This window comes from Acidovorax sp. FW305-C-20-28 (assembly GCF_058783375.1).
Genome location: NZ_JBYSYM010000040.1, coordinates 1 through 52,626, shown reverse-complemented (window position 1 = coordinate 52,626; position 52,626 = coordinate 1). Strand labels below are relative to the sequence as shown.

Here is a 52,626-nt window from a genome sequence, read left to right as displayed (position 1 = left end):
CCGTTCTTCTGCGCCAACCCGGACAACGCGACGCTGAGGCTGTCGTTTGCGACGGCGGATGTGGAGAAGATCCGCGAAGGCGTGGCGCGCCTGGGGCAGGCAGTCTGATGGACAGCCCGCAGCAGATCATCGAGCGGCTGGAGAACCTGGAGATCAAGGCCAGCTTCACCGAAGACCTGCTGGACCAGCTCAACATGACCATCTTTCGCCAGCAGGAGCTGATCGACCGGCTCACGCAGGAGGTGATCCAGCTGCGCCAGCAGGCGCCCGATGGCGGTGCAGGCGGTGCAGTGCGCAACCTGCGCGACGAGTTGCCGCCACACTATTGAACTGAAGTTCCGCAGCCCGCGGTGCCTTGGCCGCGGGCGGGCCTGTCCTTGCTGACCGCTGGCAGCGGTCAGCGCGCAGGGCGGCTGGCCACCGCAGCGAATCCCCCCTCCATAAACGCGCACAGCGTCTCCGTCATCGGGGCGACGCTGCGCGAGTCGAAGCGCCCGTCGGACAAGGTCTCGATGCGGTCAGTGCGCGCACACACGGCCAGCATGGCCCCCACCATGAAGAAGAACGCCCGGTGCAGGTCTTCGCTGGACACCTGGGGCAGGCTGCGCTGCAACTCGGCGATGTACTGGCGCGCGACCGCGTTGAAGTGCTTCTCGGCCAGGTCCTTCCACTCCGCGCTGGCCGCCACCACTGCGATCAGCCGGGTGTAGTTGCGCCAGCCCTCGTCGCCGGAGTCGGCCCGCGCCATGATGGTGCCCACAAAGCCGCCCACGAGGTCGCGCAGCGCCAGCGGGGCGGCTCCACGCGCGCCCCGCAATGCCTCCAGGTGTGCCAGGCGCTCGCGGTTGAGCACGTCGGAGCGGCGTGCCAGCACCTGGTCGAGCAGTGCCTCCTTGGCGCCGAAGTGGTAGCCGATCAGCGCGAACTGGCACTCGGCATGGTGGGCGATGTCGCGGATGGAAGTGGCGTGGAAGCCGGCATCGGCGAACAACCGCTCGGCGACATCCAGGATGCGCTGGCGGGTCGCTTCGCTGTCGGCCCGGCGCTGGGGGATGCGCGTGCGGCCCTTCTCGGCCGGGGCGGGGCGGGAAACGGAACTCATGGCCCACATCGTAGAGCACCGGACAGGCCTTCCAGCGATTGACCTCAAAATTTATCCATACGTATAATCAATAAAAAATGCGAAGGAGACAAGTCGATGGAAGCCAGCAATCCGCTCGACGGTTTCGTGGTGGACCGAAGCCGCATCGGCTTCGTGGGTGAGGGCCTGCAGCGGCCCGAATGCATCCTGGCCGAAGCCGATGGCACGCTGTGGTGCGCGGATGCGCGCGGCGGCGTGACGCGCATCGGCGCCGATGGAACGCAGCGCTCCATCGGCCAGCGCGCCGACGACCGCTTTGCCACGCACGCCGAAGGCACGAGCGGCGAGATGGAAGCCAAGTACACCACCGGCACCTTGCCCAATGGCCTGGCCTTCGCGGCCAATGGCGACATCCTGATCTCCAACTTCGGCACCGACCTGTTGGAGGTGATGGACCGCGAGGGCCACACGCGCACGCTGTACGACCGCATCGACGGCCTGCCCATCGGCAAGGTCAACTTCGTGCTGCGCGACTCGCGCGGCCGCATCTGGCTCACGGTGTCCACCCGCGTCAACCCCTGGACGGCCGCCGCCACGCAGCGCGTGCGCGATGGCTATGTCGCCGTGGTGGAAAACGGCCGCCTGCGCGTGGTGGCCGATGGCTTTCACTTCACCAACGAGATCCGGCTCGATGCCAGGGAAGAATGGCTGTACGTGGTGGAGACCACCGGCCCCTGCATCACCCGCCTGCGGCTGGACGAGTCGCGGCCCGGCGAGGTCGCGCTCAAGGACCGCGAGGTCTTCGGCCCGGCGCACCTGGGCGGCCTGCCCGATGGCATTGCCTTCGATGCCCATGGCAACCTCTGGTGCACCCTGATCATGGTAGACCGCCTGATCGCGCTCACCCCCCGTGGCGACCTGCGCACCCTGCTCGACGACGGGGAGCAGCAGGCCAGCGCCCGGCTGATGGCGCGCTTCGACGCCGGCACCATGACCACCGAGGACATGCAGCAGGCCCGCGGCCAGATCGCTCCGTGGATGGCGAGCATCACCTTCGGCGGCCCCGACCTGCGCACCGTCTACCTGGGCAGCCTGCTGGGCACCCGCATCCCTTTCTTCCGCTCGCCGGTCGCCGGCCTGCCCATGGTCCATTGGTCCACCACCCCCTGAGGTCTTCATGTCCCACAAAGCCATCATCAGCTGCGCAGTGACGGGCGCCGTGCACACGCCCACCATGTCGCCCCACCTGCCGGTGACCCCGGCGCAGATCGCGCAGCAAAGCATCGATGCCGCCGCCGCGGGCGCGGCCATCATCCACCTGCATGCGCGCAACCCGGTCGACGGGCGGCCATCGCCCTCGGCGGACGTGTACATGGAGTTCCTGCCCGAGATCGCGCAGGCGACCGACGCCGTGATCAACATCACCACCGGCGGCAGCGTGGCCATGTCGCTGAACGAGCGCCTGGAGGCCGCGCTGCGCGTCTCGCCGGAGCTGGCCTCGCTGAACATGGGTTCGTTCAACTTCGCCATGTTCCGGATGGCCGAGCGCCCGCGCGAGTGGCAGCACGCCTGGGAGCAGCCCTACCTGGCCGCAACGGAAGACGGCATCTTCAAGAACACCTTCAAGGACATCAAGTACATCCTGCAGACCCTGGGCGAGGGGCATGGCACGCGCTTCGAGTGCGAGTGCTACGACCTGGGCCACCTGTACAACCTGGCCTACTTCGCCGACATGGGGCTGATCAAGCCGCCCTTTCTCGTGCAGACCATTTTCGGCGTGATGGGCGCCATGGGGGCCGATGCCGAAAACGTGCTGGTGATGAAGCAGACGGCCGATCGCCTGCTGGGCAAAGACTATGTCTGGTCGCTGTTTGCCGCCGGCAAGAACCAGATGGGCTTCGGCACCATGGGCGCCGTGATGGGTGCCCACGTGCGCGTGGGCCTGGAGGACAGCCTGTACCTGGGTCGCGGCGCGCTGGCCACCTCCAACGCGCAGCAGGTGGCCAAGATGCGCAAGGTGCTGGACGAACTGGGCATCGCCATCGCGTCCCCGCAGGAGGCGCGCGAGCGCCTGGCCCTGAAGGGGCGGCACAACGTGGCGCTGGCCTGAGACCCTCACCACCGCATCGCGACAAACACACACAAGCAAGGAGACAAGCATGCGCAAGCCACCCCTCATCGCACGCCGCCAGGTCCTGGCGCTGGCGGCCGCAGCCCTGCCGCTGGCCACATGGGCCCAGGGCGGCGGCTTTCCGAGCAAGCCCATCCGCATCGTCGTGCCCTTCGGTGCGGGCTCTTCGCCCGACGTGATCGTGCGGCTCATGAGTGACCCGTTGTCCAAGGCCCTGGGCCAGCCCGTGGTGATCGACAACCGCGCCGGCGCCAGCACCATCATCGGCGCGCAGAACGTGGCCACCTCCCCGGGCGACGGCCATACGCTGCTGTACACGGTGAACAACACCACCTCCATCAACCCCTATGTCTACAAATCGCTGCCCTACAAGAGCGACGACTTCGTGCCGGTGGCGCGGGTGCTCTCGGTGCCCTATGTGCTGCTCACCGCGAGCCAGTCGCCGCACAAGACCCTGGCGGACCTGATTGCGGCCGCGAAGAACAGCCCCGGTGCCCTGAGCTATGGCAGCTACGGCATTGGCCAGGGCACCCATGTGGCCATGGCCCGGCTGCTGAACATGGCCGGCGCCAGCATGCTCCATGTGCCCTACAAAGACAGCGCCATTCCCGACCTGATGGCCGAGCGCATCGCCACCACCTTCGAGCCCTCGACCACCGCCATCGGCCAGGTCAAGTCCGGCAAGCTCAGGGCCCTGGCCGTCTCGGGCCCCAAGCGTATCGAGGCGCTGCCCGACGTGCCCACCGTGGGCGAGACCTTCGCCGGCTTCGTGGGCGATTCCTGGCACGGCCTGCTGGCGCCCAAGGGCACGCCGGCCGATGTGGTGGGCAAGATCAATGCAGCGGTCCAGTCCATCGTGGTCAGCACCGCCTTCCAGGCGCGCCTGCGCGAGCTGGGCCTGGTGCCCGCCGGCGGCAGCCCCGAGGAGTTCCGCCAATTCCTGAAAGAAGACGCGCAGGGCTGGGCCAAGGTGGTGCGCGACAACGACATCCGCGCCGAGTGAGGGCTGGCCTTTTGATGATGAAGACATGCAAGCAACGCAGGAGAGTGTTCCCATGACCCGCCAATTCGTCGACCTGTCCATCTACCTCGAAAACGACGTGGTGAGCGACCCACCCGCCTTCGCGCCGCGCATCGAGTACTTCACCCACGAGAACACGGTCGACCAGATCGAGCCCTTCTTTCCCGGCCTGCAAAAGGGCGACCTGCCCGACGGCGAGGGCTGGGCGGTGGAGCGCGTGCAGCTGTCCACCCACAACGGCACCCACCTGGATGCGCCCTACCATTTCCACAGCACCATGGACAAGGCGCTGGGCGAGAAGAAGCGGGCCTGGACGATCGACGAGGTGCCGCTGGAGTGGTGCTTCCAGCCTGGGGTGAAGCTCGACTTCCGCCACCTCGGTGATGGCTATGTGGTGACCGCGGCCGATGTCGAGGCCGAGCTGCAGCGCATCGGCCACACGCTCTCGCCGCTGGAGATCGTGGTGGTCAACACCCGCGCGGGCAGCCGCTATGGCCACAACGACTTTGTCTCCGCCGGCTGCGGCATGGGCTATGGCGCCACGATGTACCTGCTGGAGCGCGGCGTGCGCCTGACCGGCACGGACGCCTGGAGCTGGGACGCGCCCTTTGTGCACACCGCCGAGAAATATGCCGCCACCCACGACGCCAGCCTGATCTGGGAGGGCCACAAGGCGGGGCGCGACATCGGCTACTGCCACCTCGAGAAGCTGCACAACCTGGAGGCACTGCCGCCCACGGGCTTCTACATCTCGTGCTTTCCGCACAAGATCCGCGGCGCATCGGCCGGGTGGACGCGTGCCGTAGCCATCTTTGACGATGTGCTGATGGGGCGGGCCGCCTGATTCAGGGGGGCGGCCTGCTGGGGGACTATCATGGGCCTTCATCTCCAACCCACCCTGGCCCATGCCTGCATTTTCCTCCACGAAGAACATGGCGCTGGCCCTGTGCGGTGCAGGTGCGGTACTGCACCTCTACACCGCCCTCTTCAAGGCCGAAGGCGGCATGGGCGTCGCAGCCTTCCTCGTCGGTCTGTTTCTCTGGTCGTGTGCCCCGTATGCCATCGCCGCGCTGCTGGCACGGGGCCGCCGCGTGTGGTGGGGGCTGGGGGCGGCTGCGGCATGCCTGGCTGCGGATGTGTTCATGCACTACTCCGTCTTCGTTGCCCCCAAGGGCTCGACCGCCGCGCTCGGCCTGCTGTTCATGCCGCTGTGGAATCTGCTGGTCGTCGGGCCTGCGGGTGCCTTGCTCTTCCGGCTGGTGCATCGGGCCCTTGGCCGGGGCGGTGCCGTGGGCTGACGGGTTTTCAGGCGCGCACCGCGCGCCACGCCGCCGCCGCCAGCTCGCTGCGGTAGATGTCGGGCGAGGGCAGGGCGTTGTTGCCGGCGCGCTCCGACAGCCAGGCGCGGCAATAGCTCTGCACCGGGCCCATGACCAATGAGGGCATGAGTTCGCAGGGCAGGTCGCGCAGTGCGCCGCCCTGGCGGTGCGGCTCGAACCAGGCCACCAGGGCCTGGTTGCGGCCACGCGCGGCCTCGGCCAGCTCGGTGCTGCGCGGGCCGGCGGCCACCAGGCCGCGTGCCTGGAAGAGAAAGCGCGCATGCACGGGCTGCGCCACCACCCAGTCGAGGTACCCGGTCACCAGCGCCTGCACCCCGGCTTCCACGCCGAGCGAAGCATCGAGCTGCGCCTGGATGCTGCGCGACTGCGTGTGGAAGATGTCGAAGAACAGCGCCGCGACGATGCCCTCCCTGCTGCCGAAGTGGTGGTAGATGCTGCCCACGCTGGCGCCACAGCGTGCGCGCACGCCGTCGATGGAGACGGCCTCCACCCCCGCTTGCGCGGCGCAGGCCAGGGCCGCGTTCAGGATCTCCTGGCGGCGGTCGGGGGCCTCGGCGGCGAGGGCTGGGTGGGTACGGCTTGCCATGGATGTGCATTCTAGAATAAAGTTCTAGAAAATAGTTCTAGTGATGCGGAAATTGACGTTCCACGTCGCGATCTTCATTCCTTTGCGCCCCCACGCGCCTGCCCTCCATGAAATCCATCGCCAGCGAGCTGCCGCCCGGCCACGCCCTGTACCCCCACCTGCTCGCCCCGCTGGACCTGGGGTTCACCCAGATCAAGAACCGCGTGCTCATGGGCTCCATGCACACCGGGCTCGAAGATGCGCGCGACCTCTCGCGCATGGCGGCCTACTTCCGCGAGCGTGCCGAGGGCGGTGTGGGGCTGATCGTGACCGGGGGCTTTGCGCCCAACATCGCGGGCTGGACCAAGCCGTTCGCGGGCACGCTGTCCACGGCAGGGGCCGCGCGCCGCCACAGGGTGGTGACCGAGGCCGTGCACGGCGCGAGCGGCAAGATCGCGCTGCAGATCCTGCACACGGGCCGCTATGCCTATCACCCGCTGGCGGTAGCACCGTCGCGGCTGCAATCGCCCATCACGCCCTTTACGCCGTTCGCGCTGTCGGCTGGCGGGGTGGAGCGGCAGATCCGTGCCTTCGTCAATTGCGCCCAGCGCGCCCGCGAGGCGGGGTACGACGGGGTGGAGGTCATGGGCTCCGAGGGTTACCTGATCAACCAGTTCCTCTCGGCCGCCACCAACCGGCGCACCGATGCCTGGGGCGGCGACTACAGCCAGCGCATGCGCCTGCCGCTGGAGATCATCGGCCGCATGCGCGAGGCCGTGGGGCCGGACTTCATCATCATCTACCGCCTGTCCATGATCGACTTGGTGCCCGGCGGCAGCGCCTGGGACGAGATCGTCACCCTGGGCAAGGCGGTGGCCACCGGCGGCGCCAGCATCGTCAACACCGGCATCGGCTGGCACGAGGCGCGCATACCGACGATTGCCACCAGCGTGCCGCGCGCGGCCTTCGCCTGGGTCACGCAGAAGATGAAAGCCGAGTTCGCAGCGGCCGGCATCGCCACGCCGCTCGTCACCTCCAACCGCATCAACACGCCCGAGGTGGCTGAAGCCGTGCTGGCCGAGGGCTGCGCCGACATGGTCTCCATGGCCCGCCCGCTGCTGGCCGACCCTGCCTTCGTGAACAAGGCAGCCCAGTGCAAGGCCGACCGCATCAACACCTGCATCGCCTGCAACCAGGCCTGCCTGGACCATGTGTTCAAGGCCAAGACCAGCAGCTGCCTGGTGAACCCGCGCGCCTGCCACGAGACGCTGCTGGTCTACACGCCGCTCACGTCGCAGCAAAAGCCCAAGCGCATCGCCGTGGTGGGCGCGGGGCCTGCCGGCCTGACCGCTGCCACGGTGGCCGCCGAGCGCGGGCACGAGGTGCACCTGTTCGACGCGGCCGACGCCATCGGGGGGCAGCTCAACATGGCCAAGCAGGTGCCGGGCAAGGAAGAGTTTCACGAGATGCTGCGCTACCTGGCCACGCGCGTGGAGGACACGGGCGTGCAGCTGCATCTGTCCACCCCCGTGCAGGCGGCCGACCTGGCGGGTTATGACGAGGTCGTGATTGCCACGGGCGTGAGCCCGCGCGACCCCAAGATCCCCGGGCAGGAGCACCCCAAGGTGCTCAGCTACATCGACGTGCTGCGCCATGGCAAGCCGGTGGGCGAGCGCGTGGCCATCATCGGTGCCGGGGGCATCGGCTTCGACGTGGCCGAGTTCCTTGTGCACGAGGGCCATTCCACGACGCTGGACCTGCCCGCCTGGCAGGCCGAGTGGGGCATCACCGATCCCGCCGAGGCGCGTGGCGGCCTGGCCCCCAAGGGCCCGCAGGTCACGCCGCCGGCGCGCCAGGTCACGCTGTTGCAGCGCAAGAAAGGCAAGCTCGGCGAGGGCCTGGGCAAGACCACGGGCTGGATCCACCGCACCACGCTGAAGATGAAGCAGGTGCAGATGGTGGGCGGCGTGAACTACGAGCGCATTGCCGACGAAGGCCTGCTCGTCTCCTACGGCGAGCAGCGTGAGGACCCGACCTGGATCCCCTGCGACACCGTGGTGCTGTGCGCCGGCCAGCTGCCACTGCGCACCCTGGCCGACGAGCTGCTGGCCCTGGGCAAGAAGCCCCATGTGGTGGGCGGTGCGCTAGAGGCAGGCGAGCTCGACGCCAAGCGCGCCATCGACCAGGCGGCTCGCCTCGCAGCGGGGCTCTGAGCTGCGTCGCAGGCGCTACGGGTGGGCGTCAGGCGCAAGCCGGCTGCCCCAGCGCGTGGTACACGCGCGCCGCCGCGTAGGCGTCGTTGGCCGCATAGACCAGTTGCGATTCGGTGAGCTTGGGGTTGGCCCAGTTGGAGGTGGCCGCCTTCTTGGACTTGATGAAGCGCTGGTTGAACAGCACGGCCACGGCGCCCTTGACGCCCATGTCCTTGCGATAGCCCTGCTGGCGGAACACGTGGTTGAGTTCGAGCACGCCAGCGGGCTCCACGCCCAGCTTGGCCACGATGCGCTTCTTGTCGTCGCCAAGGCCAAAGCCGGCCTTGGTGACACCGGGCCGCGCCAGCAGCTGTGCCACCAGGTGGCGGCAGCCTTCATCGTGCAGCTGGAACACCCAGGCCTTGTCCAGGGTGGACAGCTGTACCACGTGGGGGCCGTCGGACACCTCGCCCTGCACGAAGGTGGGCTTGGATTCGGTGTCGAAGCCCCAGGCCGTGCTGGCCGCCAGCTCTTCGCCGGCCCGGTGGGCCTGTTCGGCGGTGCTCACCAGGGCGATGCGATCGGGGCCCAGGCGCTCGAAGGGGGCGAGCAGTGCAATCTCTTCCTTGCCAGGGGTGGCGCGTGCAGCAGCAGGGTGTGGGGAATTCATGGGCTATTGTAGAAAATGATTCCAAATGCAAGTGCGGTTGCAGCAGGCGTCTCTGCCTGCCATCATGCCCCGGTCGTCGGTGGCTGCGGGCGCATGGCCCGGGTCGCTGCGCGACAAAAACCCTGTTCTGGTGATGTAGGTCACGCCTGACGTTCAATTGAGCGCTGCACGACATGCTGCGGACCACCTGCGTGGCTAAGATCAATCTCGCCAGCCGGGATCGTCGCTGTCTGTTCTTTCCTTGAAGACCGTCTGTCTTGTTTTTGCGCCCTGACCTTTTCGGCTGGCCTCGCGTGCTGACGCACCTCGTGGGGAGGGGGGCGGCCGGTTTGCGCAGCCTGCGCATGGCATGGTTTGCGCTGGGGTTTGCGATTGCCTGCGGCATGATGCAATTGATTCCGGCCTTCCAGTCGCCCGATGAAATCGTGCACCTGCTGCGGGCCGATATGGTGGCCCATGGCCAGGCCCTGCTCAGAAGCGAAGAGCCCAACGAACCCGGAAAAACCGGCGGCTGGGTGGACACCAACTTCTTCCTGTTCTCGCAGTGGATGCAGAAGATCGTGGGGCCGCACCGGGACCGCAGCCTGTCACCCACCTGGCTCATGAGCGAGGCCACACGTTACGACTGGCAGGACGATGAGATCTTCGTCAACGCCGCGGCCACGGGCTATTACGCGCCCTTCATCTACCTGCCGCATGCGCTCGGGCTCAAGCTGTCGCGCGCGCTCGACCTCTCCCTGGGCCACAGCTACCAGCTCACACGCATGCTGGTCACCCTGCTGGTGTTCGGCCTGGTCCTGTGGGCCTGGCAGATCGCACGGCCCGCGCTGCTGGTGCAGGCGCTGGTGCTCATGCCCATGGCGCTGTTCCAGATCATTTCGCCCACCATCGACGGGCTGTGCTTTGCGCTGGCTCTGCTGGTGCTGTCGCTGTTCCTCGCGCAGTGGCAGGAGGGCCGGGCCACGCGCTGGCAGTCGTTCGCGTTCTATCTGTCCATCTTCCTCCTGGTCACTTCGCGCACCAACCTCCTGCCCCTCATGCTGCTGCCCCTGGTGCTGCTGCTGCGGCATGGGTCCTGGCAGCGCCTGGCTGCCACGGCCGCGCTGCTCGCCGCCAGTGCCGGGTGGACCCTGTATGGCCTGCTGCACACCCTGGACCACCGGGTGGTGCGCGCACACTCCACCGGGCAGATCATCGGCACCTACCTGCGCGAGCCGATCGAGTTCCTGCAACTGGTGGGGCGGACCGTCGCCGATCCGTTCCAGGGCCACCTGATTGCCTCGTCGTTCATAGGCAACCTGGGCTGGGCCGATGCGCCCATTCCGCGATTCGCCCTGGCTGCCATCGGCTGCGGCTTGCTCCTGGCCACCGTGCTGACCGTGGCGGCAACACGCTACCAGCGCCAGGATGCGGCCATCCGGGCCGCGCTGCTGGTGGCGGGGCTGGGCAGCGCACTGCTGGCCTTCTTTGCGCTGGCCGTGACCTGGAACGACTACCCCTCGCGCGTGATCGAGGGTTTGCAGGGGCGCTACTTCATCATCCCTGCCATGCTGCTCGCCGCAGCGCTGGGGCCGGTGCGCCCGGCATCGGCGCAATCGGCATCGCCGCCCGCGCACCAGGCATTTGTCCTGCTCTATGCCGTCTTCTGCCTGGCGGTGCTGGCCTCTACGCTGCACGGGCGCTATGGCATGGGGGTGGCGGTGTTCGACTTCTGAGCGCACACGCGGCGCAGCCGCTGCTCAATAGCCCTGGTTGTCCAGATCGGCATCGGCCAGCGCGATCCGGTCGCGCCCTTCGCGCTTGGCCTGGTAGAGCGCCTGGTCGGCCCGGTCCAGCAGGTCGCGCAGGCTGCGGTCGCTGCCCCTGAGCGTGCCCAGGCCCAGGCTGGCGGTGATGCGGTAGCGGTGGCTGCCATGGCCGGCATCCGCCACCCCCAGTTCCAGGGTGCGCACGCAATTGAGCAGCCGCACGGCCACCTCGTGGCCCTGGGCCAGGGTGGTGCCCTGCAGCAGCACGCCGAACTCTTCGCCGCCCAGCCGGCCCACGGCGTCGCCGGGGCGCAGCCCCTCCATCACGGCCCGGGCAAAGGCCACCAGGGCACGGTCGCCCTCCAGGTGGCCGAAGCGGTCGTTGATGGACTTGAAATGGTCCACGTCCAGCATCAGCAGCGTGAGCGGTGTGTGCTGCGTTCGCGCCGTCTGGTAGGCCGCCTCGGCCGTCTCCAGGAAGGCGCGGCGGTTGGCCATGCCGGTCAGCATGTCGGTGGTGGCCAGGCGCTGCAGCTCGCGCTCCAGGTTCTTGCGCTGCGTCACGTCGCGGTAGATGCCTTCCACCCCGGCAAACTGGCCCTGGTGGTCGTACAGCGCGTGGCTGCTGATCGAGATGTCGATCACCACGCCGTCGCGCCGCACCATCTGGCCCGGAAAGTCGGCCACCTCGCCTTTTTCCTGGATGGCCGCCTTGAAGGCATCGCGGTCCTTGCTCTGCGGGTAGTAGGACTCGGCCGTGCGGCCTTCGATCTCGTGCGGCTCGTAGCCCAGCACGCGGCGCACCCCGGGGCCCACGTGCTGCACCACGCCCTGGGCATCGGTGCGGTAGTACACGTCCTGCATGTTGTCGAACAGGCGACGGAAGTTGTGCTCGCTCTCGCGCAACTGCTCCTGGATCTCGCTCTGGTGCGTCATGTCCATGCCGCACATCAGGAGGGCCGGCGCGCCCTGCCATTCGATGGCCACGCTGGCCACCAGCACCATGCGCAGCTGGCCCTTGTCGGTGCGCACGCGGAACTCCGAGGACTTGTTGGGCCGCCCCACGTGGTCGGGCTGCTTCACGCGCTCGATGCGCTGGCTGGAGCGCGCCTTGTCCATGGGGTGCACGAAGTGGCCCAGGATGCGGCCCAACAGGGCCTGCTCGCTGTCGGCCTCCAACAGGGCCACGCCGGCCGCATTGGCCCGCAGGATGGCGCCGGCAGGCGTGACCACCAAAGCGGCTGCAGGCAGCAGTTGCAACAGGTCCTGATCGTGGTGCATGCGCTGTTGTAACAATACGTAGTGGTGCATTGTGGCACTGGGCGCGAAAAATGCCGCCAACTGTTTGGCAATGGCTGTTGGGAGGTGCGGGGCTTCCCTGCGCCCCTTTCGCTGGCGCACCAAATCACATGTTTGCCGAAGGGGCCCGCGCCGGGCGTAGGCCGGCGCCGCATTTGCGGCCCCCGGGCCTGCCGGCTCAGGTGAACCGGGCGAAGGGGTCCACCAGGGATGCGATGGTGGGCTCACCCGGCACCACGCCGCTGGCAGCGCTGGCGCGGCGCGCGCTCTCGGGTTCCACGGTCACGGGCGCCACCGCCAGCGGCTGCATGGGCCGGCCATAGACGCGCCGCACACGGTCTTCGAGCGTGGGGTGGGTGTCGAGCCGGCGCTCCAGCCGGCCGCCGCCTTCCACATCCACCAGCAGCATGTGCTGCACCGAAGGCAGGGTCAGGCCCGTGTGGCGGTGGTCCTGGGCGTAGCCTGCGGGGGTGTCGCGGCGCTGGCCCATCACCTTGCGCAGCACGCCGCCCAGACCGTCCTTGCTGCGCGTCCATTGCACGGCACGGGCATCGGCCAGGTACTCGCGCTGGCGCGATACGGCGGCCTTGAGCATGCGCCCCGTGAGCCAGCCGGCAAAGCCCGCCAGCATGATGGCCGAGCCGAACCACCAGGCCAGGCCGCGCCGCTCGCGCAGCGTGTCGCCGAAGTTGTAGACCAGCTCCAGCCCGAACACCATGCCCGCCAGCTGCATCTTCAGCCGAGTATCGCCCTCGTGCAGGTGGCTCAGCTCATGCGCCACCATGCCCTGCAGTTCCTCGCGGTTGAGGTAGTCGAGCGCGCCCTGCGTGACGGCGACCACGGCGTCCTTCTCGTCCCAGCCGGCGGCAAAGGCGTTGATGGCGTCGACGCGCGGCACCACCATGACCTGGGGGCGGCGCATGTTGGCGGCAATGCACAGCTCGTCGACGATGTTGGCCAGGCGCTGTTCGGCATGCGAGATCGAGGGCCGCAGCTCGCGCGCCCCGGCCCGCGTGGCCAACTTGACGCCGCCGGCCCGCAGGTTGGAGGTTTCCACCCACCAGCCGCCCAGCACCAGCATCAGCGAGACGCCGACATTGGCGGCCAGAAAGCCCGCAGGGTAGGGCAGGTTGCCAGGCAGCACCGCAGCCATCAGCAGCCAGGCCACCACCAGCGCCCCGTGCACGGCGGCGACCAGCAGCACCACGGCGATGGCAAAGCCCAGCAGCAGGCGGCGCGTTGCGCTGCGCGCGTCTTCCTGGTGGTTCCAGAATTTCATGGATCGGTCCTCGCGTTGGCGTGGACGGATCAGAATTGCACTTTGGGCGTGCTGCGCTCCTCGTCGCTCTGGGTGGATTCGAGCATGGGTGAGCTCACAAAGCCCAGCAGCCGCGCCACGACCAGGTCCGGGAACTGCTGGGCCTGGTCGTTGAACTCCAGCACCTGGTCGTTGTAAGCCTGGCGCGCAAACCCGAGGCGGTTTTCGGTGCTCGTGAGCTCCTCGCTCAGCGATTTCATGGACGCATCGGCCTTGAGGTCGGGGTAGGCCTCGGCCAGGGCCATCAGCCGGCCCAGGCTGCCGCCCAGCACGCCCTCGGCCGCGGCCAGCGCGCCCAGGGCGTTGGCACTGGCAGGGGCCGCACGTGCGGCGGTGGCTGCCGTCTGCGCATTGCCACGCGCCTTGACCACGGCTTCGAGCGTGGACGCCTCGTGTGCCATGTAGCCGCGCGCCACTTCGACCAGGTTGGGGATCAGGTCATGGCGCCTTTTCAGCTGCACGTCGATCTGCGCAAACGCATTGGCAATGCGGTTGCGCAATTGCACCAGGCGGTTGTAGATCACGATGGCCCATACGAACACGACCACCAACACCGCCGAGAAAATCCAGCCTCCAGTAGACATAGTGCACCTCCGTTGTTGTGAATTGGGGCCTGTTGCTGCAAGGCCGTTTATGGAGGTTCATCTTATAGACGCGGCTTTTGGCAAGGCCCGATAGCTGAAATCCGCAAGGGAATTGCGCCTGGCTGCGCCGTGTGCCACCATGCGAGGTTGCCCGAGCGGCAAAAGCCCAGGGCCGCAGGAGGTACCATCGCCCATGAGAAAAATTTACCAACTGCATGTCGAGGGCAGGCATCCCGACCGGGTTCTGGACGCCGTCAAGCACGACATTCGCAAGTACATCAAGCGCGAGCGGCGCCGCGACATCCCCGCGGGCGCGGACTTCTGGGACTTCGACTGCCGTTTCGGCGCCACGCAGGAGACGGCAGCCGTGGTGCATGTCGCGGCCATCACCGAAGCCATCAACACCGTGGCGGCCGAGGGCGGCAAGCAGTTCTACATCGAGATCCTGGCCAAGCCGGGCAAGCGCACGGCGCGGCCTGCCGGTGCGCAGGGCCCTGCAGCAGACGACGAGGGCGACGACAGCGAGGATTGATGAACGGGGCGCATGGCCCGCGAGCCGGCTGGCCTCTGACGGGGCAGCCGGCTTTTTCTTTTCTGGCCCAACCTATTGCGGTGTGGGCGGCTTCTTCCCCTTGGGCCTTGCGGCCAGTGCCGCTGCTTCGGCCTCGGCGGCTGCCAGTGCCGCGCGCAGCTTGTCCTTCTTGCTCGGGCGGCGGCCCTTGATGCCGCCGGTGCCGGGGGCGCCCGGGGCTGCGGGCGCTGGCGGCGGGGCCGCCTCGGTGGGCTCGAAGCCGGCAATGACTTCCATTGGCAGGCTCAGGCCCTGGCGCTTTTCGATCAGCTTGAAGTGTGCAGTGGCCTCGGGCGTGACGAAGCTCACGGCCAAACCGCTCTCGCCCGCCCGTCCCGTGCGGCCGATGCGGTGCACATAGTCATCGGCCGAGCGCGGCAGGTCGTAGTTGACCACGGCGGGCAGTTGCGCAATGTCGATGCCGCGCGCGGCCAGGTCGGTGGTCACCACCACCTGCCAGCGCTCGTCCTTGAACTCCTGCAGCACCTGCTTGCGCGAGCCCTGGCTCAGGCCGCCGTGGAAAGGGCTGGCATAGATGCCGGCCTTGTAGAGCTTTTCGGCCACATGCTCGGCCGCGTACTGCGTGGCCACGAAGACCAGCACGCGCGACCAGCCGTGCTCCTTGACCAGGTGGCGCAGCAGCTGGGTGCGGCGCTTGTCGTCCACCGCAATGGCGCGCTGCGCGATGTCGGGGGTGTGTTCTGGCGTGGCGGCGATCTCCACGCGCACCGGCTGGCGCAGCAGGCCATCGGCCAGGGCCTGCACGGCGGTGGGGAAGGTGGCCGAGAAGAACAGGTTCTGCCGCTTGCCCGGCAGCAGGGCCAGCACGCGCTGCAGTTCCTCGGCAAAACCCAGGTCGAGCAGGCGATCAGCCTCGTCCAGCACCAGGTGGGCCACCTGGCCCAGGCGCAGGGCGTTGTGCTCCACCAGGTCGAGCAGGCGTCCCGGCGCGGCCACCACCACGTCGGCCCCGCTGCGCAGGGCCATGAGCTGGGGGTTGATGGAGACGCCGCCGAACACCACCGCCACCTTGGGGGGCTGCTGCATCAGGTGGCGCGCCAGGTCGCGCAGCACCTCGCCCACCTGGGCCGCCAGCTCGCGCGTGGGCACCAGCACCAGGGCGCGCACCGTGCGTGGTGACTGGCCGGTGGTGCCCATCTGCACCTGTTGCAGCAGGGGCAGGCCGAAGGCCGCTGTCTTGCCGGACCCTGTCTGTGCGATGCCCAGCAGGTCCTTGCCATCCAGGATGGCGGGGATCGCCTCGGCCTGGATGGGCGTGGGGGCCGTGAAGCCCAGCGCCTGGGCGGCGTGGGCGAGGGCAGGGGAAAGACCGAGGGCGGCAAAGGGCATGGGCTGGGCGCTTGCGTCAAAGAGCGCAAGCACAGAGTTGGATTGGGACAATCCCCCGATTGTCCTGCACTTGGCGCAGGCTGCGCGCAGAGATAATCAGGCCGCACCTCTCCACCCACGCTGTTCCATTCAGTCCATGGCCATTCCAACCGATCCCTCCGCCATCACGCACGGCATCCAGCTCGCGGTGGCGCCCGTGTTTTTGCTCACTGCCGTCTCCGGCATGATCGGCGCCGTGGCCGGGCGGCTGGCGCGCATCATCGACCGCGCCCGCACGGTGGAAGACCGGGCCCGCGCCAACAACGACCCTGAATACACTGCGCGCGCCTACGCCGAACTGGGCGACCTGCGCCTGCGCGGGCGCCTTGCCAATGGCTGCATCGCGCTCTTGACCTTTTGCGCCTTCCTCATCGGCATCACCATCATCCTGCTGTTCCTCGGTGAAACCCTGGACTACCAGGCCAACCGCCTGGCCATCGGCGGCTTCCTGGCGGGCGTGGTGTCGTTCCTGCTCGCGCTGGTGTGCTTTCTGGCCGAGACCGTGATGGCCACGCGCCTGCTCAACTTCCACATGCTGCAGAACGAGCTGGGCGCCAACCCGGCCGACAAGCCCAAGGAACCCCAATAGGCATGGCTCCCGCACCCAAGAAATCCCTGTCCGACCTCGCCAGCCTGGGCGGCCTGGTCTACTCCACCGAGTCGGGCCGCATGTGCCCCGACTGCCGCCAGCCCATCGCCCAGTGCGCCTGCAAGGAACTGGCCAAGGCCGCCGTGCCCGCAGGCGACGGCACTGTGCGCGTCTCGCGCGAGACCAAGGGCCGCGGCGGCAAGGCCGTTACCCTGGTCAAGGGCGTGCTGGTGGATGCCGCCGCGCTGGACCAATTGGGCAAGCAGCTCAAGGCCGCATGCGGCAGCGGCGGCACGGTGAAGGACGGCGTGATCGAAGTCCAGGGCGACCATGTGGAGCGCGTGATGGCCGCGCTGCAAAAGCTCGGCCATAAGGTCAAGCGCGCGGGCGGCTGAGGGTCTCGCCATGGATGCGGAAAAGCTGCAGAAGCTGGTGACTATGGAAATGCCCTACGGCAAGCACAAGGGCACGCTGCTGGCCGATCTGCCCGGCAACTACCTCAACTGGTTTGCGCGCGAGGGCTTTCCCAAGGGCGAGCTGGGGCAGTTGCTGGCGTTGATGCACGAGATCGATCACAACGGCTTGTCGGATCTGCTTCGGCCGCTCAGGGGGCGTTAAGGCCGTGGAATTCTTTGCCTTTGTATTGCTCCTGTTGGCTGCTGTTGCCTTGGCTCCCTGGATGCTGAGGAAACATTCCGAGTTGAAGAAGTCATCGCAAAAGACCGAGTCGGTGTATGTCGACGGATTCACTCCCACCCAGCAGATCGCAGGGATCGACAAGGTGACCGGCATTGCCATTGACGAGGTACACAAGAAGCTGTGCCTTGTGCGTTACCGCTTTCCCAGCGCTTGGGGAGTGGGGCAAGACGGGGTTTACGGCCTTGTCTGGGAGACAGCCTCCAGCATCGTGCTTCGCTATGGGGACATCCTGTCGGTGGAGGTGTTTGAGGACACGGCGCCAAGCCAGGGTGTCAGCACCAACGTGGTATTGCGGGTGGAATTGCACATCATCGTCAAGAAGACGGCTACACCCACCCACACCATTGTTTTTCTGGACCGCCGTACTTCTGCAAACAGTGTGGATCACCGAGCGGCGATGGCGCAGGCACGCCACTGGCATGGCGTGCTGCAGGCGGCGATCCATGCCAGCGAAGTGCGCGCGGCCCGCGAGCAGGAGGCCGAAGCCGCTGCAGCAGTGCCCGCCCCTGTCGTAGCCGATGAACTCCGAAAGCTCGCCCAGTTGCGCGACGACGGCGTGCTGACCGAGCAGGAATTCCAGCAGCAAAAGGCCCGGCTGCTAACCTAGCTGGCCTCGGTCCACAGCACCGGGAACAGCCGGTGTTCCATGGCCGCCCCCGCCGGCAGCTCATCCACTAGCCCCGGAAAATCCGGCGAGGTCTTCCAGTGCCGTGGCGCATGCGTGATGTCGTCGCCGATCATGCGCACCGAGAACACGCGGCGCCGGCGCCCGGGCTCCAGGCCGGCCGAGGCGTGCAGCGTGAGCATGTTGAAGGCGATCGCATCGCCCGGCTCCACGGCCCAGCCGCGGATGTCGTAGGCCGCGCGGTCGGCCTCGATGTCGGGCAGGTCGGCCAGGGCGCCCTCGGGGAACCATTTCGCCTCGTTGCTCATGAAGGTGCGCGGCATGAGCCAGGGGCCGCGGTGCGAGCCGGCCACCAGCTCCAGCGTGGACGCGCGCGAGACGGGGTCGACGGGGATCCAGAAGCTCACGTTCTGGCTGCCCTCGATGTTGTAGTAGGGCTGATCCTGGTGCCAGGGCGTGCGCTGGCGCGTGCCCGACTCCTTGGTGAGCATGTGGTCGTGGTACAGCCTGATCTCCCGGCTGCCGGTGAGCTTGCCCGCGATCTCGGGCAGGGCCGATTGCGAGATCACGTCCCAGTAGGCGGGGATCTCCTGCCAGTTGCAGAAGTCCTCGATGAAGAAGCCCGGGTCGTCGGCCCGGCTGGCCACCTTGGCGCGCGGGCTGGGCGCGGCCAGGTTGGCGTCGATGCCTTCGCGCAGGCGCGCGACCTCGGCAGGGCGCAGCACGCCGCGCAGGCAGACCACGCCATCGCGCGCGAACTTCTCGGCCATGGCGCTGGCGGGGGACTGGGCGTTGAATTCGCCAGGGTGGTTGGTCAGCATGGGGGCGTCTCCTTTTGATGGGTGGTGCGGACAGGCAGAATCAGTCTAAATTGACCAGATTCAATCAAATACGCCCAATCGGACAAGCAATCAATGGAGCCAGACAAGATGGAGCAGGAGGCCACGTCCCCGCTGCTGTTCAAGGTCGTGCACCTGCAGCCCGGCAGCGCCGACCCGGCCGACAGCCATGCCGCAGGGCAGTTCGTGCATGCGCTGTCGGGCGTGATCGAGGTGGGCATGGGCGGGCAGGTGTTCCTGGCTCCGCCACAGTACGGGGTGTGGATACCGCCGCACCTGGAGCATGCCTCCCACAACCGCCATGCGGCGAGCTACGCCACGGTCTACGTGCCCGAGCCCTTGTGCGCAGCGCTGCCGGCGCATGCCTGCACCATGGTCATCAGCCCGCTGATCCAGGCCGTGCTGGACACCTTGCGCGAACGCGGCATCGGCGCTCCGCACAGCGCGCCCGAGCAGCGCCTGTTCGCGGTACTGCTGGACGAACTGCGCGTGGCGCCGGGCCACGACAGCTACCTGCCGACCTCGCAGGACCCGTTGCTCGCCCGCGTGCTCGATGCGCTGCAGGCGAGCCCTTGGGACAACCGCTCGCTGGCCGAATGGGCCGCCAGCGTGCACACCACCGAGCGCACCCTGGCGCGGCGCTGCGAGCGCGACCTGCACATGTCCCTGGGCGAATGGCGCCAGCGCCTGAAGGTGGTGCGCGGCATTGCGCTGCTGGAGGCCGGCCGTGCGGTCAAGGACGTGGCGCTGGAGCTGGGCTACAGCGCCCCCTCGGCCTTCATCGCCATGTTCCACAAACAGCTGGGCATGACGCCGCAGGCCTATTTGCGGCAAAAGACCGGTTGACGGAGAGCGCTCAGGTCTTTGCGGCGCGCGCCTTCGGCGCGATGAAGCCCGTGGACAGCCCCACGCCGCAGACGATCACGGCTGCGCAGACCAGCATCCACTGCGTGATGCGCTCGTCGAGAAACACCACCCCATAGAAGGTGGCGAACACCGGCAGCAAGAAGGTGACGGTGAGCGCGCGCGCCGGGCCGGCGCGCTCGATCAGGCGAAAGAACAGGAAGTAGGCCACGCCTGTGCACAGCACGCCCAGCGCCGCGATGGCCAGCCAGGCGCGCATCGAAGGCATGTGCTGGGGCCAGTACATGATGGCCGGCACGGCAAGCAGCAGGGCCGCGCCGATCTGGCTGCCGGTGGCCGTGGCCAGGGGCGGCACCCCGGTGAGGTAACGGCGCGTTGCGCTGGCGGCGATGCCATAGCAAAGGCAGGCCAGCAGGCAGGCGCCGATGGCCCAGAGCGCCGCATTGTTGTTGCCATCGCCGTTGCCATTGCGCAGCCCGGCACTGCCGCTGGCCAGCATCACCACACCGATAAAACCGATGGCCAGGCCCACCAGGCGCCAGCCGCTCGGCCGTTCGCGGAACCAGACCCAGGCCACCAGGGCGCCGAACATCGGCGCCGTGGCATTGAGCACCGCCGCCAGGCTGCTGTTGATGGTGAGCAGCGCAAAGCTGAACAGCGCAAACGGCAGGCCCGAATTGAACACACCCAGCGCCATGCTGGCGCGCCAGTGCTGGACCAGGGCCGGCCCCTGCCCGCGGAACATCATGAGGGGAAACAGGAAGAGCGCGCCGATGCTGACACGGGCCGCCGCCGTGGGCAGGGCCCCGAACTCGGCCGCGCCCATGCGCATGAACAGAAAGGATGCGCCCCACAGCGCGGCCAGCAGCAGCAGGTCGACCATCCACGCCTTGGCGCTGTGGGTGGGGGTCTGCGGCGCGGCCTGCGTGCCCGCGGGGGATGGAATGGCTGCTTTGTTGTTGTTCATGGAGGTCCCTTGTCGCCCTGGTGTCTCAGCCTCTGATTGGGCGCCAGATCGCTTGCGCCATTGATGCTATTTGTTCACCAATGGAGTCCGTATCGCTCATCAATCGTGCTGCATCCATGCCTGCCCACGCGGCACCGAAAAGCGTGAACTACTTCACAGGCACCTTCGGGGGGGCAGGGCTATGATTTCCCTGTCGACCCACCCGTAGTCGATACCTCCCTTGTGAAAGCAAGTTGCCCGCCCTGTGCGGGCTTTTTTGCGCGGTGCTGTGGCGGCGGCCTACTCCGGCGTCTGCATCGACTCCCAGTATTCCATGATCTCCAGTTGCTTGCGCAGGTACACAGAGGGTATGGCCTGCGTGCCCCACACCGGAATGCGCCCGGCGAACTCGCCCATCAGCCAGATCTGCCGCACGGGGAGAAAGCCGGTGATCGCATCGAAGTCCGCCGGTTCCAGTGAGCGCACGCTGCGGTAGCCCGCGATGTAGCGCTGCCAGCGCGTGAGCCCCGCCTCGTCGAGCACACTGCCCACCTTGCGCGGAAGGGTGTTCCACAGGTAGACGCACAGGTCATAGGCCAGAAGGCCAGGGCCGGCGTCGTCGAAGTCGAAGAACGAGGCCACGCGCGTGCCGCCCGGCCCATCGGTCACGAAGTTGTTGCCGCCATGGCAGTCTCCGTGGCAGGCCACGCGGGCAAGCTGGGGCAGCAGGGCGGTGATGCGCTCGGCCAGGCGCCCGGCAAGCGCGGTGTAGCCGGCGCGCAGGGCGTCGTCCATGGTGGGGGCTGCACACAGCCATTCCAGTGGCGCGTGCAGCAGGTGCTGCAGGTCGAGCCGGTACCGGCTGGGCGGCCCCGCGTAGCCCTGTGCCAGTTCGTGCAGCAAGGCCAGGCCACGGCCCGTGGCTTCGGTGTCGGGCACGGATTCGCCGGGCCCTTCGCCCGGGAGGTGTTCGAACAGCACCAGATCGCGCGGCCCTTCGGGCAGTGGCATGGCGATGGAGGTGGCCCCGCCGCGGGCCATGAGGGGGGCCGCCACGCCAGCGCCCGCTGCCTTCAGGTGCCTGAGCATGGCTGTCTCATATGCAGTGTTGGGCGCCCCGCGGGGGCGCTCGGCGCACAGCCGTGCCACCGCGCGCAGCCCGTCGGCAAACCGCATCTCGTACACGTGGTTGAAGCCGCGCCGCATCAGCACATAGTGAGTCACCTCGCCCAGTGCGTAGTGCTCCATCACCTGGCGGGCAATGGCCCCACCCGCAGGGGTGGACTGGGCGATCTCGATGGGGGCAGCAGCGGTCATGGGCGGGGCCTGTGGAAGAAGGGCCGGCGATTCTGCCTGAAGTCACGGCGCCGGGTGGGGGCTCAGAACACGCTCCCCGCCACGGTGAAGTCCGCTTCCCGCGCGGCGATGTCGCGCAGCGTCGCCACCAGCGGCCGCAGGTCGTCGCGGCGGTGGTGCACGGCATAGTCCAGCAGCCCCAGGGGCACGGGGCTCTGGAGCTGCCGCAGCACGCCGCGCCGCTGAAGGGATCGGGCCCAGCCCTGTGGCAAGAGGCCGATGCCGCCGCTGTGCGCGAGCAGGCCGGCGATGGCGCCCCAGTGGTTGCAGTGCAGGCGGCGCACGGGCTGGGCGCCGGCCTGGCGCAGCCAGTCGTCGATGAGCTGGGTGACGCCCGAGCCCGGCGGCAGGGTCACGAGCGGCTCGGCCTGCAGCGCGGCGGCGTTCATGGCCTTGGCTCTGGCGGCGACCTCGGGCCGCGCGCACCAGGCGAAAGCGGCCTGGGCAATCGGCATGGCGGTCAGGGCGCTGCGGCTCGCGGGGCCTGCGACCACGGCGACATCGAGCTCGCCCTTGTCCAGCCGCTCGGCCAGGGCGGCGCCCACATCCACATGCACGCTCACCTCCAGGTCGGGGTGGGCGCGCTCGATGGCGGCCACCAGCCGCGGCAGCCAGGTCAGGGCGGTGAGCTCGCCCACGCCCAGGCGGCAGGGGCCGCGCAGGCCGGTGGTGGCGCCCATCTGCTGGTGCACCAGGTCGGCCTGCTGCAGCAGGGCGCCGGCCAGGGGCACGAGGCGCGTGCCCGCCTCGGTCAGCGCGGCGCGGTGGCCGGCACGGTCGAACAGCACCTGGCCCAGCGATGCCTCCAGCTCGGCAATGCGCTTGGACAGGGATGACACCGACAGGTGCACGCGCTCGGCCGCCAGCGCAAAGCTGCTGCAGGTGGCAGCCCAGTAGAAGGCTTCGAGTTGCTTGAGCGTCATGGCTTTATTGTTTCTTTTTGGCGAACATATTGTGATCAATAAATTCGCTTTCTTGAAATTTGACGTCGGCAGACACTGCCTTCCAGCCCCTTCATCGCCTGGACTGGAAACCTGCCATGCCCTCATTGACCGCCGCCGCCTCTGCTGCCCCCGCCAGCCCCATGCCCCAAGGCACCCTCAACGCCTGGCAGGCGTTCGACGGCACACGCAGCATCGGGCGCACACGGCACCTGCTGTCGCTCGATGACTTCGAGGCCGCTGCGCGCCGTGCGCTGCCGCGCCCCATCTTCGGCTACGTGGCCGGTGCTGCCGAGGACAACCGTGCCCTGGCCGAAAACCGCCGGGCCTTCGACGAACTGGCGCTGGTACCCCGCGTGCTGCGCAACGTGGCGCAGCGCGACCAGGGCGTCACGCTGTTCGGCACGCGCTATGCCAGCCCCTTCGGCATCGCGCCCATGGGCATCGCTGCGCTGTCTGCCTACCGGGGCGATGTGGTGCTGGCCCGGGCCGCGGCGGCGGCCGGCATCCCTGCGGTGCAGAGCGGCAGCTCGCTCGTCCGGCTCGAAGAGGTGGTGGCCGCCGCGCCCGGCACCTGGTTCCAGGCCTACCTGCCGGGCACGCCCGAGCGCATCGCTCCCCTGCTGCAGCGCGTGGCTGCGGCCGGTGTGCAGACCCTGGTGGTCACGGTGGACATTCCCGTGGCCGGCAACCGCGAGAACAACCTGCGCGCGGGCTTTTCCACCCCGCTGCGCCCCAGCCTGCGCCTGGCGTGGGATGGCCTGGTGCGCCCGCGCTGGCTGGCAGGCACCCTGCTGCGCACGCTGCTGCGCCACGGCATGCCGCATTTCGAGAATTCGTTCGCAGAGCGCGGTGCGCCCATCCTGTCATCGCGCGTGCAGCGCGACTTTGCAGGGCGCGAGCATTTCGACTGGGAGCACATCGCCCAGATACGGCGCCAATGGCGCGGCCCCCTGGTGGTCAAGGGCATTCTCAGCCCGCACGATGCGGCCCTCGCGCGCCAGCACGGGGTGGACGGCATCATCGTCAGCAACCATGGCGGCCGGCAGCTCGATGGCGCCGTGGCCCCGCTGCGCATGCTGCCCGCCATTGCCGAGCAGGCCGGCAGCGCCATGGTGGTGATGCTCGACGGCGGCATACGCCGCGGCACCGACGTGGCCAAGGCCCTGGCGCTGGGCGCGCAGGCCGTCTTTGTGGGGCGGCCCTTCAACTATGCGGCCGCCGTGGATGGCGAGGCCGGCGTGGCCGCCGCCATCGGCCTGCTGCGCGCCGAGCTGGACCGCAACCTGGCGATGCTGGGCGCCACGTCTTGCGCCGAACTGGGCCCGCAGCACCTGGTGGACCGGCGCGCGCCCTGGCCGCTGGCGCATGCCACCGCATCCCCCCCTTTTGACAACCCAACCGGAGATACCCGACCATGACCCATCCACACCACCCATTGCCGGCGCGCCCACGCACCGGCCGGCTGCCGGGGCTGGCCGTTGCCGCTGCCATGGCCGTAGCCGTAGGCAGCCTGGCCGCGGCGCCTGCCGCGCGGGCCCAGGCGGCGTACCCCACCAAGCCCGTGCGCCTCATCGTGCCCTTTGCCGCGGGCGGCACCACGGACATCATCGCCCGCGTGGTGGCCAGTGGCATGGGCGCGGCGCTGGGCCAGCCGCTGGTGGTCGACAACAAGAGCGGGGCCGGCGGTGCACTGGGCACCCAGGAGCTGGCCCGCCAGGCAGCCGACGGCCATGCCCTCGCCATGGCCACCGTGTCCACCACGGCGGCGGCGCCTGCCATCAACCCCAAGGTGGGCTACGACCCGCTGGGCGACTTCACGCCCATCATCAACATCGCCGCCACGCCCAATGTGATCGCCGTGCACCCGGGCTTTGGGGCCCGCGACTACCAGGCCTTCGTGCAACGGCTCAAGACCGAGCCCGGCAAGCACAGCTACGCCACGGCCGGCACAGGCTCCATCGGCCACATGCAGATGGAGCTGTTCAAGAGCCTGTCGGGGGCATTCATCACCCACATCCCGTACCGGGGCTCGGGCCCGGCGCTCAACGACACGGTGGCGGGCCAGGTGCCCATCGTGTTCGACAACCTGCCCTCGGCCCTGCCGTTCATCCAGTCGGGGCAATTGGTCCCCATCGTGGTGGCGGCGCCGCAGCGCCTGGCGCAGTTGCCGGGCGTGCCCACCTTCAAGGAGGTGGGGCTGGATGCGGTCAACCGCATGGCTTTCTACGGCATCGTTGGCCCCAAGGGGCTGCCCAGGCCCGTGGTGGACAAGGTGGCCGCCGCTGTGCGCCAGGCGGCCGAGCGGCCCGAGGTGAAAAAGCGCATCGAGGACACGGGCTCGCAGCTCATCCTGAACACGCCCGAGCAGTTTGCCGCCCAGATCCGTGCCGAGTACGGCGTGTACCGGCAGGTGGTGCAGGCGCAGAAGCTCTCCATGGACTGACTGGCGCAGCGCGCCGCGCTCAGCCCAGCACCAGATCGCTGGCCGAGCGGATGGCCTGCACGGCCAGTGTGGCGCCGCGCCCGCGCAGCGGCAGCACATGGGCCGTGGCCTGGTGCGCCTGTGCGCCCGCGGCATGCAGCACCGTGTCGGAGGCGACCAGGCGCACACCGAACTCCTTGCACAGCTCCTGCAGGCGCGCGGCGGTGTTCACCGCGTCGCCCACGGCGGTGAAGGTGCGCGTGTCGCGCCAGCCGACCTCGCCCAGCGCCACGCGGCCGGCGTGCAGGCCCATGCCGAAGTCCAGGCGCTGGCCGAAGTCGCGCTGCAGGTCGCCGTTGGCGGCCTCCAGCCCGGCTTCCACCGCCTGTGCGGCGCGCAGGGCCGCGCGGCAGGCGGTGGGCAGGTCCGATTGCAGGCCGAAGATGGCCATCACGCTGTCGCCGATGAACTGGTTGGGCACGCCGCCCTCGCGGCGCACGTTCTCGCCCACGATGGCGAAGAAGCGCTCCAGCACATAGGCCAGGTCGTGCGGCAGGTGGCGCTCGGACAGCGTGGTCCAGCGGCGCAGGTCGACGAACAGGATGGCGGCCTCGCGCTCTGCCTGCATGGCGCCCTCGGGGTAGGGCGACGAAGGGCCGGGAGCGAGCAGGGGGGTGACGGCCAGGTCCACCGCGGGCCGCAACTGGCAGGCCAGGCGCACGTCGCCGGCCGCGCCGATGCGCGCCAGCGTGCGGCGCTCGTCGGCGTCCGGCGGGGCGCAGCCTTCCAGGCCACGGGAAACGCGCACGCGGCAGGTGGAGCAGCGGCCCCGGCCGCCGCACAGCGACAGGTGGGGGATGCCATGGTCGCGGCTGGCCTCCAGCACCGACCAGCCGCGCGGCACCTGCACGCTCTGGCCCGGGTAGGTGAGGGTGATGAGTTGCCCGCTGCGCCGTGCGCGCGCATCGCGCCAGAGGCGGGCTGCGATGCCCAACCCCAGCAGGGCGGCGAAGCCCGCCACCAGCGACGAGGCAGCCAGGGACAGCACACCGGCCTGCGCTTCGCCGAGCGGCGAGCCCGCGTCACCAGCAGGTGCCAACTCGCGCCCCATGGCCAGAAAGCCCAGGCCGGCCAGCACGGGCAGCAGCAGCGCGCCCGCAAAAGCCAGGTGGAACTGCCGCTGGTAGCCCGCGCGGTGGCGTGCGGCGAAATGGATGCCCAGGCAGCCATGGCACCACACGGTGGCCATCAGCGCCAGCTGGCGCACCCCGCCGTCGGACGCCCAGATGCGGCCCACGATATGGGTGTAGGTATCGTCCAGACCATAGAGGCTGTGGGCCAGGCGCGTGGCCGCGATGTGCGAGGCCAGCAGCAGCGGGATGGCCAGGCCCAGGAGAATGCGCACGGCGTCCAGCCAGGGCATGCGCAAGGTCCGGCGCCGCAGCAGGGCCGAGAAAGCCAGTAGCATGTGCAGCGCCAGCGCGCCATACAGCAGCACGGTGCCCGGCGGGCTGCGCCACAGGGCCAGGAAGCCGCTGCGCACCGCCTCCGCCGCAGCCACCGAGACCAGGCCTGCCGCATGGTTGAGCAGGTGGGTGGCAACATACGCAAAGAGCAGGCAGCCTGACGCCAGGCGCAGCCTTCGGACCGACAAGGAGTGGGATGGTGGTGGGCGTGTCAAAGGAAAAAATCCAAGCGTCCAGTCTGGGGCTGAAGAAAGTGGACCTGCTGCAGGGCCTGCTGCCCGAGCGGCTGGAGGCCATCGGCCGCCAATGTGCCTGGCGCAACCACGATGCAGGCGCACAACTGGTGGCCCGGGATGCGGACGACCGTGATTTGCACCTGATCGTGTCGGGTGCGGTGCGCGTGACCAGCTATTCGGTCGCCGGGCGCGAAATAAGTTTCCGCGATCTGCACGCAGGCACCTGCTATGGCGAGCTGTCGGCCATCGACGGGCGCCCACGCTCGGCCGACGTGATCGCCCTAGCGCCCAGCCTCATCGCCTCATTGCCCCGGGCCGACTTCCTGGAACTGCTGCGCCAGGAGTGGGTGGTCAACGAGCGCGTGCTGCAGCGCCTGTCCGACCTGGTGCGGCGCCTGACGGACCGGGTGGTCGAGGTCAGCACCCTGACCGTGCAGCGGCGCCTGTGTGGCGAACTGCTGCGGCTGGCAGAAGCAGCCGATGCAACGGGTGCCGATGGCAACCAGGCCCGCATCGATCCTGCACCCAGGCACGCCGAGATGGCCAGCCAGGTCAGCACCTACCGCGAGCAGGTGACGCGCGAACTCTCGGCGCTGGTCAAGGCCGGCGTGCTGGCCAAGGACGGGCGGGCCCTCCTGGTGCGCGACCTGGCGCGGCTGCAGGCGCTGGCGAACGGCTGAGGGGCAGGGGACAGCGCACTGGCCGGAATCTGCCAAATCCGGTGCGAAAACGCACATCCGCGCGGCGGCTGTTTTTCTACAGTGGAGTGGTCGGTGGGCGCCATGGGCGATACCTCCCGGCAAACCAACCACAACCAGTCCTGGAGTGCACCATGAACCAATACAAGACCGTTTTAGCCATCCTGCTGTGCATCGGCGCCGCCGGCAATGCCTTTGCCGACGACATCACCGTCGATACCACCCCCTTCACCTCCACCAAGAGCCGCGCCGAAGTGCTGGCCGAACTGCGCCAGCCCGCGGCCGACCCCTGGGCGCTGGACTACAACCCCCTGGCCGCGTTCAAGAGCCAGCTGAGCCGCGCCGAGGTGCAGTCCGCTTTCCTGGCCGACCGGGCCGAAGTGGCCGCCCTGCAGGGCGAGGACAGCGGATCCGCCTACCTGGCGCGCGCGGCCACCGGTGGTGACAACGGCAACACCCGCACCGCAGGGCTCGGCGGCCAGCCTTTCACCACGCAGTGACGTCGGCGGGCGGGCCCTGGCCGGCCCGGTCTGATGCTGCAAAGCCACGGCCTGGAAGCCGTGGCTTTTTTTTATTTCGTATGCGAAATAGAGACATTGCCCAGCGCGCTGTCGGGCGCTGGGTGTTGAGCCAGGCCGATACCGAGGTATCGCTCACTGCGCCCCAGGCCGGGGCGCGTAGGCATCCTGCTGAGCGCCGGGGGGCGGTAGCCTGACTGTGCGGAAAATGTCACTCCAATGCAGCCCGCTGCCAGGGCCCCAGGCGCCAACATGCGATATTCCTCCCGCCACACTCGGCAAGGGGACACGATGGACCTGCAGCAATACCTTCTCGAAGCCACCATGCTTGCCAGCCGGGGCCAGATGGACCAGGCCATGGCGACCGCGCGGCAGGGCCTGCAAGCCCTGGCACCGCCCGAGGCTGTGCAGGAAACGGGTGGGGGTGAATTCAACACGCTGCAGCGCATGGAGCTGCAACTGCTGCTGGCCGACCTGCTGGAGGCCAGCGGCCACAGCGGCGAAGCCCAAGCCGCCGCCCGGCAGGCGAGGGCGGTTCTGTTGGCGAGCGGGTTGGACGCTGACCTGACGCAGCCGCTGCTCCGGCTGGCCAAGGACATTCTAGACCGCACGGGTGCGCCACCCGGGCCGTGAATTCCCGCCCGCCTTGCTACCATCGCGCCACGGGCCGGTTGGCGGGCCCTCAGTTGCCTGGGAGGGTTCCAGTGATGTCTCGCTTCCTCATGCTCGATCGGGAAGTCAGCCAGCCTGCGGGCTATGCAGACAGGGGCTGTCTGCTCGTGCGCTACCGCCTGCCGCTGCTGCGGCACTGCTTTGTGCTGTGCCATGAAGGCGGCGGCCGCGGGGAAGACGGTGCGGCACCAGGGGCGCTTCTGGCCTTCTTCGTGGCCGAGGCCGCCCGGCTGGCACAGGAGTCCGTGGGAGACCCGCAGGCGTTCATGCTACTGCACAGCGGGGCCAGCGTGCGCAAACGCTCCAACTGGCACCTGCATGTCTTTGTGGTTCAGCACCGCTGGCAGAAGGCCTGGGTCCATGCCATCCTGGCGGCGAAGAACACGGCGCTGGCCGGCCTGGGCTGGTGGTCGGTGCTCTCTCCCTTGCGTCGCCGGGTGACGGCGCCTGCGGCGCAGGCGGCCACGCCACGGGCGCCAGATTGACGCCACGCCCCCAAGGGCCTTGCACCGGCCATCTGCAAGTACCATCGGGCCACCCCGTTTCATTCAATGCGGCAAAGGATGTAAGCCCGTGCACCGATTCAGTTTCAAAGCCATTGTGGCCGGCGTGGTGCTCATGCTGGTGCTGCTGCCCCTCATCGCCTATGGGTTGTGGTACGTGGCGTCCTGGTGGTTCCAGACCCAGGGGGCGGGCGACGCGCAACTGGCCCGACTGGTGACCGAGTTCCTGGACGGCAACCTGGGCACGCTGGCGCTGCTGCTCGCGGGCGGCGCCATGTGCATACCGGGCGGCTATGTCACGGCACGGCTGGCACCGGCGCACCCTTATTCCAACAACCTGGTGGTGGCGCTGATGCTCACGGCCATCTCCATCGGCCTGGCCATCGGCACGGGCTCGGGCTGGGACTGGTGGTTCGATATCGCCAATGCCCTTTTCACCGTGGCGGGCTGCTGGTTCGGCGGCTGGCTGGTGGCGCGGCGCAGCCACTGAGCGCATGCCCCAACGCGAAGGCCTGGTGATCGACCCTGCCGACGGGGCGATGGTGCTGCGGCCATCGGGGCGCGCTTGGCGCAAGGGGCTGGCCCAGGCGGATGCCCTGGTGCAGATGGCCGAGTTCTTCAAGGGCACGAACGACCGCGGCAATGGCTATGCCTGGTCGTCGTTCAGCGGCTTCGAATTCGGCGGCATGCCGTGCTCGCTGTCCGTGGGCTTCCACGAAGGGCGGCTGAACATGGTGCTTCTGGGCGTGGACCTGCCTGGCGCCGAGCAGGAGGAGGGCTGGCCCACGCAAAAGGCCATCGACAACGAAGTCGCCTTTGTGCGCCGCACGCTGCACAAGCAGCTGGGCCGCAACTTCGGCAACCATGCGGTGTCCTTCTCCTGGGGCGAGGCCTGGAGCCGCTTCGACCCCAAGGGGTTCATGGCCAGCGCGGGCGTGAGCTACGCCTGATACGGATTTGCGTTCAACCGTCTAACGTCGTTGGTTCGCCTTGCCGTGCTGCAGCACTGTCTGCGGCTTCCCGCCTAGTTATACGGTCGAACGCGAATCCGTATGACGCCCGTGCTTACTTGCCCAGCAGCTTCTGCTGGGCTGCCTTGCCTTTGGCGCCCAGCTTCATCGCCGCCAGGGCCGCCGTGGTGCTGGCGGGCAGGGCCAGGCCATGCGCCAGGTGCAGTTCCAGCAGCAACTCCAGCAGGGGGGCCTGGTCCTTGCGCCAGGTGGTCATGGGCTCTTGCACCATGGCGCAGAGCAGGGTGAATACCGCCGCTGGCAGGGCCGCATGCGCCTGGGCCGCGGAGGCCAGGCTCTTGGCGTAGCGTGGTCCTTTAACGAGGGGTGTAGCCCACAGGCGGGACATCGTGTCGCCAAGGGCCGCGGTATCAAGGCGGCCGTCCCGCACGCCCTGCACCAGCGCGTCCACGGCCAGGGCTGTCTGGCCCGGTTCCTTGCCGGCCAGGGCCACAGCCAGCAGCAGCTGCGCCATGGGGGTGAAGGGGGTGGTGGGCTCCAGCAGCAGATCAAGGTAGGCGCGGTTTTGCCACTGGGCCTCCCACCAATCCACGTTGTTGCCCATGGTGCGTGCGCCTTCGGCTAGCAACGGCTCCAGGCCCGAGGGCAGCAGGCTGGCGGCAAAGCGGATGTGGGCCGCCTCGTGCTCGGATGTCCAGCGCCTATCGTTCAGGTGCCTGGCGCAAAGTGCTAAGGCCGTGTGGTGGGGCTGAGCGTGTTCCTGCGGCTGCAGTGCGGGCTCGTGGCTCAGGTGCAGGCCCTGGAAGGTGTACTGGCCGCCGCTGCTTGAGCGGCTGACCACATGCCAGTCGATTCGTGCGTGCAGGGGGCCGGCGGGGCCCAGATCGCCATAGGCGGCGAGAGTTGGCAGGTCATCCGCATGCGGCGAGCGGATGCGCGCTGCCGCCAGGAAAAGGGGGCGTGCCGCAGTCTCTCTTGGTACTACCACTGCAACGTCGCCCAGCGCATAGCGCAGGGCCTGCACCAGCGGGGTCTGGGGATCAACGTCCTGGGCCTTGGCCAAGGTGTTGCGGGCAGCGGCTGCGTCCATTGACACAGGCACCAGGCGCATCAGCGCCAGCACTTGCTCAGATAGGGAGGCTTCTGCCCCGGCCTGTTGGTAGGCCTGAATGCGAGCCACCAACTGCCGCGGGTCTATGAAGCCACCCCGGTGCGTGGGTGTGGACAAGGGCGTGAGGCCCTTGCCTGCATGGGCCTGTTCTATAAGAGCGTGTGCGCGCGACCAGATGAGGTGCTCGGCTTTTGCAGGCGTGTCTTCCAGGCCCTGGGAAGTCTCACCTGCTGAGTCATTTCCGAGAATGGCCGCTAAAAGTATGCGTACCAGGGCGATACTGGCGGCGTTGCTTCCACGTAGCAGCCGCTGGCCACGCTTCAGTATTGCGGAAAAGGCAGCCTGGTCTTGGGGCGCAATCGGTGCCAGCCGCACCAATGTCCCTGCCACGCGCTCCCATTCGTCCACGTTGATCGGGTTTTCCAGCACATAGGCCATGCACTCGACCACATCGGCGATGTGCTCCAGCGGTGGCAGGGCCCTGCCTGTGTCCAGCGGCGAGATCGGGCTGGGCGTTTTCGGGGAACCGGCAGCAAGAAGCGGCGCGGAAACCTGCGCTGCATCCACCCCGCCTACCAGCCGGGCCAGTGAGGGCCGGTTCACGGCGGAGATGAAGGGCAGGTGGCTGTGTGCGGCTGCGCGGCCTGCCTCGTCCATGCCCCAGATAGTGAGGAATGCGATGGTCTTCTTTTGCACGTCCGCGCCAGTGTGTGCCAGGGCCTGCGTGGCGATGCCGCTGGCGCGGTGGGCCAGGGTAGACCCGTTGTTCGCCACCTGGCCCAGCAATTCCAGCACCGCCAGCACCTGTGCCTTGACGGTGGCTGACGCCAAGGGCGTGGCAGCGTCTAGCACGGCATCGTCCGTCACCCGCCCGCTCTTGTACAGCACAGCCACGGCCTGCAGCGCCATGCCAGCCGTGGGGGCGATGCGGCTGTAGCACAGGGCCAGGTAGCGGCCGGCTTCGGCGGCCATCTCGTCCACCGTGGGCGCCAGTTGCTCATGGAAGCGCGAGAACCAGCCCGACTTGAACTGCGGCCAGTCGCAGGCCAGAGCACCCAGGGTCTTGTCCAGCAACTGGGCTCGGGTGTACACGCCGCGCTCGCACAGGGTCAGGAAGGCGTGGCTCCAGGTCAGCTCGGGGTCGTGGCAGTATTTCTCGCGCGCAGCAAAGCTGCCGTCCGACGAACCTTCGCGCTCGAACAGCCTGAGCAGCCATGGCACCACGCCGGGGTCGGCATCGACATGCTTGAGCACCACGTTGGTTTCACCGCGCAGGTCACCAAAGAACAGTGCGTCCACGTACGTATCGGTACCGGGGCGCTCCACCAGGCCGGCCACGACGGCACGGTGGATGTATAGCTGATAGTGCCATCTGAAGTCGCCTTGCAACTGCCTTTCGATGGGCACCGCTGAAAGCGCGGGCGCGTAGCGGGCCTGGTAGGCCGCGATGTCCTGGATGCCGATGTGCTGCCAGTAGTCGCTGCGTGGCAGGTCCGGGTCGCACATGAAGCGTGCCAGCTCCGTGGCGCGGAACAGCCGGTTGGCTCGGGCCTTGTCGGTGCGGCCGTCCACGGTGAGGGGGCTGTCAGGGTTGGCGCGCAGCAATTGCCAGCGGCGCACGATCAGGCGTTCGACGGCGCGGCGCATCTCCTGGCGTTCGGCGGCATCGGCCGCATCGATGCAGTCCATCACGCCATCGAGGTCGCCCGCGAGGATATGGCGTTCCAGGGGCGAGTCGCCGGTGGTGGTGTCGTCGTCGTGGTGCATGTAGAACGGGAAGGGTTCAGTTCAGGGGTTTGCCGCCTGTGCGGCGCTGGCCGCCAGCACATGCTTGCAAGGCCCGCGCTCGCCCTGGTGCTTGGCAAACCAGGGGCAGGTGCAGCGCAGCTCGCCGTCCACCTCGCGCACGCGGTAGCTCACATCGGCGCTCTGTACTTCGGCATCAAGGGGGCGGGTGGAGGCCAGGCGCACGGCACCAGCCTGCAGCAGCGCGCGGGCATCGGCCAGGCGTGGGTTCAGGTCGTCCAGTTGCGCAAGGTCCATGGGCAGCACGCGGTGGAAGTAGGCGCCATGCACCAGGTCGTAGCCCACCAGGCCCGATGCGCCCAGCAGTTGCAGCGCGCGGTCCACGTCGGCGGCAGGCCACTGCAGCTCGGCGGCCAGCGCATCGGTGCGCAGCGTGTCCTGCCAGTGCAACTGGGCGCGCACCGCGCTGGCGGGGCGGGCCTCATTGGCCAGCACCAGGGAATGCAGGGCCTGGCCCTCGCCCGAAAAGCCGCGCCATACCTCGGCGCTGAGCACCAGAGTCAGGCGCATGGCGCCGAAGTCCAGGCACCAGGCGCTGGCCTGCTGCTGCGCGTCGGCAAACAGTGTGAGCGTGCGGGCCTTGGGCAGTAGGTTTTCGAGCACGCGCAGCCGGCTGCTGTCGGTGAAGCGCACGCCGCTGCCATCGTTCTGCGCTGTGGTGCGCAGGCCCTGCGGGCCCGCAACGACCCACAGCGGCGTCTTGCTGGTCGATGCCCGGGGCAGGCCGCGCACGAAGCGCAGGGCGGGAATGGCATCCACCTCGAACACCTTGCGCATGGCCGACTGGTAGGTCTGCACTGCCACCATGCTGCGCAGCCAGCGCAGCGGCAGCTCCACCTTCTTTTCCACCACCTGCGTGTCGCCCGTGTGCAGAGTGAAGGCCGCGTTCCCTACCGACAGCGCCAGCCCGTCGGCATCGCGCACCTGGGCCAGGGCTGCGCGCATGGGGGCGTTGAAGTCGATATTGGTCGTGCCCTTGCCGACGATGTCGCCGGCATAGGCAGCCGGCTCCAGGTCCACGCGGATGTAGGTGCTGCAGCAGGCCGAAAATCCCTCCAGCCGCAGCATGCCGCTGCCGGCCGTGACGACCGGGTCGGCCAGCGCAACGGCCTTGGCCACGCTGTTGGCCGGCGTGAAAAAGCGCGAGCCCACGAGCAGGTGCACTGCGCTCAGCAACTGCGCGGCTAGGTGCGGCTGGTGCAGCCGGCCTTCGAAGAAGTGCGGGTGGGCGACTGCGCCGGGCGAGGAGGTGGCCAGGCGCAGGTGCGGTGCGGCGCCGAGCCCTGTGTCCACGGACGAGGGTTCGGCATAGCGGTAGGTGTGGGCGAACTGGAGCATGGGTGGCACGGTCTTTACGCTGCAGAAATGCTAACCCAAGCCCCCGGCAGTACATTTGGCGCGCTGTACCAAGCCAAAACCACCTCCGGAGGACTCGTCGGTGAGCCGAATCAACATCAAGGCCCTGTTGCTGGGCACATTGCTCGTTCTCGCCCTGTCTTTCATGGTCGGGGCAGCGCTGGTGGCCGTGCAGGGCGTGCTGCTGGCCATGGAAGGGCAGAGCGAAGAGCAGATCATGCAGGCCTTGACCGAACTCACGGACGATGATGGCTACCTGGTGTGGAGCATGCTCCTGGGCGGCCTGGTGAGCGTGCTCGGTGGCTATGTCGCGGGGCGCATCGCTGGGGTCTATCCCTACTTCAATGGCCTGGCGGTGGGGGTGGTGAGCACGCTGGTGGGCTTTGCCTTCTGGGACGACCTGCCGCTGTGGCTCAACCTGGCCAGCATCATCGTGACCCCGGCCTGCTGCGTGCTGGGCGCACACCTGGCGGCCTTGCGCGCAGCGCAGTCCGCCGGGCGTACGGGCTGATTGCGGCGGTTGTGCAGCGGCCCTTACCACCGCCATAATCCGTGGCAGAGCCCGCTTCCATCGGGCCCAATATTCGGAGGAAGTGCACATGAAGGGCAACGTCGCTGCAATCGTTCTGGTCGTGCTGGGGGTATTTTTTCTACTCACCAACCTGGGGCTCATCAGCATCAGCCTCAAGGAATTGCTAGTGACCTGGTGGCCGGTGGCGCTGATCGCCATTGGCGTGGCGCTGTTCTTCACGCCCAGGGAAAAGTAAGGGCAAGGTACTTCGCGCGCCTGCAGGTGGCGGCTTCCATCCGCTACGATCGCCGCTTCAACAAATGGGGTGGTCATGGGCAAGAAGGTTGTGGCGCTGGTGCTGGCATGGGTGCTGGCTGCCGCCGCAGGCGGGGCGTTGGCGTCCGACAGGCAGGTCGAAGCGCTCAGCGGCCTGCTCAAGGGGGTCAGCAGCCGCACGGCTGCAGGCGTCGAGCAGTTGGCGGATTTCCAGGTGACGGCGGATGCGGCGCTGCTCAACAAGGCCGACGATGCCGTCGCGGCCCTGGGTGACGCCAGTGCAGCGGTGCAGCGCATCGACGCCCCGGCCAGGCCCGCAGTGACGGGCGCCACGCTGGCCTACCTGAAGGCGGTGCAAGGCCTGGTAAGCGGCCTCCAGGACGCCCGCCGCAAGGCCGCGCATGCCGATGTTCTGGACCGCGAGGGCGCCCAGGCCGTCGCCGACCTGAAGGACGCCAGAGAAAGCGACCGCCCCCCGATTCTGGAGCGCATGGAAAAGCTTTTCGGGCAGAGCGATGAGGCCGAAGCCGCCATGAAGGCCTCGGTGGGGCGTGCCAGCGAATCCCTGGCCGAGTTGGAACTGCGCCGTTCCCTGCTGGCCGCGCAATTGGGGTCCGCCGATGCGCTGCTGCCGCAGAAGACCCTGGCCACCGTCAAGCGCGGGCTGCAGGCGGTGCAGCCGCAACCGGAGTAGGCCACCACCCACCCCCATCCCAGGTTCCCAGGTGGGTCAGGGGTGCGCTGTGTGCCCGCCCTCCCGTGGGGCGGCGAATGCAGGGTCCTGTCCGAAGTAGCCCCTGAACAGGTTGCGCGCAATGCCATGCGCCGCAATCTGCAGCTCCTGCGCAAAGTCGGGCGCGAACAGCCGGCTGGTGTGCTGCTGCCACAGCCCCACCCAGGCCGCAAAGTGCGTGGGCGTGACGCCCGAAAGCGCCATGTGTTTGCCGAACACGTCGCCACCCTTGAAGCGCCGCTGCCCCAGCGCCACCGTGCACCAGAAGTCCACCAGCCGCGCCAGGTGCTCGTCCCAGCGGCCGTGCAGCGCGGCCTCGAACACGGGCCCCAGCAGCGGGTGCGCGCGCACGTCGGCGTAGAAGGCATGCACCAGCGTGGCCATGCTGTCGGCGCTGGGTTCCAGATAGGTCGTCGTCGCTTCGGTCATCGCGGTACCCCTGCCTTCAATGGCAGCCGCAGCGCGGGCTGGCGCAGTCCGATGCGCCGGTGTCCAGGCCATGCGCTGCGCCGGCCTGGGCCTCGAAGGGCGGGAACAGCACATTGTTCTCCAGGTGGATGTGGCTGATCAGGTCGTCGCAGAACTGCGCGATGCCCGCATAGAGCGCACGCCAGGTGGTGCAGGCATCCTCGGGCGGGGCGGTGTCGTGGGTCAGCGCATTCAGCCGATCCAGCGCGGCACCGTGGTCCGTGTGCTCGGCCCGCATCACGCTGATGGGCATGCCCAGGAACGGGTTGCCGCCCTGGCGCAGCAGGGGGAACAGCACGGCCTCCTCCTTGCCCATGTGGTCCAGCAGCTCCGCATGGGTTTCTTCCAGCGCATCGGCCAGGCCGGCGGGCACGGCAGGGTGATCGCGGTGCACGGCCTCCACGCGCCGGGCCATGCGGATCAGCTCGGGCAGCTGCTGGCGGTGCACCTCGTGGTAGCGCGCCAGAATCAGGTCGATAAGCGCCGTGGCGCTGGCGCCGGCCAGGGGCAGGGCCTCGCCGTGCTGCAGCTGCGCCAGCTCGGCCACCACCGCTTCGGCATCGAGCCCCTTGCCGGCCGCGGCCTGCGCCAGGCTCACATGGCCGCCGCAGCAGAAATCGAGCTTGAGCCGCCGGAACACCGCCGTGGCGCCCGGCAGCTGCACCGCGATCTGCCCGATCAGCTGCTGCGCGTCCAGGGTGAAAGGCGCTGCGCTGTGGGCAGCAACGGGGCCTGGGTGGAAGGCGGCGGGATCACGGGCGTTCATGGCGTTCCTTTAAAGATTCATTTGATATGTTTATTTTAAGAGGTATTTCAAATGACTCTTTATTTTGACCATGGTGCTGGTGGTCTCTTTGACCTGGCGCAAGGGAGGCCCAGGGTACAGCCCTGGGCGCACCCTCAGCTGTAGCGGCGCTCCAGCGCGTCCCAGGCGGGCTTGCCCACCAGGCGCTGGCGCTCGGCGAACGGGGCCACCAGGGCCGGGTCTTCCTGCAGGCTGCGCTCGTCGCGCAGCACCGTCAGCGCCTTTTGCATGCCGGCCACGGCGCCCTGCAGGGCGGCGTTGGCGTACAGCACCAGGCCATAGCCCAGGCCAGCGAGTTCGTCGGCGCCGAAGATGGGGGTCTTGCCGCCCACCACCATGTTCATGAGCTGGGGGCTGCCCAGGCGCTGGGGCAGGGCGCGGATCTCGTCGGCCGTTGTGACGGCCTCGACGAAGAGGATGTCGGCACCCGCCTCGGCAAAGCGCTGTGCGCGCTCGACTGCGGCCTCGAAGCCGTGCACGGCGCAGGCATCGGTGCGCGCGAGGATCAGGAGGTCGCTGTCCTGCCGCGCATCGACGGCCGCCTTGATCTTGCTGACCGCCTCTTCGGTGCTGATGACGTCCTTGCCCGAAAAATGGCCGCAGCGCTTGGGCGCGACCTGGTCCTCGAACTGGATGCAGTCGGCGCCCGCACGCTCCAGCGTGCGCACCGTGTGGCGCACGTTCAGCGCGTTGCCAAAGCCGGTGTCGGCATCGACGATCAGCGGCAGGCCCACGGCGTCGCGGATGCGTGCCGTGTGCTCGGCCATCTCGGACAGGCCGACGAAGCCCTGGTCCGGCATGCCGAACCACATGTTGGTGACGCCTGCACCGGTGATGTACAGGGCCTCGAAGCCCAGGTCTTCGATGACCCGGGCCGAGAGGGCGTTGAAGGCACCCGGCACGAGGGTGCCGCGGCGCGCCCCGGCCAGAGCGCGCAGTTGCTGCTTGGTATTCATGGATGTATTGGAGGAAAGGAAAGCAGAGGGAGCGCGGCTCACTTCTCCTGCATCTGCGAGGCCTTGACGATCTCGCCCAGGCGCTTGCGCTCGGCGTCGACGAATTTCACGAACTCCGCGCGCGTGCCGCCGATGGGCTCGATGCCCATGCCCTTGAGCTTGGCGACGGCGGCAGGGTCCTGCATGGCTTTGTCCACGGCGGCGGCCACCTTGTCCAGGATGTCGGCCGGCGTGCCGCGCGGCGCATGCAGGCCGGCCCAGTGCGCGATCTGCAGTTCCGGGAAGCCCTGCTCGACCGCCGTCGAGAGCTGTGGGTAGGCCGAGATGCGCTGCGTCCAGGTGGTGGCCAGGGCCTTGAACTTGCCGTCGCCACGGATGTGCGGCAGCGCGATGATGCTGGCCTCCGACGTGCCGTCCACCTGGCCGCCCAGCACGGCGGTGGTGCTTTCCGAGCCGCTCTTGTAGGGCACGGGCTGCAGCTTGGCGCCATACTTCACGTTGAGCATCTCGGCCACGAAGTGCGGCGTGCTGCCGGTGCCGGCCGTGGCGAAGTTGAAGCCCACACCCTTCTTCGATGCCTCGACGAAGTCGCGCAGGTTCTCGTACGGTGCCGACTTGGGCACCACCACCACCGAGGGTGCCAGGCCGATCATGGCCACGGGCACCAGGTCCTCGTCCTTGAAGGGCAGGGACTTCTTGATCATGCTGTTGGAGATGACGCCGGCCGCGCTGATCAGAAAGGTGTAGCCGTCGGGTGCGCTCTTGGCCACCAGGTCGGTGCCCAGCGAGCCGCCCGCACCGGGGCGGTTGTCGATGATGACAGCCTGGCCCAGCGCCTTGGCGGCGCCTTCGGCCGCGGCGCGCGCCATGAGGTCGTTGGCCCCGCCGGACGAGAACGGCACGACGAAGCGGATGGTCTTGGCCGGCCAGGCCTGGGCCTGTGCCGCCAGGGGCAGGGCGCAGGCGGTGGCAGCGAGCGCGCAGGCCAGGAGGGTACGGCGGGGGATTGGGTGCATGGGTGTCTCCTGTTGTTGGATGAAGGGGCAAAGGATTCGCCCCACTGTTTCTGCAAACAGTGTGCCACCGGCTTCCATTGTGTGTATGAAGCTGCAAGCCATTGATTTACAAACACTTATTCCAAATGTCTGATGGGCGTGTGGATGCCATTTATTCAATTTCATTTCAATGGTGAGACAATGAAATGAATTGATATGAAACCTTCAAGTCCCGCCCTGACCCCCTTCATGCCGCTGGCCACCCGCCCGCTGCGCATCGTCGCCGTGGCCCGGCACCGCCTGGGCCGGGTGCTGGCGCGCCTGGTGCCGGAGGTGGCGGCGCAGGCGCAGATCGAACTCGTGGGCCAGGCCTTCGACGAGGCCGTGGCGGCGGTGCGCGCCCTGCATGCCGAAAGCCCGGTGGACGCCGTGGTGGCCGCAGGCGCCAGCGGCCAGTGGCTGCGCCAGCACCTGGACATACCGGTGGCCATGGTGGAGGTGCGGGGCTTCGACCTGATGCGTGCGCTGGCCGCGGCACGGGCCCTGTCGCCCCGGGTGGGGCTGGTGTCGTTCGACGGGCCCTCGCAGCACCTGGCGCAGCTCGATGCGCTGTTCGGCATGGGCATTGCCCAGTTCAGCTACCGCAACCCCGAGGACGCGCCCGCCTGTGTGGAGGCCCTGCGCGCGGCCGGCGTCGGGGCGGTGGTGGCCCCTGGCCTGGTGTCCGACCTGGCGGAGCAGGCCGGCATCGCCAGCGTGCTCATGTACTCGGACGAGGCCGTGCGCCAGGCGCTGCACGATGCCGTGCACCTGGCCCGCCACAGCCGTGCGGAGCGCGCGCGCCACGAGCGCCTGGGCACCATCCTCGGCCAGCTGCAGGATGGCGTGGTGGCCGTGGACACGCGCCAGCGCATCGAGGCCCTGAACCCCACCATGGCCCAGCTGCTGGGCGCCCCGGCCGCACAGCTGGCCGGCCGCGTGCTCAGCGAGGTGGACCCCGTGCTCGACCTGGGCGCCACGCTGCAGCTGCACGACGAGGCACCGGCCGAGGAGGTGCTGCAGATCGGCGCGCGCACATTGGTCGTGCGGCGCGCACCCATCATCGAAGGGGGCGAGGTCACCGGCGCCCTGCTGGTGTGCCGCGACCCGGTCGTTATCCAGCGCGCCGACCGCCACCTGCGCGCCAACCAGCGCCAGCGCGGCGCGCCCGCGCGCTACCGCATCGAAGCGTATGCGGGCACCAGCCCCGCCGCGCGGCGCGTGCGCGAGCTGGCGCTGCAGTGCGCGGCCAGCGATGCCACCCTGCTTGTCACCGGCGAAAGCGGCACGGGCAAGGAACTGGTGGCCCAGGGCATCCATGCCGCCAGCCGGCGCGCGAGCCAGCCCTTTCTGGCGGTGAACTGCGCCGCGCTCAGCGAAAGCCTGCTGGAAAGCGAGCTGTTCGGCTACGAAGAGGGCGCCTTCACCGGCGCGCGGCGCGGCGGCAAGACGGGCCTGATCGAGGCCGCGCACACGGGCACCCTGTTCCTCGACGAGATCGGCGACATGCCGCTGGCCCTGCAGACCCGCCTGCTGCGCGTGCTGCAGGAGCGCGAGGTGCTGCGCCTGGGGGCCACGGCGGCCGTGCCGGTGGACCTGCGCGTGATCGCGGCCACCCACGCCGACCTGGCGGCCCAGGTGGAGCGCGGCCTGTTCCGGCGCGACCTGTACTACCGCCTGGCGGTGCTGCGCATCGCAACCCCGCCCCTGCGCGAGCGCACGGACGACATCGCCGCGCTGGCCGCCAGTCTGCTGGCGCGCCGCACGGCCGCGGTGGGCGTAGCGCAGGCGCAGGCCGAGGCCTGGCTGGCCGCACTGCTGGACCTGGCCGCGGGCTATGGCTGGCCCGGCAATGTGCGCGAGCTGGAGAACCTGGTCGAACGCCTGCTGGCCTGCCACGCATGGGTGGCCCCGGGCGGCCGGATGGACCGCGCCCGGCTGCTCGAGGTCTTCCCCGAATGCACGCAGGAGCGCCCGGCGCTGGTGCGCGAGCGCCTGCTCAAGGGTGCGCGCCTGGCGGCAGAACGCCAGCGCGTGCGCGAGGTGCTGCAGTCGGTACAGGGCGACCAGGCCCAGGCCTGCGCCCTGCTGGGCATCAGCCGATCGACGTTGTGGCGGCGGTTGCGGGAGGATGGGGCCTAAGCCAGTGGCAGTTCTGCAAGGGCCTGCAGCCGGCCGCCTTGCAGCGCGCCCACCGTCAGGGCTACCAGCTGGCCTGCGATGTCGACACCGCGTTCGTTGAGCCCATCGCACAGGGCCTTTGCCGCTGCCACATCCCGGGTGGCAGCCACCGTGATGTGCGGCACATAGGGGATGTCGAGCCGCAGATGTGCCGCCAGCGCGCCGGTGTAGAGCCGGTCGTGCAGCAGCGCGATGGCGCTGTGGCCTTCGTCCGGCACCAGGAACACATGGGCCATGCCGTCCGGTCCGCCCGCGTGCAGCGTGGCATGGCGGCAATGGAAGCGGATGGCCGGCGTGTGGCCGGCAAGCCTTGCCACATGGGCCAGGTAGTCCGCTTCGACCACGGCCGTGCAACCGAACACCAGCGTGAAATGCGGCGCCACCAAGTCCACCTGCGGATCGTGCTGGCGCCGAATGCCGTCGATGAAGGCCTGGGCAGAGGCGTCTACCTGGAGGTGGGCAATGGTGTAGAGCGGGTGTTGGGTTTCCATGGCGCTGGCGGGTGCGGGGTGCCCCATCGTACCGGCCTACAGGTCCAGTTCCAGCACCGCACCCTTCGCGCGCGACACGCACAGCAGAATCGTCTTCTGCCCCGCACGCTCTGCATCGCTCAGCACCAGGTCGCGGTGGTCCGCCTCGCCGCCGCACAGCCCGGTCTCGCAGGTGCGGCACAGGCCCTCACGGCAGGCAAAGGGCACGCCGATGCCGTGCTGCTCCAGCGTGTCGAGGATGCTCTGGCCCGGCGGCACATGCAGCCGCTGGCCGCTCTGCGCCAGGACGATGTCGAAGCCGCTGTCGGCGCTGTCCGCCGGGGCCTGGGCGGCAGGGGCCGAATCGCCCGCAGAAAACCATTCGAAGTGCACCGTGCCGGGTGGCCGCTGCGCGCTGGCGGCCTGCACGGCGCGCATCAGCGGGGCCGGGCCGCAGCAGTGGAGGTGTTCGCCGGGCACCGGGTGGCTCAGTGCCTGTGCCAGGTCGGCAGGCTGCCCGCCGGCCTCGTCGTCGAAGTGGAACTGCGCGTGCGGGCCGTAAGCGCGCAGTTCTTCGTAAAAGGCGGTGCGCACCCGGCTGCGCGTGCAGTACAGCAGCGACCAGGGCTGGCCTTGGGCCTCGCACCAGCGCAGCATGGACAGAATGGGCGTGATCCCGATGCCGCCCGCGATGAAGCGGTAGTGCGCTGCGCCCTCGGCCAGCGCGAAGTGATTGCGCGGCGGGCGCGCCTGCAGCACCTGGCCCACGCGCAGCTGCTCGTGCATGGCCAGCGAGCCGCCGCGGCTGGCGGGCGCCAGGCCCACGGCGACCACGTAGCGGTGCGTTTCGGCCGCGCTGTTGCACAGCGAGTAGTGGCGCACCAGGGCCGGCCGGCCATCGGCACCGGCAGGCAGCGTGATCTCCAGGTGCGCGCCGGGCGTGAAGGGCGGCAGCGCGCTGCCGCCCGCGCTGCGCAGCTCGATGGAGAGCACGTCGCGCGCCTCGGCGCGCACGGCGTGCACGCGCAGGGCCAGCAAGGGTGTGGGAGCGGGGGCGAGCGGGGTCACTGCGCCTCCACGCCGAAGTCGCGCATGCGCCTGGTGATGACGCCGAACTCGGCCCGGTAGCTGGCGGCGAACTGCTCGGGCGTGGTGTTCATCACCTCGAAGCCGCGCTCGGTGTACTGCGCTGCCAGTTCGGGCGTGGCGACGATGGCGCGTATCTCGTCGGCCAGGCGCTTGACGATGGGCGCGGGCGTGCGGGCCGGGGCCAGCACGGCGATCCACACATTGGTGTCGAACAGCGGGTCGGCAAAGCCCAGCTCGCGCAAGGTGGGCACCTGGGGCAGGGCGGTGGACCGGTCGCGGCCCAGCACCGCCAGGGGCGTGAGCTTGCCCGCGTGCACATGCTGCTTGGCGCTGGCCACGCTCGACAGGCCGATGTCCACCGTTTTGGACAGCAGGTCCGTCACCACCGGCCCCTCGCCGCGCTGGGGCGAATGCACCATGTCGGCCTGCAGTTCGCGGTTGAGGCTTTCGCCCGCCAGGTGCCCCAGGCCGCCGATGCCCCAGGAGGCATAGCTGAGCTTGCCCTTGCGGCTCGTGGCCAACTGCTTGAGGTCCTGCATGCTCTTGACCGGGGTCTCGGCGTTCACCGAGACCAGCGCGGGGCTGCGCACCACCTGGGTGATGAAGGCGAAGTCCTTCTGCGGGTCGTAGGGCAGGGATTTGAACAGCGCGGTGTTGTTGATCTGCGTGTCGGTGATGGTCAGCAGCAGGGTGTAGCCGTCGGCCTTGGCGCGCGCCACCTCCCCGGCGCCCAGGCCGCCTGCGGCACCGGGCTTGTTGTCCACCACGATGGCCTGGCCCAGCGATTTGGACAGGCGCTCGCCGATGGTGCGGGCGATGAAGTCGGTGGCGCCGCCTGCCGGGTAGGGCACGACCACGCGCACGGGCTTGGCGGGATAGGGAGCGTCCTGGGCCAGGGCGGCGGCCGGCAGCAGGGCGGCGAGCGTTATGGCGAGCGTCAGGGCGCGCACGAGGTGGGTGGTCAGCATGGTGGTTTGTCTCCTGGGGTTGTTGTGGGTATGGGCTGAGCAGTCAGGTCGTCTGTGGGGCTGGGCGCACGATGTGCACCGGCTGCGCGCCGGCCTGCGCGGCCGGCAGCGCTTCTTCGGCCGCCTCCTGCTGCAGGCGCTGCTGCACCACCCAGCGGAACTGCGATAGCGCGGCGTCCATGGCAAACGGCACCATCTTGAAATCGGGTGCTAGGGCCAGGCTCTTTTGCTGCGCGGTGATGATGTCGCGGTCTTCGTCGAAGGCGGTCACCACCGCTTGGTGGATGGAGGCGGTCACCTCGGGCTGGTCGATGGCGAAGTTGTGCGGGTGGGCGAAGAAGTAGTGCGTGGAGTTCTCCGTCTCGGGCGTGATGGCCTGGCAGCCGCGGAACTCGGCGGCGTCCACGCGATGGCCCTCCCGCGCGCCGGTGCCCGTGGGCGCCATGCCCGAGTCCATGAGCAGCACGGCCGGGATGGTGAAGTTGTAGATGTTCCAGCGGTCCACCTTGCCCGGCCAGGTCTTCACCGCCTTGGCAAAGGCCGGTGCCTCGGTATCGATGGCCCAGCGCGTGATGCGCACGCCGCCCTCGATGCGCTCCACCTGGGGCCGGGCGGCGGCGTAGTCGGCGCTGCCGCCCAGCGTGCCCGGGTGCACGAAGGGCAGGTGCGAAAAGTCCAGCAGGTTGTCGCAGATCAGCAGGTAGTTCACGTCGTAGTGGATGTAGCCGTCCTGGCTGCGCCAGTCGGGATGGTCCAGCCACTGGGTGTCGGGGATCAGCGCGGGGTCGGCGCGGCCGGCGTCGCCCATCCAGATCCAGACCCAGCGGTGGCGCTCCACCACCGGGAACTTGCGCACCCGCGCCTGCGGGGGGAGGCGGTCCTGCGCGGGTGCCTCCACGCACTGGCCGCTGCTGTCGAACTTGAGGCCGTGGTACAGGCAGCGCACGCAGTCACCTTCGCGCCGGCCCACCGAGAGCGGGGCGCCGCGGTGGCAGCAGCGGTCTTCCAGTGCGACGATGGCGCCCGTGCTGTCGCGGTACAGCAGGATGGGGATGCCGGTGATGGTGCGGGCGAACAGGCCCTCGTGCGGGACTTCGTGGTCCCAGGCGCTGACGTACCAGGTGTTCTTGATGAACATGGGTGGGGCTCCGTAGTGGGTGAATGTGGGGTGTCGGGCCTCGGCGTTTTCCGGGCGAGGCATGCCGCGGGCTCACCGCAGCGCGGTGTGCTCGAAGGTGCTGGGGGGAGGTGCGGCGCTGCAGGGCAGCGAGACAATGCGGCGCTAGGCGCTGGAAGGTGTCGTCATGGGGGCCATGGGCTTGTCTCCGGGTGGGGTGCGTTCCTCGTCGTGAACGCTTGACGCAAGCATAGGCAGCAGGCCATTATTCGTAAACAGCATGCAGTGCATGTGAGGAATGAAGCCTGTGCATATTGGAGACCTCGACCTGAACCTGCTGGCCGTGTTCGACGCCCTGGTGCGCGAGCGCAGCGTGACGCGCGCCGCCCAGGGCCTGAATTTGAGCCAGAGCGCCATGAGCCACGCGCTCAACCGGCTGCGCGCCTTCTTCGATGACCCGCTGTTCGTGAGCACGGCCGCCGGCATGGTGCCCACGCGCAAGGCGCAGGGCCTGGTGGACCCGGTGCTCTCGATGATGGCCATCCTGCGCCAGCAGGTGCTGTCGGAGGCGCGCTTCGACCCCGCCACCGCGCACCGCGCCTTCACCCTGTGCATGACGGACATGGGCGAGCTGGTGTTTCTGCCCCCGCTCATCAGTCGCCTGCGCCGCGAGGCGCCGCACTGCACCTTGCACACGCTGCAGGTGCCACCCGCCCAGGTCGAGGCAGTGTTGGCCTCGGGCGAGGCCGACCTGGCCGTGGGCTCCATGCGCAGCGCGCCCGAGGGGCTGTTCCAGCAGCGGCTGTTCATGCACTCCTTCGTCACCATCGTGAGCGCGCGCAACACTGCGGTGGGCGACACGATCACGCTGGCGCAGTTCGAGCAGATGCCGCAGATCGCCGTCACCCTGTCGGGCAGCGTGAGCGGCGCCTACGACAGCGAGCTGGAGCGCCAGGGCGTCAAGCGCAACCTGTTTCTCACCACGCCGCACTTCCTGGTGGTGCCGCTGCTCATGGACGCCCACCCCGAACTCATCGCCACCGTGCCGCTGCAGCTGGCCGAGGTCTTCAAGGGCTATGGCAGCGTGCGCATGGTGCCGCCGCCGGTGACCTTGCCGCCATTTGCGCTCAACCAGCACTGGCATTCGCGCTTCCACCACGACCCGGCCATCATCTGGTTGCGCGAGCTGATGAAGCAGACCTTCGAGCACTACCCCGATGTGTGGCTGGGCGACCGCGTGGCGCATGCCGCACCCGCCCCAGCGCGCAAACCCCGGCGTGTGCGCAAGGCATAGCCGGGTGGCTATGCCGCCTGCGCCCGTAGCGCCGCTACGACTGCCTCGCCAAAGGGCTTGGCCGAGGCGGGGTTCTGCCCCGTGATGAGCCGGCCGTCGATGACCACGCGGCTCTGGAAAATGGGGGCCTCCTCGAAGACAGCCTGGCCTTGTTTGAGGGCCGTCTCCAGCTCGAAGGGGATCAGCTTGTCGTACTGGCGCGAGACCTCCTCTTCGTTGGTGAAGGCGGTGAGCTTGCGGCCTGCGATGAGCGAGCGGCCGTCGGACAAGCGCACATCGAGCAGCCCGGCCGGGCCGTGGCAGACCGCGCTCACGATCCCGCCCTGCTCGTAGATGCGGCGCACCAGCGTTGCCAGCACGGGGTTGCGCGCAAAGTCCCACATCGGGCCGTGGCCGCCCACGAGCATGATGGCGGCGTAGCGCGAGGGATCGACCGCAGACAGCGGCAGGCTGTGGGCCAGCTGGCTGCGCAGCGCGAGGTCGATCCAGAACCAGCGGTTGGCCTCGTCCTTGAGGTCGAAGCCATCGAAGGGCGGCATGCCGCCGCGCGGGCTGGCGATGTCGAAGCGGTAGCCTGCTTCGGCAAACACCTTGGCGGGGTGCGTGAGTTCGGGAAACCAGAACCCGGCCACCAGGTCGCCGCCCTTGCGGTCATGGCTGGACACGACGATCAGGATGCGTTTGCCTTCGGCGCCCGGGGCCTGCGGCTGCCCGCGCGGGGCGGTGGCGCTGGCCAGACGCGGCAGCGAGAGGGCGGCCAGGGCGGTGGTGATGGATTGGACGGCGGTTCGGCGGTTGAGCGGCTGCATACGGCATTTCCTTTCTTGCGTGCAGGGCCCGGAATGGGCGCGCTCTTCATTACAAAGGCGACCGCCGCCATCGCCCATGCCCTGCAGCGGGGTCATTCCATCCGCTTCGGGCATGCCAGCCTGGGGCCGGATCAGGATGCCTGTGTGCCGTTGCGCGCTGGCGCGGCCTCGTCCATCAGCCAGTCGGCCAGCGTATGGGCCGCGGCATTGCGTGCACTGCGCGCGGACCGAAGCAGGTGGTAGCCCGCGGCCAGCGGCGCATGCTGCGGCCAGGCCTTGACCAGGCGCCCCTCCAGCAGGTCGTTGCCGATCAGCGGGCCGTGGCCCATGGCGATGCCCAGGCCGGCCTGGGCCGCAGTGAGGGTGATCTCGGTGTCCTGCAGCTTCATCTGGCGCTGGCCTGCCAGGCCCTCCTGGTGCAGGGCCGCCAGCCACTGCGGCCACTTGCTGCTGCGCAGCGAGTCGTGCAGCCAGGTGAAGCGTTGCAGGTCCTTGATCTGCAGCGGGGCGGAATTGGCCAGCAGCCGGGGCGAGGCCACCGGCACCAGGCTGTCGGGCATCAGCAGCCGGGCGCCGGGCCAGGCACCGTCGCCGTAGTGGATGGCCAGGTCGAAGCGCTCCTTGCGGTAGTCGGCATCCCAGATGGAGGTGGCCAGTTCGATCTCGACCTCGATGCGGGCCTGGCGCAACTGCGTGAGCCGGGGCACCAGCCAGCGCGCGGCCAGCGAGGGCATGGCCAGTATCTTCACCGTGGGCGGCGCGCCCGAGGGCCGGGCCAGCCGCTGCGCGCCATGCTCCAGTTCATCGAGTGCACGCACGGCCGTCTCCAGGTACTGCTGCCCCGCCGCCGTGAGCTGCACCTGGCGGTGGCCGCGCAGCACCAGGGTCTGCGCCAGGTGGCGCTCAAGCGCGGCGATGTGCCGGCTGATGGCCGACTGGGCGCAGCCCAGATCGTCCGCGGCGGCCGTGAAGCTGCCGCAGCGCGCCACCGCGCGAAAGGCCTGCAGGGCGGCGATGGAGACTTCATTGCTCATGGAGGGGGCGGGCTTCGGAACATCGTTGGCTGCACGATACCAAGAAGGGCCTGATGGGAATCAGGCCACCGCGATGGCATCCACCTCGATCAACCAGTCGGGGTGCACCAGGCCGGCCTGCACGACCGACATGGCCACCTGGTGGTCGCCCAGGTACTGCTGGCGGATCTCGGCGCCCAGGCGCCAGTCGTCGCGCCGGGCCAGCCAGATGGTCAGCTGTGCCAGGTGGGTGAAGTCCATGCCGGCCGCCGCGAGCGTGGCCCCGATGTTGGTCCAGACCCGATGGGCCTGGGCCTCGAAGCCGCTGGGCAGGCTGCTGTCGGGCGCAAGCCCCATGGTGCCGCTGACGAACAGCAGACGGCTTGTGCCCGTGGCCTCGATGGCCTGGGCATAGGGGCCGATGGGTGGGTAGATGCCCGGAGGGCGGATGGCTCTCGTCAACATGGGGCAGGGCCTTTGCGGGGAGTGAAGGCCCATTACACGAACAAACCACTTGCGCGGCGATGCCGGCTGCGCACCGCATGCCATCCACTTTCAGCATGGTGGCGGGGCGGCCTCCCCGAAGGCCTGCCGGTAGCGCGCCGGCGTCATGCCCACCTGGCGCGCGAACTCGCGCGTGAAGTGGGGCTGGTCGGCAAAGCCGCAGGCGAAGCCGATCTCGGCGATGCCATGGGGCGTGTCCAGCAGCCACTGCGCGGCGCGGCGTGTGCGCGCCTCGGTGGCAATGGCGCGGCAGCTCAGGCCGTGCGCGGCCAGGTGGCGCTGCAGGGTGCGGCTGGCCTGCCCCTGCGACCGGGCCAGTGCGTGGACCGAGTGTTCGCCCGCGGGGTCGTGCAGCACGCGCCGTGCGATCTGGTGCGCCAGCGGCGGCCAGGGCAGCGCGTCGCACAGGCTGGCCTGCGGGCCGGGCGGCGGTGCGGCTTCGGGTAAGGCGGCCTCGGCGGTAGGCTGCCAGTGCAAGGCCCAGTGGCTGGCATGGCCCTGGGCGATGGCGCCGGCCAGCGCAGCCGCCTGGTCAGCGCCTGCCGACAGCGGCAGTGCGGTGCCGCCGCCCAGGTGCACTGCCAGGCCGAACACACCAAGCGCCTCGCAGCAACCGAGCAGCACGCCCAGCACGGCCAGGCTCTCGGGTGGTTGCGGGGCACCGCCTTTGCCGGGGCGTGCATGGTGTTGCAGCGCCATGCGGCCCGGGCTGTGGGACAGCACACTCACCTGGTGGCCCGAATGCACATAGCGCTCCAGCCGCTGCCAGCGCGCCAGCAGGCCGGGCACGTCGCTCGCGCCCAGCAGGGCGCGGTGCAGCGGGTCGCCCTGCAGCCCGTGCACCCGTCGCGCCAGATTCAGCAGCAGTGCCGGGCCGCCCTGGGCCAGCACGGCCTGCACCACGGCGCGCTTGCAGGCCAGCGGCACATGGCTGCCGGCCAGGGCAGCGGGCGCGGGCAGGCCGGTCGGCAACGCCAGGCCTTGCGCGGCCATCGCGCGCACCAGCAGGCGCACCATGGCCGCGCTGGCGAAGTCGTTGGGGTCGTCGTCCTGCATGGCGGGCATTGTGAATGAATGCTTCAGGTCTTCAAGGCCTGCAGCACCTGTTTGCTGCGCACCGGAAAGCGCGTGAAGCGGTGGCCCGTGGCGTCGCGCAGCGCATTGGCGATGGCGCCCGCGCCGGCCACCATGGCGGTCTCGCCCGCTCCGGTGGGTGGCGCGCCACTCTCGATCAGGTGCACATGCAGCGGCGGCACATCGCCCATGCGTGGCAGCGCATAGTCGGCAAAGGTGGCGGCGGCCACGCGCGATGCGGCCACGGGCAGCTCCTCGTGCAGCACCAGGCCCAAACACCAGACCAGGTTGCCCTCGGTCTGGGCGCGCACGCCATCGGGCTGCAGCACCAGGCCGCAGTCGTGGGCGCACCAGATCGCGGTCACGCGCACCTGGCCGCTGGCGCGGTCCACCGCCACGTCGGCCACGGCGGCGGCATAGCTCACGCCCTTGTAGATGCCGCCGGCAATGCCGCGCCCGCGCAGCGTGGTGGCATCGCTGGTGGGGCGTTTCGGCCAGCGCGCCTCGCGTGCCACGCGCTCGAAGGCGGCGGCCAGGCGGGCGTCGGTGGTGTGGGCCAGACGCCAGGCCAGCGGGTCGGTGCCGGCCCGGCGCGCGCATTCGTCCATGGCGCTTTCCACCACCAGGGTGTTGGGGCCTGCGCCCAGGCCGCGCCAGGGGCCCGTGTGCACCGGCAGGCGCTGGGCCGTGAACTCAGTGCGCTGCTGCGGCACGGCATAGGCCAGCTGCGAGCCGCGCGCCACGCCGCTGTCGCCCGCAAAGTCGGCCAAGGCCTGCATCCATGGCGGCATGGCCGCGGGGGTGAAGAGGATGTGGCTGCTCGCGAACGCATGCCACCAGTGCGAGACGCGGCCCTGGTGCACACGCGCGCGCACCCGGTGGCTCGATGGCGGGCGCTGAAAGCCCTGCGCAAACTCCTGCGCGCGGCTCCAGTGCACCTTGACCGGTGCGCCCACGGCCTGGGCCAGCACGGCGGCTTCCAGCTCCACCGTGCACAGCGTGCGCCCGCCAAAGCCGCCGCCCACGCGGCAGGCCTGCACCGCGATGCGCTCGGCATCGAGCGCCAGGTGGCGCGCCAGCACATCGCGCACGTAGAACAGGTCCTGCGTGCCGGCCCAGATGCGCAGCACGGGGCCGCTTTTCTGTGCCTTGGGGCTCCAAGCCGCGGTGGCGCTGCGCGGCTCGATGGGGGCGTGCGCGGCCAGGGGGATGTCCATGCGCAGGTCGATGCTCCACACCTCACCTTCGGGCATGGTGTCGCTGCGTGGTGTGTGGCGCAGCGCACCGCGCGCCAGGTGCCGGTCGATGTCGATGCGCTCGGCGATCTCGTCGGGCCCGAAACCCCGTTGCACCTGCCACTGCACGGCCAGGGCGGCCTCGATGCGGTCCAGCGCCGCCGGGCTGCGCGCCACGATGCCCACGCCCAGGCTGTTCATCTGCTGCAGCAACGGGCTGCGCACCACGGCGATGCAGGCCGGGTCGGCGCGCGCGGCGGCCTCGTCCATGGCCCCGGGGCGCGAATCCAGCTCGGCCGATGCGGGCGCGCGCAGCACCCGGCCATAGAGCATGCCGGGCAAGCGCGTATCGCCCGCGAACAGGGGCTGGCCGGTGACGATGGCGTGCAACTGCCCGGGCGCAGGTGCCAAAGCCCCAGACCCAGGCGCCACGGGCTGCGCGGACGCCAGGGCCTGGAAGCTGCGCAGCGCGCTGGCGTGCAGGGGCTTGGCCTGCAGGGTTGCACCATCGGTGCTGGTGCCGCTGGCCAGTGCATCACGCAGGGTGGCACAGGCCTGGGCCAGGGGCAGCGCGAAGTCCTGCACGCTGGCGCTGCCCACGGTGGCGCGCACGCGGGCGATGTCGCCCGTGCCGGGCAGGCGCAGTTGCACGGCCTGCGGCGCCACGCCCAGTTCGGCCGCGGCCAGCGCCTGCAACGCGGTGCTGATCTGCTGGCCCATCTCGGTGCAGGGCACCCACAGGGTGTAGCGGCCGTTGGCATCGTGGCGTATCCAGCCCTGGGCGTTCTCGGTGGATGGAGTGGGGCGCTTGGGGATCACAGGCACCAGCGAGCAGCCGGCACCGAACACCACGGTGATGGCGGCCAGGCCCGTGCCGGCCAGCAGGTGGCGGCGCTTCATGCGGGCGCCCCTCCGCCGCTGTTGTTGCCGGCCGCATGGTGGATGGCCGCGCGGATGCGCCGCTGCGTGCCGCAGCGGCACAGGTGGCTGGCCATGGCGGCGTCGATCTGCGCATCGTCGGGCTGCGGCGTGGCGCGCAGCAGCGCCACCGCCCCCATGATCTGGCCGCTCTGGCAGTAGCCGCACTGGGGCACGTTGTGGGCCACCCAGGCCTGCTGCACGGGGTGCAGGGTGCCATCTGCTGCGGCCAGGCCTTCGATGGTGGTGATGGCACGGCCTTGCAGGGCCTCTGCCGTGAGTAGGCAGGCACGGGCGGCCTCGCCGTCCACCAGCACGGTGCAGGCGCCGCACAGGCCTACGCCGCAGCCGAAGCGGGTGCCCACGAGACCGGCGGTTTCGCGCAGGATCCAGAGGAGGGGTTCTTGCTCCCAGCCGGTGGGGACTGGTTGGGTTTTTCCGTTGATCGTGAGCTGCATGGGGTGGGTTCGGAGGTTGCTGTGGGGGCAGTGTCTGGTGGGGCTTGGTTTGGTGTCTTGAAGAAATGCGCCATTGCGTGCTGTTTTGGCGGCGTGCCTTGGTGGAGGGCGGAGGCCGGGATGTGCGCCCGGCGGCGCAGTAACTTTCTCTTGGGCCGCCAAGAGAAAGTCACCAAAGAGAAG

At 69.1% G+C, this 52,626-nt stretch carries 55 protein-coding genes; 27 read left to right on the top strand and 28 right to left on the bottom strand.

Annotated features, from left to right (window positions below):
• Nucleotides 1-107 precede the first annotated feature (107 nt).
• Nucleotides 108-329, top strand: coding sequence for a SlyX family protein (locus AC3WOH_RS30665; protein WP_184865134.1), 222 nt, complete (start codon nt 108-110; stop codon nt 327-329).
• Nucleotides 330-397: 68 nt separating this feature from the next.
• Here AC3WOH_RS30665 and AC3WOH_RS30660 read toward each other — a convergent pair whose 3' ends face one another.
• Nucleotides 398-1,102, bottom strand: a complete 705-nt coding sequence (locus AC3WOH_RS30660; RefSeq protein WP_492233086.1) for a TetR family transcriptional regulator — start codon at nt 1,100-1,102, stop codon at nt 398-400.
• 96 nt (nt 1,103-1,198) lie between these two features.
• On the opposite strand from AC3WOH_RS30660, the gene AC3WOH_RS30655 reads away from it, so the two are divergent.
• From AC3WOH_RS30655 to AC3WOH_RS30635, 5 genes are all read left to right on the top strand, one after another.
• Nucleotides 1,199-2,251 carry an SMP-30/gluconolactonase/LRE family protein gene (locus AC3WOH_RS30655; RefSeq protein ID WP_492233085.1) on the top strand — a complete coding sequence of 351 codons (1,053 nt, stop codon included), beginning with the start codon at nt 1,199-1,201 and terminating at the stop codon, nt 2,249-2,251.
• A gap of 7 nt (nt 2,252-2,258) precedes the next feature.
• A complete protein-coding gene (gene kce / locus AC3WOH_RS30650) occupies nt 2,259-3,191 on the top strand; it encodes a 3,5-dioxohexanoate:acetyl-CoA acetone transferase (RefSeq protein ID WP_492233084.1) in 933 nt (310 codons plus the stop codon).
• Between the two features lie 49 nt (nt 3,192-3,240).
• Nucleotides 3,241-4,215: a Bug family tripartite tricarboxylate transporter substrate binding protein gene (locus tag AC3WOH_RS30645; RefSeq protein WP_492233083.1), complete on the top strand. Its 975-nt coding sequence runs from the start codon at nt 3,241-3,243 to the stop codon at nt 4,213-4,215.
• A gap of 52 nt (nt 4,216-4,267) precedes the next feature.
• Nucleotides 4,268-5,077, top strand: coding sequence for a cyclase family protein (locus tag AC3WOH_RS30640; protein ID WP_492233082.1), 810 nt, complete (start codon nt 4,268-4,270; stop codon nt 5,075-5,077).
• A 61-nt stretch (nt 5,078-5,138) separates the two neighbouring features.
• Nucleotides 5,139-5,531: a hypothetical protein gene (locus AC3WOH_RS30635; RefSeq protein WP_492233081.1), complete on the top strand. Its 393-nt coding sequence runs from the start codon at nt 5,139-5,141 to the stop codon at nt 5,529-5,531.
• Between the two features lie 7 nt (nt 5,532-5,538).
• On the opposite strand, the gene AC3WOH_RS30630 is transcribed toward AC3WOH_RS30635, so the two are convergent.
• Nucleotides 5,539-6,159: a TetR/AcrR family transcriptional regulator gene (locus tag AC3WOH_RS30630; protein ID WP_492233080.1), complete on the bottom strand. Its 621-nt coding sequence runs from the start codon at nt 6,157-6,159 to the stop codon at nt 5,539-5,541.
• Between the two features lie 107 nt (nt 6,160-6,266).
• Between AC3WOH_RS30630 and AC3WOH_RS30625 the strand changes: the two genes are divergently transcribed.
• Nucleotides 6,267-8,351, top strand: a complete 2,085-nt coding sequence (locus AC3WOH_RS30625; RefSeq protein ID WP_492233079.1) for an oxidoreductase — start codon at nt 6,267-6,269, stop codon at nt 8,349-8,351.
• Nucleotides 8,352-8,379: 28 nt separating this feature from the next.
• Here the strand turns inward: AC3WOH_RS30625 and AC3WOH_RS30620 are convergent, their stop codons facing one another.
• Nucleotides 8,380-9,000, bottom strand: a complete 621-nt coding sequence (locus tag AC3WOH_RS30620) for a 3'-5' exonuclease (RefSeq protein ID WP_492233078.1) — start codon at nt 8,998-9,000, stop codon at nt 8,380-8,382.
• Between the two features lie 344 nt (nt 9,001-9,344).
• On the opposite strand from AC3WOH_RS30620, the gene AC3WOH_RS30615 reads away from it, so the two are divergent.
• Complete coding sequence (locus tag AC3WOH_RS30615) at nt 9,345-10,715, top strand: DUF2142 domain-containing protein (RefSeq protein WP_492233077.1); 1,371 nt, start codon at nt 9,345-9,347, stop codon at nt 10,713-10,715.
• Nucleotides 10,716-10,739: 24 nt separating this feature from the next.
• On the opposite strand, the gene AC3WOH_RS30610 is transcribed toward AC3WOH_RS30615, so the two are convergent.
• The 3 genes from AC3WOH_RS30610 to AC3WOH_RS30600 form a co-directional block, all read right to left on the bottom strand.
• Nucleotides 10,740-12,029, bottom strand: coding sequence for a sensor domain-containing diguanylate cyclase (locus AC3WOH_RS30610; protein WP_492233076.1), 1,290 nt, complete (start codon nt 12,027-12,029; stop codon nt 10,740-10,742).
• 196 nt (nt 12,030-12,225) lie between these two features.
• Entirely contained in the window at nt 12,226-13,326 is a 1,101-nt protein-coding gene (locus tag AC3WOH_RS30605) for a M48 family metalloprotease (protein WP_492233075.1), read from the bottom strand.
• A gap of 29 nt (nt 13,327-13,355) precedes the next feature.
• The gene (locus AC3WOH_RS30600; RefSeq protein WP_492233074.1) at nt 13,356-13,949 is read right to left on the bottom strand and encodes a LemA family protein; all 594 of its coding nucleotides are present in this window, start codon (nt 13,947-13,949) and stop codon (nt 13,356-13,358) included.
• A gap of 193 nt (nt 13,950-14,142) precedes the next feature.
• Between AC3WOH_RS30600 and AC3WOH_RS30595 the strand changes: the two genes are divergently transcribed.
• Entirely contained in the window at nt 14,143-14,481 is a 339-nt protein-coding gene (locus tag AC3WOH_RS30595; RefSeq protein WP_492233073.1) for a DUF6172 family protein, read from the top strand.
• A gap of 72 nt (nt 14,482-14,553) precedes the next feature.
• Here AC3WOH_RS30595 and AC3WOH_RS30590 read toward each other — a convergent pair whose 3' ends face one another.
• The gene (locus AC3WOH_RS30590) at nt 14,554-15,870 is read right to left on the bottom strand and encodes a DEAD/DEAH box helicase (protein WP_492233072.1); all 1,317 of its coding nucleotides are present in this window, start codon (nt 15,868-15,870) and stop codon (nt 14,554-14,556) included.
• 136 nt (nt 15,871-16,006) lie between these two features.
• Between AC3WOH_RS30590 and AC3WOH_RS30585 the strand changes: the two genes are divergently transcribed.
• From AC3WOH_RS30585 to AC3WOH_RS30570, 4 genes are read left to right on the top strand one after another with little or no spacing between them, the layout of a single operon-like run.
• Nucleotides 16,007-16,498, top strand: coding sequence for a DUF2721 domain-containing protein (locus AC3WOH_RS30585; RefSeq protein ID WP_492233071.1), 492 nt, complete (start codon nt 16,007-16,009; stop codon nt 16,496-16,498).
• A gap of 2 nt (nt 16,499-16,500) precedes the next feature.
• Entirely contained in the window at nt 16,501-16,893 is a 393-nt protein-coding gene (locus AC3WOH_RS30580; protein WP_492233070.1) for a translation initiation factor Sui1, read from the top strand.
• 10 nt (nt 16,894-16,903) lie between these two features.
• Nucleotides 16,904-17,116, top strand: coding sequence for a DUF3820 family protein (locus AC3WOH_RS30575; RefSeq protein WP_007861594.1), 213 nt, complete (start codon nt 16,904-16,906; stop codon nt 17,114-17,116).
• 4 nt (nt 17,117-17,120) lie between these two features.
• Complete coding sequence (locus tag AC3WOH_RS30570) at nt 17,121-17,804, top strand: SHOCT domain-containing protein (RefSeq protein WP_492233069.1); 684 nt, start codon at nt 17,121-17,123, stop codon at nt 17,802-17,804.
• Here AC3WOH_RS30570 and AC3WOH_RS30565 read toward each other — a convergent pair.
• A complete protein-coding gene (locus tag AC3WOH_RS30565; protein WP_492233068.1) occupies nt 17,801-18,643 on the bottom strand; it encodes a phytanoyl-CoA dioxygenase family protein in 843 nt (280 codons plus the stop codon). The two genes, AC3WOH_RS30570 and AC3WOH_RS30565, sit on opposite strands and share 4 nt — an antisense overlap.
• 93 nt (nt 18,644-18,736) lie before the next feature.
• Here AC3WOH_RS30565 and AC3WOH_RS30560 point away from each other — a divergent pair, with 93 nt between their 5' ends.
• Nucleotides 18,737-19,507: an AraC family transcriptional regulator gene (locus AC3WOH_RS30560; protein WP_492233067.1), complete on the top strand. Its 771-nt coding sequence runs from the start codon at nt 18,737-18,739 to the stop codon at nt 19,505-19,507.
• A 10-nt stretch (nt 19,508-19,517) separates the two neighbouring features.
• Here the strand turns inward: AC3WOH_RS30560 and AC3WOH_RS30555 are convergent, their stop codons facing one another.
• The 3 genes from AC3WOH_RS30555 to AC3WOH_RS30545 all read right to left on the bottom strand — a co-directional run bounded on the left by AC3WOH_RS30555 (nt 19,518) and on the right by AC3WOH_RS30545 (nt 22,750).
• Entirely contained in the window at nt 19,518-20,492 is a 975-nt protein-coding gene (locus AC3WOH_RS30555; RefSeq protein WP_492233066.1) for a DMT family transporter, read from the bottom strand.
• A gap of 279 nt (nt 20,493-20,771) precedes the next feature.
• Nucleotides 20,772-21,788, bottom strand: coding sequence for a phosphotransferase enzyme family protein (locus tag AC3WOH_RS30550; RefSeq protein ID WP_492233065.1), 1,017 nt, complete (start codon nt 21,786-21,788; stop codon nt 20,772-20,774).
• A 62-nt stretch (nt 21,789-21,850) separates the two neighbouring features.
• Entirely contained in the window at nt 21,851-22,750 is a 900-nt protein-coding gene (locus tag AC3WOH_RS30545; RefSeq protein WP_492233064.1) for a LysR family transcriptional regulator, read from the bottom strand.
• A 116-nt stretch (nt 22,751-22,866) separates the two neighbouring features.
• Here AC3WOH_RS30545 and AC3WOH_RS30540 point away from each other — a divergent pair, with 116 nt between their 5' ends.
• Both AC3WOH_RS30540 and AC3WOH_RS30535 read left to right on the top strand, forming a co-directional pair.
• Nucleotides 22,867-24,189 (top strand): alpha-hydroxy acid oxidase, encoded by a 1,323-nt coding sequence (locus tag AC3WOH_RS30540; protein WP_492233063.1) that lies wholly within the window; start codon nt 22,867-22,869, stop codon nt 24,187-24,189.
• 71 nt (nt 24,190-24,260) lie between these two features.
• The gene (locus AC3WOH_RS30535) at nt 24,261-25,214 is read left to right on the top strand and encodes a tripartite tricarboxylate transporter substrate binding protein BugE (protein ID WP_492233087.1); all 954 of its coding nucleotides are present in this window, start codon (nt 24,261-24,263) and stop codon (nt 25,212-25,214) included.
• A gap of 19 nt (nt 25,215-25,233) precedes the next feature.
• Here AC3WOH_RS30535 and AC3WOH_RS30530 read toward each other — a convergent pair whose 3' ends face one another.
• The gene (locus tag AC3WOH_RS30530) at nt 25,234-26,847 is read right to left on the bottom strand and encodes an adenylate/guanylate cyclase domain-containing protein (protein WP_492233062.1); all 1,614 of its coding nucleotides are present in this window, start codon (nt 26,845-26,847) and stop codon (nt 25,234-25,236) included.
• Between the two features lie 65 nt (nt 26,848-26,912).
• Here AC3WOH_RS30530 and AC3WOH_RS30525 point away from each other — a divergent pair, with 65 nt between their 5' ends.
• The 6 genes from AC3WOH_RS30525 to AC3WOH_RS30500 all read left to right on the top strand — a co-directional run bounded on the left by AC3WOH_RS30525 (nt 26,913) and on the right by AC3WOH_RS30500 (nt 30,236).
• Complete coding sequence (locus AC3WOH_RS30525; protein WP_492233061.1) at nt 26,913-27,575, top strand: Crp/Fnr family transcriptional regulator; 663 nt, start codon at nt 26,913-26,915, stop codon at nt 27,573-27,575.
• A 152-nt stretch (nt 27,576-27,727) separates the two neighbouring features.
• Nucleotides 27,728-28,093, top strand: a complete 366-nt coding sequence (locus tag AC3WOH_RS30520) for a hypothetical protein (protein WP_492233060.1) — start codon at nt 27,728-27,730, stop codon at nt 28,091-28,093.
• Nucleotides 28,094-28,402: 309 nt separating this feature from the next.
• Nucleotides 28,403-28,744 (top strand): hypothetical protein, encoded by a 342-nt coding sequence (locus tag AC3WOH_RS30515; RefSeq protein WP_492233059.1) that lies wholly within the window; start codon nt 28,403-28,405, stop codon nt 28,742-28,744.
• A gap of 74 nt (nt 28,745-28,818) precedes the next feature.
• Nucleotides 28,819-29,268: a hypothetical protein gene (locus AC3WOH_RS30510; RefSeq protein WP_492233058.1), complete on the top strand. Its 450-nt coding sequence runs from the start codon at nt 28,819-28,821 to the stop codon at nt 29,266-29,268.
• A gap of 88 nt (nt 29,269-29,356) precedes the next feature.
• Nucleotides 29,357-29,776, top strand: a complete 420-nt coding sequence (locus AC3WOH_RS30505) for a hypothetical protein (protein WP_492233057.1) — start codon at nt 29,357-29,359, stop codon at nt 29,774-29,776.
• A 4-nt stretch (nt 29,777-29,780) separates the two neighbouring features.
• Nucleotides 29,781-30,236 (top strand): hypothetical protein, encoded by a 456-nt coding sequence (locus AC3WOH_RS30500; protein WP_492233056.1) that lies wholly within the window; start codon nt 29,781-29,783, stop codon nt 30,234-30,236.
• 115 nt (nt 30,237-30,351) lie between these two features.
• Here the strand turns inward: AC3WOH_RS30500 and AC3WOH_RS30495 are convergent, their stop codons facing one another.
• Together AC3WOH_RS30495 and AC3WOH_RS30490 are read right to left on the bottom strand one after the other, a co-directional pair.
• On the bottom strand, nt 30,352-33,135 hold the full coding sequence (locus AC3WOH_RS30495) for a DUF6493 family protein (protein WP_492233055.1): 2,784 nt from the start codon (nt 33,133-33,135) through the stop codon (nt 30,352-30,354).
• 21 nt (nt 33,136-33,156) lie between these two features.
• The gene (locus AC3WOH_RS30490; protein WP_492233054.1) at nt 33,157-34,512 is read right to left on the bottom strand and encodes an SWIM zinc finger family protein; all 1,356 of its coding nucleotides are present in this window, start codon (nt 34,510-34,512) and stop codon (nt 33,157-33,159) included.
• 100 nt (nt 34,513-34,612) lie between these two features.
• Between AC3WOH_RS30490 and AC3WOH_RS30485 the strand changes: the two genes are divergently transcribed.
• The 3 genes from AC3WOH_RS30485 (at nt 34,613) to AC3WOH_RS30475 (ending at nt 36,011) form a co-directional block, all read left to right on the top strand.
• Nucleotides 34,613-35,041 (top strand): hypothetical protein, encoded by a 429-nt coding sequence (locus AC3WOH_RS30485; RefSeq protein ID WP_492233053.1) that lies wholly within the window; start codon nt 34,613-34,615, stop codon nt 35,039-35,041.
• 88 nt (nt 35,042-35,129) lie between these two features.
• Entirely contained in the window at nt 35,130-35,297 is a 168-nt protein-coding gene (locus tag AC3WOH_RS30480; protein WP_492233052.1) for a LiaI-LiaF-like domain-containing protein, read from the top strand.
• Nucleotides 35,298-35,372: 75 nt separating this feature from the next.
• Nucleotides 35,373-36,011, top strand: a complete 639-nt coding sequence (locus tag AC3WOH_RS30475) for a hypothetical protein (RefSeq protein WP_492233051.1) — start codon at nt 35,373-35,375, stop codon at nt 36,009-36,011.
• Between the two features lie 36 nt (nt 36,012-36,047).
• Here the strand turns inward: AC3WOH_RS30475 and AC3WOH_RS30470 are convergent, their stop codons facing one another.
• From AC3WOH_RS30470 to AC3WOH_RS30455, 4 genes are all read right to left on the bottom strand, one after another.
• Nucleotides 36,048-36,479: a group III truncated hemoglobin gene (locus AC3WOH_RS30470; RefSeq protein WP_492233050.1), complete on the bottom strand. Its 432-nt coding sequence runs from the start codon at nt 36,477-36,479 to the stop codon at nt 36,048-36,050.
• 16 nt (nt 36,480-36,495) lie between these two features.
• The gene (gene ytfE, locus AC3WOH_RS30465) at nt 36,496-37,284 is read right to left on the bottom strand and encodes an iron-sulfur cluster repair protein YtfE (protein ID WP_492233049.1); all 789 of its coding nucleotides are present in this window, start codon (nt 37,282-37,284) and stop codon (nt 36,496-36,498) included.
• 134 nt (nt 37,285-37,418) lie between these two features.
• Complete coding sequence (locus AC3WOH_RS30460; protein WP_492233048.1) at nt 37,419-38,279, bottom strand: isocitrate lyase/PEP mutase family protein; 861 nt, start codon at nt 38,277-38,279, stop codon at nt 37,419-37,421.
• A 38-nt stretch (nt 38,280-38,317) separates the two neighbouring features.
• Nucleotides 38,318-39,295 carry a tripartite tricarboxylate transporter substrate binding protein gene (locus AC3WOH_RS30455; protein ID WP_492233047.1) on the bottom strand — a complete coding sequence of 326 codons (978 nt, stop codon included), beginning with the start codon at nt 39,293-39,295 and terminating at the stop codon, nt 38,318-38,320.
• Between the two features lie 195 nt (nt 39,296-39,490).
• Here AC3WOH_RS30455 and prpR point away from each other — a divergent pair, with 195 nt between their 5' ends.
• Entirely contained in the window at nt 39,491-41,455 is a 1,965-nt protein-coding gene (gene prpR / locus AC3WOH_RS30450; RefSeq protein WP_492233046.1) for a propionate catabolism operon regulatory protein PrpR, read from the top strand.
• Here the strand turns inward: prpR and AC3WOH_RS30445 are convergent.
• Genes AC3WOH_RS30445 through AC3WOH_RS30430 form a run of 4 tightly spaced genes read right to left on the bottom strand, consistent with a single transcriptional unit; the run spans nt 41,452 to nt 45,159 of the window.
• Nucleotides 41,452-41,985: a 2'-5' RNA ligase family protein gene (locus tag AC3WOH_RS30445; protein WP_492233045.1), complete on the bottom strand. Its 534-nt coding sequence runs from the start codon at nt 41,983-41,985 to the stop codon at nt 41,452-41,454. The genes prpR and AC3WOH_RS30445 overlap by 4 nt on opposite strands.
• 36 nt (nt 41,986-42,021) lie before the next feature.
• Nucleotides 42,022-43,032: a PDR/VanB family oxidoreductase gene (locus tag AC3WOH_RS30440; RefSeq protein ID WP_492233044.1), complete on the bottom strand. Its 1,011-nt coding sequence runs from the start codon at nt 43,030-43,032 to the stop codon at nt 42,022-42,024.
• Nucleotides 43,029-44,021, bottom strand: a complete 993-nt coding sequence (locus AC3WOH_RS30435) for a tripartite tricarboxylate transporter substrate binding protein (RefSeq protein ID WP_492233043.1) — start codon at nt 44,019-44,021, stop codon at nt 43,029-43,031. The genes AC3WOH_RS30440 and AC3WOH_RS30435 overlap by 4 nt, the downstream gene beginning before the upstream one ends.
• 43 nt (nt 44,022-44,064) lie before the next feature.
• The gene (locus AC3WOH_RS30430) at nt 44,065-45,159 is read right to left on the bottom strand and encodes an aromatic ring-hydroxylating dioxygenase subunit alpha (RefSeq protein WP_492233042.1); all 1,095 of its coding nucleotides are present in this window, start codon (nt 45,157-45,159) and stop codon (nt 44,065-44,067) included.
• A 277-nt stretch (nt 45,160-45,436) separates the two neighbouring features.
• Here AC3WOH_RS30430 and AC3WOH_RS30425 point away from each other — a divergent pair, with 277 nt between their 5' ends.
• Nucleotides 45,437-46,432, top strand: coding sequence for a LysR family transcriptional regulator (locus AC3WOH_RS30425; protein ID WP_492233041.1), 996 nt, complete (start codon nt 45,437-45,439; stop codon nt 46,430-46,432).
• A gap of 8 nt (nt 46,433-46,440) precedes the next feature.
• On the opposite strand, the gene AC3WOH_RS30420 is transcribed toward AC3WOH_RS30425, so the two are convergent.
• The 6 genes from AC3WOH_RS30420 to AC3WOH_RS30395 form a co-directional block, all read right to left on the bottom strand.
• Nucleotides 46,441-47,241, bottom strand: a complete 801-nt coding sequence (locus AC3WOH_RS30420; RefSeq protein WP_492233040.1) for a type 1 glutamine amidotransferase domain-containing protein — start codon at nt 47,239-47,241, stop codon at nt 46,441-46,443.
• Nucleotides 47,242-47,372: 131 nt separating this feature from the next.
• Nucleotides 47,373-48,275 (bottom strand): LysR substrate-binding domain-containing protein, encoded by a 903-nt coding sequence (locus AC3WOH_RS30415; protein ID WP_492233039.1) that lies wholly within the window; start codon nt 48,273-48,275, stop codon nt 47,373-47,375.
• A gap of 60 nt (nt 48,276-48,335) precedes the next feature.
• The gene (locus AC3WOH_RS30410) at nt 48,336-48,719 is read right to left on the bottom strand and encodes a RidA family protein (protein WP_492233038.1); all 384 of its coding nucleotides are present in this window, start codon (nt 48,717-48,719) and stop codon (nt 48,336-48,338) included.
• Between the two features lie 90 nt (nt 48,720-48,809).
• Complete coding sequence (locus AC3WOH_RS30405) at nt 48,810-49,823, bottom strand: helix-turn-helix transcriptional regulator (RefSeq protein WP_492233037.1); 1,014 nt, start codon at nt 49,821-49,823, stop codon at nt 48,810-48,812.
• Nucleotides 49,824-49,837: 14 nt separating this feature from the next.
• Nucleotides 49,838-51,967, bottom strand: coding sequence for a xanthine dehydrogenase family protein molybdopterin-binding subunit (locus AC3WOH_RS30400; protein ID WP_492233036.1), 2,130 nt, complete (start codon nt 51,965-51,967; stop codon nt 49,838-49,840).
• On the bottom strand, nt 51,964-52,443 hold the full coding sequence (locus AC3WOH_RS30395) for a (2Fe-2S)-binding protein (protein WP_492233035.1): 480 nt from the start codon (nt 52,441-52,443) through the stop codon (nt 51,964-51,966). The genes AC3WOH_RS30400 and AC3WOH_RS30395 overlap by 4 nt, the downstream gene beginning before the upstream one ends.
• Between the last annotated feature and the right edge of the window lie 183 nt (nt 52,444-52,626).

Excerpts from the sequence above, each read along its gene's own strand:
- AC3WOH_RS30665 (WP_184865134.1), top strand. The coding sequence starts at position 108 with ATGGACAGCCCGCAGCAGATCATCGAGCGGCTGGAGAACCTGGAGATC.
- AC3WOH_RS30660 (WP_492233086.1), bottom strand. The coding sequence starts at position 1,102 with ATGAGTTCCGTTTCCCGCCCCGCCCCGGCCGAGAAGGGCCGCACGCGC.
- AC3WOH_RS30655 (WP_492233085.1), top strand. The coding sequence starts at position 1,199 with ATGGAAGCCAGCAATCCGCTCGACGGTTTCGTGGTGGACCGAAGCCGC.
- kce (WP_492233084.1), top strand. The coding sequence starts at position 2,259 with ATGTCCCACAAAGCCATCATCAGCTGCGCAGTGACGGGCGCCGTGCAC.
- AC3WOH_RS30645 (WP_492233083.1), top strand. The coding sequence starts at position 3,241 with ATGCGCAAGCCACCCCTCATCGCACGCCGCCAGGTCCTGGCGCTGGCG.
- AC3WOH_RS30640 (WP_492233082.1), top strand. The coding sequence starts at position 4,268 with ATGACCCGCCAATTCGTCGACCTGTCCATCTACCTCGAAAACGACGTG.
- AC3WOH_RS30635 (WP_492233081.1), top strand. The coding sequence starts at position 5,139 with ATGCCTGCATTTTCCTCCACGAAGAACATGGCGCTGGCCCTGTGCGGT.
- AC3WOH_RS30630 (WP_492233080.1), bottom strand. The coding sequence starts at position 6,159 with ATGGCAAGCCGTACCCACCCAGCCCTCGCCGCCGAGGCCCCCGACCGC.
- AC3WOH_RS30625 (WP_492233079.1), top strand. The coding sequence starts at position 6,267 with ATGAAATCCATCGCCAGCGAGCTGCCGCCCGGCCACGCCCTGTACCCC.
- AC3WOH_RS30620 (WP_492233078.1), bottom strand. The coding sequence starts at position 9,000 with ATGAATTCCCCACACCCTGCTGCTGCACGCGCCACCCCTGGCAAGGAA.
- AC3WOH_RS30615 (WP_492233077.1), top strand. The coding sequence starts at position 9,345 with ATGGCATGGTTTGCGCTGGGGTTTGCGATTGCCTGCGGCATGATGCAA.
- AC3WOH_RS30610 (WP_492233076.1), bottom strand. The coding sequence starts at position 12,029 with ATGCACCACGATCAGGACCTGTTGCAACTGCTGCCTGCAGCCGCTTTG.
- AC3WOH_RS30605 (WP_492233075.1), bottom strand. The coding sequence starts at position 13,326 with ATGAAATTCTGGAACCACCAGGAAGACGCGCGCAGCGCAACGCGCCGC.
- AC3WOH_RS30600 (WP_492233074.1), bottom strand. The coding sequence starts at position 13,949 with ATGTCTACTGGAGGCTGGATTTTCTCGGCGGTGTTGGTGGTCGTGTTC.
- AC3WOH_RS30595 (WP_492233073.1), top strand. The coding sequence starts at position 14,143 with ATGAGAAAAATTTACCAACTGCATGTCGAGGGCAGGCATCCCGACCGG.
- AC3WOH_RS30590 (WP_492233072.1), bottom strand. The coding sequence starts at position 15,870 with ATGCCCTTTGCCGCCCTCGGTCTTTCCCCTGCCCTCGCCCACGCCGCC.
- AC3WOH_RS30585 (WP_492233071.1), top strand. The coding sequence starts at position 16,007 with ATGGCCATTCCAACCGATCCCTCCGCCATCACGCACGGCATCCAGCTC.
- AC3WOH_RS30580 (WP_492233070.1), top strand. The coding sequence starts at position 16,501 with ATGGCTCCCGCACCCAAGAAATCCCTGTCCGACCTCGCCAGCCTGGGC.
- AC3WOH_RS30575 (WP_007861594.1), top strand. The coding sequence starts at position 16,904 with ATGGATGCGGAAAAGCTGCAGAAGCTGGTGACTATGGAAATGCCCTAC.
- AC3WOH_RS30565 (WP_492233068.1), bottom strand. The coding sequence starts at position 18,643 with ATGCTGACCAACCACCCTGGCGAATTCAACGCCCAGTCCCCCGCCAGC.
- AC3WOH_RS30560 (WP_492233067.1), top strand. The coding sequence starts at position 18,737 with ATGGAGCCAGACAAGATGGAGCAGGAGGCCACGTCCCCGCTGCTGTTC.
- AC3WOH_RS30555 (WP_492233066.1), bottom strand. The coding sequence starts at position 20,492 with ATGAACAACAACAAAGCAGCCATTCCATCCCCCGCGGGCACGCAGGCC.
- AC3WOH_RS30550 (WP_492233065.1), bottom strand. The coding sequence starts at position 21,788 with ATGACCGCTGCTGCCCCCATCGAGATCGCCCAGTCCACCCCTGCGGGT.
- AC3WOH_RS30545 (WP_492233064.1), bottom strand. The coding sequence starts at position 22,750 with ATGACGCTCAAGCAACTCGAAGCCTTCTACTGGGCTGCCACCTGCAGC.
- AC3WOH_RS30540 (WP_492233063.1), top strand. The coding sequence starts at position 22,867 with ATGCCCTCATTGACCGCCGCCGCCTCTGCTGCCCCCGCCAGCCCCATG.
- AC3WOH_RS30535 (WP_492233087.1), top strand. The coding sequence starts at position 24,261 with ATGGCCGTAGCCGTAGGCAGCCTGGCCGCGGCGCCTGCCGCGCGGGCC.
- AC3WOH_RS30520 (WP_492233060.1), top strand. The coding sequence starts at position 27,728 with ATGAACCAATACAAGACCGTTTTAGCCATCCTGCTGTGCATCGGCGCC.
- AC3WOH_RS30515 (WP_492233059.1), top strand. The coding sequence starts at position 28,403 with ATGGACCTGCAGCAATACCTTCTCGAAGCCACCATGCTTGCCAGCCGG.
- AC3WOH_RS30510 (WP_492233058.1), top strand. The coding sequence starts at position 28,819 with ATGTCTCGCTTCCTCATGCTCGATCGGGAAGTCAGCCAGCCTGCGGGC.
- AC3WOH_RS30500 (WP_492233056.1), top strand. The coding sequence starts at position 29,781 with ATGCCCCAACGCGAAGGCCTGGTGATCGACCCTGCCGACGGGGCGATG.
- AC3WOH_RS30495 (WP_492233055.1), bottom strand. The coding sequence starts at position 33,135 with ATGCACCACGACGACGACACCACCACCGGCGACTCGCCCCTGGAACGC.
- AC3WOH_RS30490 (WP_492233054.1), bottom strand. The coding sequence starts at position 34,512 with ATGCTCCAGTTCGCCCACACCTACCGCTATGCCGAACCCTCGTCCGTG.
- AC3WOH_RS30480 (WP_492233052.1), top strand. The coding sequence starts at position 35,130 with ATGAAGGGCAACGTCGCTGCAATCGTTCTGGTCGTGCTGGGGGTATTT.
- AC3WOH_RS30475 (WP_492233051.1), top strand. The coding sequence starts at position 35,373 with ATGGGCAAGAAGGTTGTGGCGCTGGTGCTGGCATGGGTGCTGGCTGCC.
- AC3WOH_RS30470 (WP_492233050.1), bottom strand. The coding sequence starts at position 36,479 with ATGACCGAAGCGACGACGACCTATCTGGAACCCAGCGCCGACAGCATG.
- ytfE (WP_492233049.1), bottom strand. The coding sequence starts at position 37,284 with ATGAACGCCCGTGATCCCGCCGCCTTCCACCCAGGCCCCGTTGCTGCC.
- AC3WOH_RS30460 (WP_492233048.1), bottom strand. The coding sequence starts at position 38,279 with ATGAATACCAAGCAGCAACTGCGCGCTCTGGCCGGGGCGCGCCGCGGC.
- AC3WOH_RS30455 (WP_492233047.1), bottom strand. The coding sequence starts at position 39,295 with ATGCACCCAATCCCCCGCCGTACCCTCCTGGCCTGCGCGCTCGCTGCC.
- prpR (WP_492233046.1), top strand. The coding sequence starts at position 39,491 with ATGAAACCTTCAAGTCCCGCCCTGACCCCCTTCATGCCGCTGGCCACC.
- AC3WOH_RS30445 (WP_492233045.1), bottom strand. The coding sequence starts at position 41,985 with ATGGAAACCCAACACCCGCTCTACACCATTGCCCACCTCCAGGTAGAC.
- AC3WOH_RS30435 (WP_492233043.1), bottom strand. The coding sequence starts at position 44,021 with ATGCTGACCACCCACCTCGTGCGCGCCCTGACGCTCGCCATAACGCTC.
- AC3WOH_RS30430 (WP_492233042.1), bottom strand. The coding sequence starts at position 45,159 with ATGTTCATCAAGAACACCTGGTACGTCAGCGCCTGGGACCACGAAGTC.
- AC3WOH_RS30425 (WP_492233041.1), top strand. The coding sequence starts at position 45,437 with ATGAAGCCTGTGCATATTGGAGACCTCGACCTGAACCTGCTGGCCGTG.
- AC3WOH_RS30420 (WP_492233040.1), bottom strand. The coding sequence starts at position 47,241 with ATGCAGCCGCTCAACCGCCGAACCGCCGTCCAATCCATCACCACCGCC.
- AC3WOH_RS30415 (WP_492233039.1), bottom strand. The coding sequence starts at position 48,275 with ATGAGCAATGAAGTCTCCATCGCCGCCCTGCAGGCCTTTCGCGCGGTG.
- AC3WOH_RS30410 (WP_492233038.1), bottom strand. The coding sequence starts at position 48,719 with ATGTTGACGAGAGCCATCCGCCCTCCGGGCATCTACCCACCCATCGGC.
- AC3WOH_RS30405 (WP_492233037.1), bottom strand. The coding sequence starts at position 49,823 with ATGCCCGCCATGCAGGACGACGACCCCAACGACTTCGCCAGCGCGGCC.
- AC3WOH_RS30400 (WP_492233036.1), bottom strand. The coding sequence starts at position 51,967 with ATGAAGCGCCGCCACCTGCTGGCCGGCACGGGCCTGGCCGCCATCACC.
- AC3WOH_RS30395 (WP_492233035.1), bottom strand. The coding sequence starts at position 52,443 with ATGCAGCTCACGATCAACGGAAAAACCCAACCAGTCCCCACCGGCTGG.